A 56,498-nucleotide genomic window follows, 5' to 3' on the forward strand; every position below is an offset into this window, starting at 1 on the left:
CGAACAACGCGGCGTAGCCGACCGGCTGGCCCCAGCGGAATGCCAGCGCCCAGGCACCAGCGATGGCGGCCCACAGGCCGAGCACGGTGCCGACGTTGCGGTATGAGGCGATGCGCCGCAGGTCGTCGCGCAGGGGTGCCTTGGCCTTGCCCGATGCGGTCAGCACCTCGGTCGGCAGCACGTCGGGCAGCGCGGAGGCGGGTGGAACCAGCGTTTGGCGGGTGGGGTCGTTGATGGGTGCAGCGGTGACGGCCACGGCCGTGATGTTACGCTTCGACGACGCATGACGCCAGCACGTGACACCCTGGAAAGGCCGAGGCCGCTCACCGCCCGCTCGGTGCTGGCGTCGACCCTGCTCGGCGTCACCCCACCGCGACTGTCCACCCGGGTGCTGGTGCGCTCGGGGGAGCTGTTCGGTGTGGGCGAAAGCGCCACCCGCACCGCCCTGTCCCGAATGGTGGCTGCCGGAGAGGTGGCCCCCGACGGCGACGGCTACCGGCTGGCGGGACCACTGGTCGACCGCCGCGCCCGCCAGGACCGGTCGCGTCGGGGCGGCACCGTTGCATGGAAGGGCGCATGGGTGTTGGTCATCGTCGAGTCCGGCCGCCGCTCGCCGGTCGACCGGGCCGCCTTTCGAACCGCCGCGGGCCGGGCGCGGCTGGCCGAGCTGCGCGACGGTGTGTGGTGTCGGCCGGACAACCTGGGCGACTCCCGGTCGCTCGAGGTCGACCCAGTGCTCACCGCCCCGCACCGCTGGTTTCGTGGGGCCATGCCGGTTTGGGAGGAGGATGGGCGTGAGCTGGCGGCCCGCCTGTGGGACCTCGACGGCTGGGCCGCCACCGCCAGCGAGCTGATCACCGGGCTGGACGGCCTGGCCCCTCGCCTCGTGGCCGAGGACCTCGATGCCTTACCCGCTGCGTTCGTCGCCTCCGCCGATGCGCTGCGGCACCTGGGCGGCGACCCGCTGCTGCCGGCCGAGCTGTGCCCGGCGGACTGGCCGGGGGCCGAGCTGCGGGCGGCGCACCGCAGCTTCGACGGCGCATTCGGGGTGACGTGGCGGCGCTGGCATCGTGGCGTCGACGGCGCGGCGCCGGGGCGGTAGTTCGCGTACCGTGTGGACATGCCACTCATCGGAACGTACGTGCCCAGCCCGTGGGAGCCGATCGCCACGCAGGTCGCCCAGTACGAAGCGACCGGTGGGGTCGAGGGAGGCGAGCTGCAAGGCGCGCCGTGCATCATCCTCACCACGGTCGGCAACCGCTCGGGCAACCTGCGCAAGACCCCGCTGATCCGGGTGGAACACGACGGAGCGTACGTCGTGATCGCCTCGATGGGCGGGGCGCCGCAACACCCGGCCTGGTACCACAACCTGGCCGACGGGTCGGCCGTGACCGTTCAGGACGGACCCGACGTGCACGACCTGGTCGCCCGGGAGCTCGACGGCGACGACAAGGACACCTGGTGGTCTCGGGCCACCGAGGTGTGGCCCGCATACGACGACTATCAGGCATCGACCGACCGGCGGATCCCGCTGGTGCTGCTGGAGGAGAGCTGATGACGATCAAGGTGATCCAGTGGGCCACCGGCACGGTGGGCGAACACGCGGTGCGGGGCATCGTCGCCCACCCGCAGCTCGAGCTGGCCGGGCTGTGGGTGCACTCCGAGGCCAAGGAGGGCGTCGACGCCGGTGAGCTGGTCGGCATCGACCCCACCGGGGTGATCGCCACCCGGGACGCCGACGAGTTGCTCGCCTCGGACGCCGAGGTGGTCTGCTACACCGCCAACAGCGACCTGCGGCCCGACGGCGTGATCGACGATCTGGAGCGCATGCTGGCCCTGGGCAAGAACGTGGTCAACACCTCGTTCGTGCCGCTGCTGGCCCCGGAGCTCGCCGGCCCCGGCGTGGCCGACCGGCTGCGGGCCGCCGCCGTCGAGGGTGGGGCCACGCTGTACACCTCCGGCATCGACCCCGGCTACGGCAACGTCGGCATCACGGTCGGCGCCCTGGCACTGTGCAGCCGGGTCGACTCGGCGCGCATGACCGAGATCGTCAACTACGCCACCTGGGACAACCCCTTCACCATGTTCGACATCATGGGCTTCGGGCGAAGCTCAGAGTCCGAATCGATCCTGTTGGCCCCGGGTTCGACGGCGCTGGCCTGGGGTCCGGTCGTCTCACTGGTCGCCCGGTCGATCGGGCTGAGACTCGACGACATCGTCGAGCGCCACGAGGTGATCTACGCCGACGAGGACATCGAGATCGCCTCGGGCACCGTGCCGAAGGGCGGCCTGTCCGGCATGCGCTTCGAGGTGATCGGCATGGTCGACGGCGTCGAGCGGATCGTGCTCGAGCACGTCACCCGGCTGCTGGATGAGGACCGACCCGACTGGCCCCAGGGGTCGGGCTACCGCATCGACATCTCAGGCGACCCCAACGCGCACCTCGAGCTGGAGCTGAGCTCGCCCAACGGCGACCACAACTACGCCGGGTGCCTGGCGACCGCCATGCACGTGCTCAACGCCGTGCCGGCGGTCGTCGCTGCCGAGCCGGGGCTGGTGACCATGCTGGACCTGCCGGTGTACTCGGCGGATGCACGATGATCGACGCCGGTATTCAGGTGGGGGTGGTGTACCCCCAGATCGAGTTGGGCGGCGAGGCCGACGCAGTGCGGGCGATCGGCGATGCCATCGAGGCCCAGGGGTACCGCCACCTGGTCGCCTACGACCACGTGCTCGGGGCCGAACAGGCCGACCGGCAGCCGGAGCTGACCGGCCCCTACGACGAGAACGATCCGTTTCACGACCCGTTCGTGTTGTTCGCCTACCTGGCCGGTCGCAGCGACACCCTCGAGTTTGCATCCGGGGTGCTGATCCTGCCCCAGCGCCAGACCGCGCTGGTCGCCAAGCAGGCGGCCGACCTGGCCGTGCTGTCGGGCAACCGGCTTCGCCTCGGCGTCGGTGTGGGCTGGAACTGGGTGGAGTACGAGGCGCTGGGCGAGGACTTCGCCACCCGCGGCCAGCGTGCCAACGAACAGATCGAGCTGTTGCGCCGCTACTGGACCGAGCCGACCGTGAGCTTTGCGGGCCGCTTCGACCGGGTGGCGCGGGCCGGCATCGTGCCCCGGCCGTCCGTGCCGCCGCCGGTGTGGGTCGGCGGGTTCGGAGCGGCGTCGCTGCGCCGGGCGGTGCGCCTCGGTGACGGCTTCATCTTCGGTGGTCCCCGCATCCACGTGGCCGAGCAATGGGCCCGGTTGAAGGAGCTGCTCGCCGAGGCCGGACGACCGCTCGAGGGCTTCGGCGCCGAGTACCTGATCCTGTCGAACAAGGGGCCCGCCGACGTGGCGGCCAAGGTGGGGCAGTGGCGCGATCAGGGTGGCAGCCACGCGGCGATCGTCACGATGGGCCTGGGGCTCGACTCGACCGAGGCCCACGTCGACTATTTTGGCTCGGTGGCCACCGCGCTGAGTTAGCCCAGCCCTCAGCTGATTCCGGCGAGCACCTCGGTGGGCACGCTCTCGAACTGGGGTCCCTCGGAGCGGTCCCGCTTGGTCTCCCAGAAGCCGAGGGTTTGGGCCAGCGTGACGAACGCGTCCCAGGCTGCCACCGCCCCGTCGCCGGTCGGCACCCGCGAGATCACCGGGCCGAACAGCCCGACACGTTGCCCGTCGGTGCCGTCGAGGGCCATCAGCGGCGTGCCGACGTTCCCGCCGGTCAGGGCCAGGCCCTCGTCCATTGCCGCCTGGATCACCTGATCGAAGCGGTCGTCGTCCTGGGCCCCGGCCAGCTTCGGGTCCAAACCCAGCGCCTCGAGGTCGTCGGCGACGTGAAAGTCGTGGTCGTCCTCGTGATGGATGTGGGTGCCGAAGCGGGTGTACAGCTCGCCGATGCGGTCCTCGTGGCCGGCCTCGCGCACCGCTTCGACGACGCGCAGCAGGTTGCGGCTCCACAGGGTGGACTCATAAAACTCATCGTCGGGTTCGGGGGCGTTCTTGAGGAACAGGCTGATCGGGCGCCACGTGACGTCCAGGTCCCGCTCGGCGGCCACGGTGGCGACCCACCGCGAGGTCAGCCAGCACCACGGGCAGATGGGGTCAAACCAATAGTCGATCTTCACGCGGCGCTCTCCTCGGGGAGTTTCGGAGGCCCTAGTCTGGCGCGTTTTCGGGAGTGCTCCCCAGCGTGTCGATCCAGGCATCGAAGAAGCGGTGGGACGATGCGTCGAGGTCGGCCTCTGACTCGCGCAACTCGTCGGTGAAGTGCTCGAGCGTCACGTCGGCCCGTTCGAGTACCGGCGCGACGAGCGACTGGGCCCATGCGACGGCGGTGTTCGCGTCGGTCTCGGGATGGAACTGCACGCCGAGGGCGGAACCGATGCGGAAGGCCTGGATGTAGTCGTCCGAGCTGGCGAGGAGGGTGGCATCCGGTGGCAACTCGAAGGTGTCGCCGTGGACGGCGAACACCGCGTCCCCGGCGTGGGGCATCACCGCGTCCCGCCGTCCGGCCTCGGTCGGGTGCAGCCGGTACACGCCGGCCTCCACCCGGCGTTCGGAGCGGAAGGCACGACCCCCGGTGGCGTCGGCGAGCAGCTGGGCCCCCAGGCAGATACCCAGCATCGGCACGTCGTCGCTGGCCACCTGGGCGATCCAGGCCTTCTCGTCGACGAGCCAGGGATGCCCGTCGACCTCGTAGGCGCCCATCGATCCGCCGAGCACGATCACACCGTCGATACCGGCGGTCGGCGGCAACGCGTCGCCGCCGGCAGGCCGGACCATCGTGACCTGGTGGGCGGCCAGGTGCGGCGCCAGCCGCCCGACCGACGCGTCGGGTTCGTGCTCGATCACGAACAGGTTCAACTGAGGAAGGCCTTGTTCACTGGACATAGGCTTTGGTCTGAGCGGTGACCAGGGCCTGAATGTCGCCCATCACCAGGCTGAGGTCGAGCAGGTGAAGGCCCCACTCGGGGCTGAGATCGCCGCCGATGTCGTCGGCCCGAGGGTCGGCGGGGTCTCCGTTGACCGTGACCTCGAGCCAGTCGGTGCGATCGTCGCCGGTGCACTCACCCGAGGTGAGGCCGGGAAGGGTGACGTAGGGGGTGTCGACCACCGCTACCTCGGGGTCGACCCAGGAGTTCTCGACGGTCGGATCAGGCGGCGCTCCGTCGCTGCCCGCCAGGATCGTGCCACCCCGGTTGGCGGGGAAGAACCCGCTGAGTTCCGCCGACCCGCTCGACAGCCCGGCGGACAAGGCGGCCGGGTTGATGCACGCCGCCCTCATGGCGTCCTCGGCAGTACGCCCGAAGATGGCGTTGTCCGGCGGGGGAGCGGTCGAGCGGTAGCTGGCCCAGCTGAGGAAGCAGCCGGTGTCCTCAGGCGAGGAACACGGCGCCACGTTGTCGAAGTCGCCACCGACGTCCTGGCCCTCGGGCACGTTGACTGCGGCGCCGGGCAGGTAGGCGGACACCAGGCGTTCCCGGACGTCGTCGTTGGGGTCGATCTCCTCGGCGATCAGGCGCTTGAGCAGGCTGGAGCCTTGCGAGTGGCCGATCAACACCACGCCGCGGCCGTCGTTGGCCTCCGCCATGTAGCTCTTCCAGGCGTCGAGCACGTCACCGTAGGCGGTGTCGCGAGCCTCTGGCGTCGCCGCACCGCCGATTCCGGCCAGCGTGACCTGCTGGTATACCGGGGCGAACACCCGGCACTGCTCGCCCAACCGGGCCACCTGGTTGCGGGCGGCGTAGCCCTCCTGGTCGGGTGAGGCGTCGAGGTCGCTGTTGAGGCCAGCGTCCCGGCTGATCGTCGGGTAGACGTAGAAGCAGTCGATCGGTGCGTCGGGGTCCGCCGTCCACGGCAGCTCTCGGGTGGACCCGTCCGCCTTGACCTCGGTGGCGTCCAGGTCGTCGTCGCACAGGTCATCCGCATCGGGATGGCACAACCAGTTGTCGGTACCCGCGTACTGCTCCGGGGTGTAGTCGGCGTAGCGCTCGAGGGCAGCCGGGGTGGTCGTGTCCGCAGGCCCGGAGCGGTCGGGGGTGCTCGTCTCGGATGACTCGTCACTGCATCCGACGGCGACAAGCGCAACGACGGCCAGCCCGCAGGCAAGCCGCTTCGGCAGTGACGTGGCGCTCGTGCGGGGGAACATGGTGGCGATCGTAGGGCGCTCGTCGTTACCAGGTGACCTCGGATGGGACCGGGTCGCCGTCGGCCTCGACGAGCAGCGTGCCGTGGGAGATGTCGCAGTGACGCTCAAAGAGCTCCTGGGCGCGCTCCAGCACTGCGTGCCGATCGGTGTCCCGGGTGACGCCCAGCCGGGCGGATGCGGCATCGAGGTCGGCGCTGAGGGTCCAGACGTCAAGGTCGAGCACGTCGAGTACCCCGTCGATGCGGCGGAGCGCCGCCTCCAGACCGACGAGGTCCAGGTCGGGCGGGGCGGCCTGGCGGAGGATGCGCACGCCCTGGCGGCCAAGGCGAAATCCCCTCGGCAACAACCACAAGGCCAGGCCGATGCCGATGATCGGGTCGACCCAGCTCCAGCCGGTGACCTCGAGCACGACCGCGGCGACGATGACCCCGACCGAACCGATCGTGTCGGCGAGCACCTCCAGGTAGGCGCTACTCAGCCGGAGCGACCCCTGGGTGGGATCCCGCAGCAGGTAGAACGCGACGATGTTGACCGTCAGGCCCACCAGGGCGACGATCAGCATCGGCAGGCCGCGCACCGTCGCTTCGCCGGTCAGCTCGATGACCGCCCGCGCGACGACGTACATCGCCATCGCCAGCAGCAGCGCCGACGCGATGACCCCGATCAGGATGCGGAGGCGATAGGGCCTGGAGGCCTTCGTGCTGGGGAGGTGGCGCACGATCGCTCTCAGGTCCCGCCGGGAGGCGAGCTGGATGGCGGCCAGCGACATGCCCATGCCGACGACGTCGGCGAGCATGTGCCCCGAGTCGGCCAGCAGGGCACTCGACCCGGTCAGCACGCCGGCGACCAGTTCGACGACGAAGAAGACCGCGATCAGCCAGAAGGCGATCATCAGCCGCTTGCGCTGGCGGAGGGCGGCAGGATCGAGCTCCGATGGCGTCATCGGGCGGGGGCCAGCGCCCCGACGACGTTGGCCATCAGCTCACCACAGCGTGGGTCGACCGTGGCGGGCACCAGGATGACCTCGTCGACCACACCGGTGTCGGCCAGGCCGAGCAACGCGTCGGTCAACGCTGAGGGGTCATCGAGGGTGGCGGTGGCGGCGGTGTCGGCGGCGAAGCGCCGCCCGAAGATCGCCAGGTAGTTCTCGGTGAAGCTGCGCAGCGTCGGGGTGGACCCTTCCCCGAGGGCGACGAAGCAGGCCACCTTCAGATGGGGTCGGCCCTTCCGTCCGGCGTCGGCCCAAGCGTCGGCGGCACGCCCGGCCGCCGCGGTCACCTCGGTCGCATCCAGGCTGAGGTCGAACCAGCTGATGCCGTCGGCCCAGCGCGCCGCCCGCGCGGTGGCCTTGGGCCCCATCGCTCCCGAGTACAACGGCGGGCCGCCCGGCTGCACCGGCGGAGGGCCGAGCGGCGGAGCGCCGTCGAGCACCGAGTCGCCGGCCCACCAGCGCCGTAGCTCGGCCACCTGGTCGTCGAGGCGCTGGTGGCGGTACGACCAGTCCACACCGAGCGCCTCGAAGTCCTGGGGGCGCCCACCGACGCCGAGGCCCAGCTCGACGCGTCCGTCGGTGATCACGTCCAGGGTTGCCACCTGCTTGGCCAGCAATGCGGTGTGATGCCAGGGGCCGACCGCCAGGTTCAACAGCACGCGCACCCGGTCGCAGCGGCCGGCCGCGGCGCCCATCGTCGTCAGCATCTCGGTGTTGTGGAAGGTGATCCGTTCGCCGCAGCTGATCGAGGAGAATGGCCCGTCGTCGATCAGATCGCACCAGTCGACCAGCGTCGACCGGGACCAGCCTCGCGCCATCGTCGGGAGGGCCGCACCCACATCGAGGGGAACCGCCGGGGCGTCGCTGCGTTGCGTCATGGCCCGAGCGTAGGTTGATCCCATGACCGAGGGTGCCGCCACAGGTAACGAGTTCACAGATGAGGGTGGCGATCCGGCGTGTTGGGCACACCTGTTCGCCGACGACGAGGAGCTCGAGGGGGCCTCAGACCGGGGTGAGCGCGATCGCCCGGCGCACGAGCCAGCCGGTCAGGTCGTCGATGGCGGGGTCGAGTGAGTCGAGCTCGTCGACGCTGACCCAGGCGAGCGCATCGCTCTCCTCGTTGCCCACCTCGACGGCGCCGGGCGGTGCGACGACGAGAAACCGCAGGTCGAGATGATCGTGGGCGGGCTCGTTGCGGCGGCCCGAGACCGTATGGGCGTCGACGTCGATCGCCGGTGCGTACAGGGTGAGCCCCTCGATGCCGCACTCTTCGGTGGCCTCCCGCAGGGCGACGCCGGCCAGGTCGCAGTCGCCATCGGCGTGACCGCCCATCTGCAGCCAGCGGCCGACCTTGGCGTGGAGCATCAGCAGCGCCCGGGTGCCGGTGGCGTCGACGATAACCGCAGAACCGGTCAGATGGCCCGGCGCGCAGCTGCGGTGGGCGGCGTCCGGGTGATCGTCGAGAAACGCCAGGATGCGGTCGCGGTCGTCGGTCGCCCCCTTGCGTCCGACCAGCGTTGCCCGCAGCTGTGCCCGGGTGACGTCGAGGTCCGACGACCCCGAAGGTGCCGGGCTCACGGAAGCGAGAAATTCGTTCATCGTCTCGTTATCCTGCCCGAGTGACCCCCTCAGATGCCCAAGCTGGGCCCGACGAGCGCCCGGCCACAGGGTCGATGGCGCGGCTGGCGGAGCTGGCCGGGGAACCGCTGGCGTGGGTGGGGTTGATCGTGGCGACGTTTGGGGTGATCGCTCGCGCCTGGGTGATCTCCGGTCCGATGGGCACCCCCGACCTGGACGCGGCCACCGTCGGGATCCAGGCCCAGCAGTTCCTGGACGGCCATCTCCAGGTGTTCTTCCTCAACCAGCCCTATGGGGGAACGCTCGAGGTGGCGATGGTCGCGGCTGCGTTCGTTGTTGGTGGCGTCAACGTCGCCATGATGAAGCTGGTGCCGTTGGCGCTACACGCGGTGGCGGTGGTGCTGACGTGGCGTATCGCCCGTCGGGTCACCGACGACCGGCTGGCACGGTTCCTGGCGCCATGTCTGCTGTGGATCTTCCCGGCGGGCATGGTGTGGAACTCGACCAAGCAGCGCGGCTTCTACGGCATCGCCATCGTGCTGGCGGCGCTGACGCTGCTCTTCGCCCTTCGGGTGGTTCAGGAGGGCACCGCGACGGCCGACCTGGTGGTGTTGGGGCTGGTCGCCGGTCTCGGCTGGTGGACGACGCCGCTGCTGGCGCCGATCGCCCTCGCCTCGGGTGGTTGGGCGCTGATCGAGAGCCCAGATGCTCGGCGGAGGGTGGCGTGGCTGGTCATCCCGGCGGCGCTGGGGGCGGCGCCCTGGTTGGGTTGGAACGCGGTCAACGGCTGGGAATCGCTGAGCGGGGGGCGGGCGGAGGGGTGGGACTGGCTCGAGGGGGCCTCGGGCTGGCTGCGCAGCCTCGGCATGCTGACCGGAACCGCCACGCCGTGGGACCTGAGCCGAAACCTGGTCCCGTGGTGGCTGGCAGCGCTGATTCTCGGGCTCGTCGTCGTCATCGCCTGGCTCCGAACGCGCGAGGCGGTCGGTTGGTTGCTGCCCGGCATTGTCGTGATCGTCGGGGTGACCGCCCCGCTCAACCTGGTCTTGGCGCTCAGCCCCGGCGCTCCTCGGTACCTGTACCCGCTGATGCCCGTCGTCGCGGTCATCCTGGCGGTGCTCGTGCCCGACCGGTCGCCGAGCCGGGCCGCCTGGGCCGCCGCCGGGGTGCTCACCATGGCGGCCGCGCTGACCGCATGGGGGCTGGTCGGCATGGACGAGCTGGCCAACGAACCAACGCCCAACTTCTTCATTGCCTCGCCGGGCATCGACCGTGTGGTGCACTACCTCGAGCGTCGCGGCATCGATGTGGTCACCACCGATTCCGCCGGAATGCAGATCACCTTTCTGTCCGGAGGCGAGATCGTGGCGTCGTCGTTCGGGTCTCCTCGGGTGGAGGACTTCGAGCGGCTGGCCGCCGCCGTGCCCGAAACCACCTTCGTGCTGGCCGGCGGCCCGCCCGACAACCCCAAGCGTCTCCGCACCTGGGCCGACTCCTCGGGCGCCACAGTGACCGACGAGGCCCACATCGGTCAGTACTGGGTGATCAGCTTCGATCAGCGGGTGACGGCCAATCAGGCGGACCTGCAGGTGTTCGGTGGCGTCGCTCCCCCCGCGTCCGGGGAGTAGACCTGAAGGAGGACAACGAGCGAACTCGTGGGGGGATTGATGCAAATCGGAATGATCGGCCTCGGCCGAATGGGCGCAGCGATGGTGCACCGCCTGATGGGGGCCGGTCACGACTGCGTGGTCTACGATCCGAACCCCGAACCGGTGGCGGGGCTGGCTACCGACGGCGCCACCCCGGCGGCATCGCTGTCGGAGTTTGCCGCGGCGCTGACGCCGCGCCGCGTGGTGTGGGTGATGGTTCCCGCTGCGGTGGTCGGCGCCGTCGTCGATGAGTTGTCGCCGCTGCTCGAGCGGGGCGACATCGTGATCGACGGCGGCAACAGCTACTACCGCGACGACATGGCCCGGGCGGCGCGGCTGGCGGAGTCGGGCATTGCGTACTTGGACGCTGGCACGTCCGGCGGCGTCTTCGGCGCCGATCGGGGCTACTGCCTGATGGTGGGCGGTGATGACGAAGCGGTCGCCCACGTCGAGCCGGTCCTCGCCGCGCTGGCGCCCGGGATCGATGCCGCCGAGCGCACCCCGGGGCGAACCGGCGAACCGAGCACGGCCGAACAGGGGTACCTCCACTGCGGGCCCTCCGGCGCTGGACACTTCGTCAAGATGGTGCACAACGGCATCGAGTACGGCCTGATGGCCGCCTACGCCGAGGGCTTCAACCTGTTGCACCACGCCAACGTCGGGGCCGAGCAGGTCGACGTCGACGCCGAAACCACCCCGCTGCGGGACCCGGATGCCTACCGATTCGAGCTCGACATTCCCGAGATTGCCGAGCTGTGGCGGCGGGGCAGCGTGATTCCCTCCTGGCTGCTCGACCTGACCGCCGCCTCGCTGGTCGAGGCGCCGACGCTCGACGGCTTCGCCGGCCGGGTGTCCGACTCGGGCGAGGGGCGCTGGACCGTGCTCGCAGCGGTTGAGGCCGGGGTGCCGGCACCGGTGTTGTCGGCTGCGTTGTATGAACGTTTTGCCAGCCGTGGAAACGACGACTTCGCCAACAAGGTCCTGTCGGCGATGCGCTACCAGTTTGGCGGCCACCACGAGAAGCCGGCCGACGGCTCGACCGGCGGGGCGGGAACGTGAGCGCCCGCCCGGCCCCCGGAGGCCTGACCTGCGCCGGCGACGCCGCTCACTCCGACGCCATCATCTTGTTTGGCCCCACCGGCGACCTGGCCCGCAAGAAGGTGTTTCCCGCGCTGTACGACCTGGCGCTCGCCGGCCGGCTGGACGTGCCGATCGTCGGGGTGGCCAGCAGCGACTGGAGCGTCGACGATCTGCGTGACCGGGTGCGCAGCTCGCTCGACGAGGAGGTCGACGGCCAGCTCGACCCGGCCGCCCTCGGGGCGATCGTCGACCGGTTGAGCTATGTGTCGGGCGATTACGGCGACGACGGTATCTTCGACCGGGTGGGCGAGGCGCTCGACGGCGCCGAAGCGCCGCTGGCGTATCTGGCCATCCCTCCGTCGATGTTCGAGACCGTGATCCTGGGCCTGGCCCGCATCGGCGCCAACGACTCCGGCCGGGTGGTGGTCGAGAAGCCGTTCGGTCGCGACCTGGCCAGCGCTCAAGAGCTCAACGCCACGCTGCTCGCCCATTACTCCGACGACCAGGTGTTTCGCATCGACCACTTCCTCGGCAAGGAACCCACCCTGGACCTGCTGGTGTTTCGCATGGCCAATGCCATGTTCCACCCGGCGTGGGACCGTCATCACATCGCCAGCGTGCAGATCACGATGGCCGAGGACTTCGGCATGGAGGGTCGGGGCCGCTTCTACGAGGAGGTGGGCGCTACCCGGGACGTCGTGCAGAACCACCTGCTCCAGGTGCTCGCACTCGTTGCGATGGAGCCGCCGATCGACACGAGCGCCCGCGAACTGGCCGAGGAGAAGCTGAAGGTGATGCGGGCGATGCGAACCGTCGAACCCGCCGATGTTGTGCGGGGCCAGTACGACGGCTATCGGGACACCGACGGCGTGGCCCCCGATTCCGAAGTGGAGACCTACGTGGCGCTGCGGGCCTGGGTGGACTCGTGGCGCTGGGCGGGCGTGCCGTTTTTCATCCGGGCCGGCAAGGCCATGGAAGAGACCGCCACCGAGGTGGTCGTCGAGTTTCAGAACCCGGCCCGCATGTTCTACGCCGACCCGCAGTCGCTGCGCCCCCACTCCAACCACCTGCGGTTCCGTATGAAACCGGGGGAGGGGGTGTCGCTGCTCGTCTCGGTGAAGGGCCCCGGCGAATCGATCGTGTCCCAGCCGGTCGACCTGCGCTACGAGTACGACTCCAACCGCGACGGACCCCACCAGGATGCCTATGCCCGGCTGATCGGCGACGCGCTGCGGGGCGACCAGACCCTGTTCGCCCGGGCGGACGCGGTCGAGGAGGCGTGGCGGGTGGTCGACCCGATGGTGGCCGAGGGCCCGCCGGTGATGCCGTACGCACCGGGGACCTGGGGTCCGGAACTGCACGAGGACCTGCGACCCGATCAGCTGACGGCGATGTTGAACGCCACCCCGGAGGGTGGATGGCACCGGCCGCTGCTGCCCGACGACGCCGGACGGGTGTGACCGTGCAGGTCGAGTACACGTCGCCGGACCAGTTCGCAGCGACGTGCGCGCAGGTGACCGCCCGCCTGATCGCTGTGGCGCAGGCCGAGCGCGGCTGGGCCTCGGTGGCGTTCTCGGGCGGATCGACGGTTGGCCCGGTGTTCGACGAGCTGGTGACGCTGGCCGCCGATCCGCCGTCGCCCGACCTGGTGGTCGACTGGGGCCGGGTGGGGGTGGCCCAGGTGGACGAGCGCGTCGTTGACTTCGATCAGCCCGACCGCAACGGCGCGGTGCTCGTCGAGCGGCTGCTCGACGCCCTGCCCGTGCGCCCGGCGATCGTCGAGCTGTTGCCGGTCGAGCTGGTCGACCCGGGCGGCTGGCTCGACGCCGCCCGAGCCGGGCTGGCCCGGGCCACAGGTGTTGGGTCGAGCTTCGATGTGGTCCAGCTGGGCCTCGGCCCCGACGGCCACACCGCATCGTTGGTGCCCGGCGATCCGGTGCTTGAGGTCAGGTCCGACCCGGTCGCCCTCACCGGGCTCTATCAGGGATATCGGCGCCTGACGATGACCTACCCGGTGCTCGACGCCGCCGGGGCGAGGGTGTGGTGGGTCGAGTCGGCGGCGCCGGGGCAGGCCAAGGCGCAGGCGGCGTCGGCTCTGCTCGCCGGGGACCGCTCGGTGCCGGCCGGTTGGGTCGAACGGGCGGAGACGACCGTCGTGATCGACGCGGGCGACGGGTGAGTGACGGCGCCACCCGGCTGGACGCCTGGGTGTGGGCGGTACGCATGGCAAAAACTCGCAGCGCTGCCAACGAGGCGGTGAAGGCGGGCCGGGTCCGTCTCAACGGTGATGCCGCCAAACCGTCGGCCCGGGTGGTGGTTGGCGACCGGGTGGAGGTGCGGCGCGGCACCTGGCGTCTCGAGGTGGAGGTCCTCGAGCTGCGCTCCAAGCGGGTCGGCGCGCCGCTGGCCGAGGCCAGCTACCGGGTGCTGTCCGAGGACCGACCCGAGCGGGCGGGTCCGGTGGCGGCCTGGGCTCAGCGCGATCGCGGCTCGGGCCGACCAACCAAGCGCGACCGTCGCCAGCTGGAACGGTGGCGACACGAGATCGGTGATGCCTAGCCGTTCATCGCAGGGGGTGCCGTTCAGAACAGCACGGTGGCCAGCCGCAGCCCGACGGCGCCCAGCGCGACGCTGAGGATCAGGTTGGTGAGGGCCACCGTTGCGGCGCCGGCCCAGCGATCGTCCTCGACCAGGCGCACCACCTCGACCGAGACGGTCGAAAAGGTGGTGAGCGCCCCGCACAGGCCGGTGCCCAGGGCGGCGGCGGGGAGCGGGCCCAGCGAACCGTCGCGGGTCGCTCCGACGATCAGGCCGAGGATGAACCCGCCGGCCAGGTTGACCACCAACGTGCCCAGCGGCCAGGCGTGGGACTCGTGGTCGCCGAAAGCCCACCACTGCATCCACCGGTCGGTCAGGAAGCGCATCGGCGCGCCCAGCGCCCCGCCGATCCCAACCATTAACCAAACCATGGCTGGGATCCTACGGGTGGGGGCGGTTCACCGGGTGGGACGGACGGCCCGCCGGTACCCTGGCCGGCGATGCCCGCTGATGTCTCAGCCGGAAACGGCGAACGCGGCCCGTCGGTCGACCCCGACCTGCTCGAGCGCCCGGGACACGGCCCGCGCGGGGAGGTCTGGCCCGGATTCGACGTTCTGCTGGCCGTCTCGGTCGGTGGGGCGCTCGGGGCCCTCGCCCGCTTCGGGTTGGCCAGGTTGGTGCCGCCGGACGATCTTGGCGTCCCTTGGGCGACGTTGATCGCCAACGTTGCCGGCAGCCTGCTGCTCGGACTGTTGACCGCTGTGGCGATCGACCGGTTCCGCAGCCACCGGTACCTTCGCCCGTTGCTGGGGGTCGGGTTGCTCGGCAGCTTCACTACGTATTCGACGCTGGCGGTCGAGCTCGACACCCGGCTGGGGCAGGGGCGCGTCGGCCCAGCGGTGGCCTATGGCCTCGCCACCATGGTGGCGGGCATCGCTGCGGCGGCGGCTGGGCTGTGGCTCGGGCGGGGGCTGGGTCGCCGGCCCTAGACCGAGAGCAGCGTGCGAAGCCCTTCGCCGGCCTTCATCGCCTCTGCGGCCCGGTCGAGCTCGGCCAGCGGCCGACGGTCGGTGATCAGTGACTCCAGGTCGAGGCGGCCCGATCGGTACAGCTCGAAGATGATCGGGATGTCGCGCAGCGAGTTGACGCCGCCGAGCAGGCAGCCCATCAGGCGCTTGCCCGAGATGGCGAAAAACGTCGGCGACAGCTCGATCGTCTCCTCGATCGGGCCGGCCCCGACCAGCACCGTGGTGCCACCGTTGCGGGTGGCAGCCAGCGCTGTTTCGACCACCCGGGCCGAGCCGACTGCCTCGAAGGCGCAGTCGACGCCGATCCCGGCTGTGACCGCCTGCACACGGGCGATCACGTCCTCGCTGCTCGGATCGACAAAGTCGGTGGCGCCAAAGTCGGAGGCGAGGTCCAGGCGGTGGCGTTGCGGGTCGGACACCACGATCCGGTTGGCCCCGGTGATGCGGGCCCCGGCGACGATCGACATGCCGATGCCGCCCAGGCCGAGCACCGCGACCGTGTCGCCCGGACGCACACGAGCGGTGTTGAACACCGCACCCAACCCGGTCTGCACCGCGCAGCCGACCACGCTGGCCACATCGAGCGGAACGTCGTCGGGCACCCGGACCACCCCGGTCTCGGTGGTGAGAACACGCTCGGCGAAGCCGCCCACGCCGAGGCCGCGGTAGACGCTCTGGCCACCCCTCGACAGGCCGGTCGAGCCGTCGGGGAGGGCGTTGGTGAGCAACGACGCCGAGTTGACGCAATGGCTGGCCTGGTCGCGCACGCAGTGGTAGCAGCGCCCGCACGGCGGGATCGGGGTGACGACGACCGGGTCGCCCACGGCGATGCCGGTGACGTCGGCGCCCAGCTCGGCGATCCGGCCGCCCACCTCGTGGCCGAGCACGATCGGCATCGGGGCGGGGTGGCTGCCCTCGAGCATCGACAGGTCGCTGTGACACAGCCCGCACCACTCGACCTCGACCGTGACCTGCCCCGGGCCGGGTCCGGCGACCTCCAAGTCGTCGATCATGGTCACCGGCCCCCCGGCGATCTCCAACAGCGCTGCTCTCATCGGTGCCCCATGGGCGCAGTGTGCCACGGGGCGGGGTGGTGCCGGCGAAGTGGCACTCAGAAGTCGGCGCGGAACACCACGTAGGGCTCGGGCCCGTCGAGCGTCGAGGCCGCGGTGTCCAGTCGGTAGCCCGCCGGGTGACGGAACCTGACCAGCGCCTCCGGCTCGACGAGGCGGTTGGTGACCAGGTGTCGCACCAGGGCACCCTTCAAGAGCTTGTTCCAGTGCGACACGGTGGCGCCCTCGACGTTGACGAAACGCACGGTGATACGCAGGTGGGTGTCGACGGCGGTGGGGTCCCACGCGGCCGAGTGCTCCTGGGGGAGCAGGTCCCACACGATGGCGCCCTTGAGATGATCGGCGAGCACCGGCGTGAGGTGCGGCTTCCACCACGAGGCCAGGCGGCCCATCGGCTCCAGGCGATCGCCGGGGCCGAGGCGATGGTCGGGCATTGGGTCGCTCAGGCCGGATGCGCCCAGCAGACCGTTGAAGATCAGCACCGAGGAGCGGGCCCGACGCCGAGCGGCGGCGTTGAGCGAGGGGTAATCGAGCTCCCGATACAGCACGCCGTCGAAGCGCTCGATGCTTCGCTTGGTCGGAGCGTCTCCCAGGTCGGCGGCCGACACCACCTGGGCGCGGAACTCGTCGAGGGCGGGCAGGCTGGAAGCCCCAGGTGACCACGGTGCCCCCGATCCGCCGTGGCGGGTGCCACGGCTGTGGGGGAGGAGGATCGAGAGCTTGCGCATGCACTCTGGGTTAGGCCCCAGCGGGTCGGCCGGGCAAGTCCGATGCCGGCCGGGCGGCTATGGCCGGCCGAAGGCGTCACGCAGCGACACCTTGTCCACCTTGCCCATCGCGTTGCGGGGCAGGGCATCGGTCCAGTGCAGGCGGCGGGGGATCTTGTAGGCAGACAGCTCGGAGCGCGCCGCCTCGACCAGCTCGTCGCCGAGGGCGTCGAGCGGACGATGAGCCGCCGATGGCACGACGATTGCGGCGACCACCTGCCCCCACTCGTCGTCGGGGAGGCCGATCACCGCCACCTCCACCACCGACGGGTGGCGTTCGAGCACCGCCTCCACCTCGGCCGGGTACACGTTGAGCCCACCGGAGATGATCAGGTCCAACGAGCGGCCGACCAGGAAGAGGTAACCGTCGTCGTCCCAGCGCCCCAGATCGCCGGTGCGAAACCAGGCGGCTTCGCCGGGGTGGGTGGGCGCGGTGCGGTCGCTCGGGTCCGGCGGACGCCCCCAGTACCCGTCGAACACGCTCGGGCCGCGCACTTCGACCATCCCCACGACCGAGTCGGGGTCTGGCTTGGCCGGGTCGGCCGGCCCGAGCCGCACCTCGACGCCGGGCAGCGCTTTCCCCACCGAGCCGGGCCTGCGCGGCCCGTCAAGCGGGTTGGAGGTGAGCATCAGCGTCTCGGTCATCCCGTATCGCTCGACGACCTCGATGCCGGTCCGCTCGGCGATGCGGTCGAAGGTCACGGTCGGGAGGGGGGCCGACCCGGAGGTGAACAACCGAATCGAGGTGCTCGCGCCCCGATCGAAGCCGGGCTCGTCGAGTAGCCGCACGTAGTGGGTGGGCACGCCCATGAACGCGGAGGCGCCGGGGAGCAGGTCCGCCACGATCGCAGCGTCGAAGCGGTCGACCCATCTCAGGGTTGCCCCCGAGGCCAGCGCACACCCCAGGGCGACGAACAATCCGTGGGCGTGGTTGGTGGGCAGCGAGTGGACGAGGGTGTCGTGTTCGCTGAAGCCCCAGGCTTCGACCAGCGCCGTCGTGTTGGCGCCGAGCGCAGCGCCGGTGATGGGGACGCCCTTGGGTCGGCCGGTCGTGCCCGAGGTGTACAGCATGGCGCAGGGTCGGTCGCCGTCGAGCTCGTCGAGGCCGACGGCCGGGGGATGGTGCTCGTCGGCGCAGGGCCCGCTGCCGACGAGGTCGTCGACGGCCCCGACTCCGTCGATCACCAGGGTCGGCGAGGCGTCCTCCAACACGTAGTTCACCTCGGAGGGAGTGGCCTGAGGTGCGACCGGCACCCACACCGCACCCAGGCGCAGCGCCGCCAGGTAGGCGATGAGCGATCCGATGGACTTCGGGGTCCTCACAACCAAGCGTTGCCCGGGCGCGGCACCGGCGCGGCGCAAAGACTCGGCCGCCGAGCCGGCCCAGGCCCACGCCTGGGCATAACTCAGTTCGGTCATGCGGTCGTGTGCCTCGATCAGCGGGCGATCACCGAATCGATCGACCGTATTCGCCACCAACTCGACGAAGTGGGGAGCGGAGGGTGGCGAGATGTCGACTTGGGTCGATGGGTCGATGACGGCCTCGTTCGGGTCCGGTCGGTTCGGTTCCGGGTGTTAGGTGGTCGCAACCTAGCGGCCCACCCGACGGGCGGGTCATGGCGGCGAGGGCTTCGGCGGCCCGACGGGGCCGCAACCGGCGCTCCCCGGCGATCGCCCGAGCGGCCTAGCCTGACCGGCCATGGCCCTCGAGACCGAACCGGTTCCCCAACGTTCCGATGCCGCCACGAGGCGTTCTCCGGGCAGCGCGCTGGCGCTGACCGCCTTGGCCGATGTCGCCGTGATCCTGGCGTTCGTCCTCATGGGCAGAAACAGCCACGAGGAGGGGCTCTCGCCGGCGTCGGTGCTGGGTGTCGCTGCGCCATTTCTGATCGCAGCCGCCCTGTCATGGGCAGCGCTCGTGCTGCGGCACCGCTCGACCGGCGGTGAGGCCGCAACTGCAGCCCTCCCATCGCTGCGCTTGGTGTGGCCCGATGGCGTGACGGTGTGGCTGGGCACGGCGGTGCTCGGCCTGGTGTTGCGCGGGTTGGTGTTCGGCGATGGGACGGCGGCCAGCTTCGTGATCGTGACCGGCGCCGTGCTCGGGGTGGGTCTGGTCGGCTGGCGAGTCGCAGTTGGCGTTCGCTCGAACCGCGCCGGCAGCTGAACCCGTCGAAGTGCGCCGCAGCCCGTCGCAGCGTGAGGTTGCCCCGGCGGCTCGGTGCGAACTCACCTAGTGTCTACCGGTGTCCCACGACTCGACCGGCTCGCTTGAAGCGTTCTTTTCGATGGTCGCTGCACAGGTCGCCAACCCCGAACGGCTGGCGGCGGTCGGCGCCACCGGTCTGGCGAGCAACACCGATGATCCCGCCTTCGATCGAATCGCCAAGCTCGCTTCTCGGCTTCTCAATGCCCCATTTGGGTTCGTCACGCTTGTCGATAGGCATCATTCCAACTGGCTGGCCTGCTTCGGGATGCCGAGCGACGATCGGTCGGAGCGCCACACCAGGGTGGAAGAGTCGTTCTGTCAGTACGTCGTCGGGCTGGGCGACGTTCTGCTGATCGACGACGCTCGAAGCGACGCGCGAACGCGTCACAACCCTTCGATCGAGTCGATGGGGGTGGTCGCGTGGGCGGGGGCGCCGCTGCGCTCGACCGAAGGTGATGTGCTCGGCACCGTGTGCGTGGTCGACACCGAAGCTCGCAGCTGGACGGCCGACGACGCAGCGCTGCTGATCGAGCTGTCAGCCCTCGCCGGGGAGTTGGTGGAGCGTGACCGGCAGGGGGTCCTCGACCATCGCTCCCGGTCGATCCTCGAGGCGATGATGGCCCGTTCTCCCGGCGGGTTTGGGTTCCTCGACACCGAGCTGCGGTTTCGGTTGGTTAACGAGGCGCTCGCAAAGATCAACGACACCGCCGCCGCCGATCACCTGGGGCGCAGCCTGGCCGAGATCGTTCCGGAGATGGCAGAACAGCTCGACCCGCTGATTCGCAGCGTTCTGAGCACCGGCGAACCGATCGCCGACGTCGAGGTCGCCGCCCGGCCGTCGGCATCGCCGAACGACGAGCTGGTGTGCTCGGTCGCCTACTTCCGGATCGACGATGGCGACGAGCCGCTCGGGATCGGCGCCCTGGTCGCCGACGTGACCGAACGGGCCCACGATCGGCGGCGCCTGGAACAGTTGGCGAAGCTCACGCGGCGGATGAGCTCTGCGGAGACGGTCGACCAGGTGGCCACGGCGATCGTTCATGATGGCCCACCGGTCGTCGGCGCCGACCGAATGGTGGTGGGCCAGGCCGACTCCCAGACCGGGGAGTTTTCGAGCTGCTCGCCGCCGAGGATCCGACGAAGATCAGCTCGTTCCAGCCGGTGCGAGGCGACCGACCGCTGTTCGACCGCGTGCTTGCCACGGGCGAAACCGTGCTGGTCGGAAGCCGGGCCCAGCGGCTGATCGAGTACCCGAGCGACGTGGAAATCGCCGATGCCGTGGGTGTGGTCGCCACCGCCACCGTTCCGTTGCGGCGACCGGACCATTCGATCTTCGGGCTGCTGACCGCCGGCTGGAACTACGAGGTGGCCCGGGACGACTTTCCGGTGGCCCAGCTCGAGGTGATCGCCGCCCTGTGCGCGCAGACGCTGGGCCGCGCCCGCGCTGGCGTCGACCGGCGTGCGCTGGTCTCGTCGCTACAGACCGCACTGCTCAGCCCGCCCCCGCTGGTGAAGGACATCGAGGTGGCGGTGCGCTACGTCCCAGCGATCGACTCGTTGGGCTTCGGCGGCGATTGGTTCGATGTCGTGCCGATCGATTCCCAGCGCACAGCGCTGATCGTCGGCGACGTCGTCGGGCACAACGCCGGTGCCGCTGCGCGCATGTCGCAGTTGCGCACCGTGATCTCCACGCTGGTCCAGACCGGCACGTCACCAAGCGAGCTGTTCCGCCGTTGTGACGAGGTGCTCGATCTTCGCAACCAGACGACGATGGCGACGGTGGCCGCCGTCATCGTCGACACCGAGGCGAAGACCTTGAGCACGGTGCTGGCGGGGCATCCGCCGCCGCTTCTGATGCCGCGGGACGGCCCGGCCGCCCGCCTGCCCGCCGGCCTGCGTCCGCCGCTCGGAGTCGGGGCCGATCGACGAGACCCGGTCACCGTGCCCTACGAGCCCGGCTCGACGCTGTTGGTCTACACCGATGGGTTGATCGAGTCGCGCGGCGGGGACATCGATGCCGACATCGAGGCGCTGACCGCCCGCTTGGGTCGCGTCGGGCGCGGCACCCCCGAGAACGTTGCCGAAGGGCTGCTTCGCGTCGGCGCCGACCGGGCTTCCGACGGCGACGACATCGCGCTGGTCGTGGCCCGCCTTTAGCGAACCGGGCGACCTCAGCGCGAGATCGCGGCCCGGATGTTGGCCAGCAGGTCGTCCTCGGCATCGTGGTACACCGTGGTGATGCCGGTGGCCCGCTGGTGGGCGGCGGCGATCCAGTCCATCACCCGGTGGCAGTCGTCCTCGGTGCGGACGCGGGTGATCGAACCCAGCTCGGTCGCCGGGTTCTTCGGGTCCATGCACACCGCCAACGGCAGCACATCCTCGCACTCCAACATGATCTTCATCGTGCCCGAGTAGAGCGGCTGAAGGTGCAGGCTGGGCCCCTCGTTGTCCTCGCCACGGAAGCCCTGCCATGCGTTGCGCACGCGGGCGGCGAAGTTGACCGCCAGCGACAGGTCCTGGGAACCGCTGGCCGCCATCGCCAGCAACTGCCCGCCCTTGGCCAGCTGACGCCCGAGGTCGGCGCGCATCAGCACGTTGGAGGCCCGTACCAGATCGGGATCGATCCGGGCCCGTCGACGGGAGTGGGTCTGGGGGAGCGACAGGAAGGTCCGGGCCATGTTGGACACGACCGACACAGCGGGAATGCCGAAGGCGGCGCGGGTGGTCACCATGCGGCTCACCATGATGTTGAAGTGGTCGGCCAGGTCGACCAGATCCAGCTCCTCCTCCAACACGCCATAGGTGCGCCCATCACACATCGCAACGGTCAGGCCGGCGAGCACGACGGCGATGTCGACGATGTCACCGTGGTTGGTGATCAGGGCCACGTTGCGCCCGTCGATCATCAGCCGGTGATGGATGTCGGCGAGCAGGTCCGCCCGCCCGGGATCCGCGAATGGGGCAGCGATCTGGCGGTCGAAGAGCGGGGAGGCGGTCTGGGCGTAGAGCTGGACCGTCTCGATGCCCTGCGGCTCCGGCTCGACGGTGGTGGCCGTTGGATAGTGAAACGGCACGTCCGGGTCGAACTCCAACGGCGACAGCAGTGAGCTGTGGTCCGAACGAGCCAGGCCAGACACGCTGTCGAAGTACTCCTTGGGGTCGGCGGTTTGGAGCAGCGCGCTGGCCCAACCCTCCGGGTCGTCGGACTCGGCGTCGTGTTCGAGCTGTTCCTCATGGCGCCGCTCACGGGCATCGTCCCAGGCCTCACCGAGCCGTTCCCGGATGGTGGCACCCCGCCGCTCATCGGTGGCCGCGTCGTCGGCTGGGTCGTCGCTCATGTCGTCGATCACCTCGTCGGTCGGGTTCTCGGGGTAGGCGTTGTCCTCGTCGGCGGAGCGCTCGTCCAGGGGCGCTCGCCGAGCGTCGTCCCTCCCGGGATCGAGGGGGGCTGGCCCCGCCGCCACGCTGGATGGGGTGGGGTCGTCGCCGGGGGATCCGGCCTGCGCTGAGGTCCGGTCGGGGGCGTGGTCACCGTTGCGGTTCGGGCCGCCGGCGACGTCGTGTGGTGAGGTCATCGGCGTTCTGACCCGCCCGAGTGCGCCGAGGTCACATTTGGTCCGAGCAGAGCGGCGCACACCCAGCGTCGGGTGTCGGCCGGGTCGATCACGTCATCGATCTCGAACTGGGCGGCCACGTTGGTGGCCCGCCCGTGGTCATAGGCCGCCGCGACCAGGTCGTCGAAGAGTGCCTGGCGTTTGGTCGGATCGGCCTCGGCCTCCAGCTCGGCCCGAAACCCCAGCCGGACCGCCCCCTCGAGTCCCATGCCGCCCAGCTCACCGGTGGGCCAGGCGACGACGAACTCCGGCGCCTTGAAGCTGCCAGCGGCCATCGCCTGGGCGCCCAGCCCGTAGGCCTTGCGCAGGATGACGGTGCCGCAGGGCACCGACAGGTTGGCGCCGACGACGAACAGCCGGCTCATGTGGCGCACGGCGGCCGCCGATTCCGACTCGGGGCCGACCATGAAGCCGGGGGTGTCGCAGGCGAAGAGGATCGACAGCCCGTGCGTGTCGCACAGCTGGAGGAATCGGGCGGCCTTCTCGGCACCCTCGGCGTCGATCGCCCCGCCAAGGTGGGCGGGATCGTTGGCGACCAGGCCGATCGGGTGGCCGTCGATGCGGGCGAGCGACGTGATGATGCCGGGGGCGTAGCCGTCGCGCAGCTCCATACGGCTGTCGACATCGACCAGCGCGTCGAGTACGGCCCGCACGTCGTAGACCTTCAGCCGGTCCTCCGGGATGAGGTGGCGCAACAGCCGCTGATCGGCGACGAGGTCGGCGTCCGGCTCGATCGGGCCCTGGAAGTAGCCCAGGTAGCGGCGGGCAGCCGCGACGGCGGCAGCGTCGTCGACCACCCGCACGTCGACGACGCCGTTGGCGTGCTGGGTGTCGATCGGGCCGATGTCCTCCGGGGTGAAGGTGCCCAGGCCGCCGCCCTCGATCATCGCCGGGCCGCCCATGCCGATGTTGGCGTCCTCGGTGGCGATCACCACGTCGCAGCAGCCCAACAGGGCGGCATTGCCCGCAAAGCAGCGACCCGATGCGATGCCGACGAGCGGCACGGTTCCCGCCAGGCGGCCGAACAGGTGGAACGCCATCGTGTCCAGGCCCGACACCGTGGTGGTGTCGGTGTCGCCCGGCCGGCCGCCGCCCCCCTCAGCGAAGAGCACCACCGGCAGGCGCCGCCGCTCGGCCAGCTCGAAGAGCCGATCCTTTTTCCGGTGGTTCTGATACCCCTGGGTGCCGGCCAGCACCATGTAGTCGTAGGACAGCACCACCGCTCGGGCCCGGTCGGCTCCGACCGCCTCGGCTCCGATCGTGGCCAGGCCGCCGACCAGGCCGTCGGCGGGGGTGCGTTCGATCAGGTCGTCGACGCTGCGACGTTGGCGCTGGGCGGCGATCACCAGCGGTCCGTACTCGACGAATGAGCCGTCGTCGACCAGGTCGTTGAGGTTCTCCCGGGCGGTTCGTCGGCCCCTGCCGTGCACCTTGGCGACCGCCTGGGGCCGGGCGTCGTCGAGCCCGACGTCGTGGCGGCGTCGCACTGCGTCGAGGTCGTCGCGCACGAGTTCGAGGTCGATCTCATCGACCGACGCCTGGGCCGCATTCGCCTCGCCCTCACCTTCGCCCGCGCGAAGCGTGGCGATCACGGCGCCGCGCCCGATCTGGAGGTTCGCTGCGGTGGCGACCTCGACGATCACCCCGGCGGCGGGTGCCACCACGTCGTGGTGCATCTTCATCGACTCGATGATGGCGAGCATCGAGCCCGCACCGACCCGGTCCCCGGCGGCGACGGCGAGCTCGACGACCCTGCCCTCGAGGGGCGAGGTGACGGTCAATAGTTCCGCGGCGGCCATCGGCCGAGCCTGCCAGGTTGGGCAAGGCGTTGCCGACGATTAGGCCGGCGGCGGCGGCCTATGGTGGCCAGATGGCCAACGTCACCATCTATCACAACCCCAATTGAGGCTCGTCCAACAATGCCGTGAGCATTGCTGAGGAACTGGGCGTCGACTACGAGCTTGTCAACTACCGCAAGGACCCGCCCGACGAGGCGACCCTGCGTGACCTGATCGCCAAGCTGGAGGACGAGCCCACCGCCCTGGTGCGGCGCGATGCCCTCTTCAAGAAGCTGGAGCTGAGCGACGAGGACGTGGCGACCGAGGATCAAATCGTCGAGACGATCCTGGCCAACAAGATGATCATGCAGCGGCCGGTGGTCGTCGCCGGCGACACCGCCATCATTGGTCGCCCCAAGGAACGCATCCGCGAGCTGCTCGGCGGCTGAGCGGGCGGTTGACCACGTTAGAGCCCAAACGGGGAGTAACCGGCAGGGTGCAACGGCCAGGGCGCCACCTCCTCGAGGAGCGCCGCCGCGCCGAGCGCCAGTCCGTCGTCGTAGCGGGCCGACACCAGCTGCATGCCGATCGGCACGCCGTGGTCGTCGAACCCGGTCGGCACCGACACCGCCGGGTGACCGGTCATGTTCAGGTCGGTGGTGTTGGTGGCGATCGCCAGGTCGTCGGTGCTGCCGGCGCGGGTGGGCAGCGGCCCCTCCGGGCCCCATGACCCGACGTTGGTCACCGGCGACATCAAGATCGTGTCCGGAGCCTCCGGATCGCAGACGACGGCGTCGATTGCTGCGCTGAGCAGCCAGCGGGTGTCGTCGGCGGCCAGGTAGTCGGCCGTGGTCACCGCGGCGCCGAAGCCCAGCATGAGCGCCAGGCTGTCCTCGGCCTCCTCCCAGCGGTTGCGGTGAGGCTCGAGAGCGTGGGCGAGGTCGGCGCTGGCGATCGTGAACCAGGCGAGCGTGGCGTCGGTCGGCACCAGGCCGCTGCGCTGCACCACCTCGACCCCGGCCGCCTCGAACGAGGCACAGGCGGCGTCGAACGCCCGGCGCACGTCGGCATCGACGTCGGCCCGGAAGGTGGGGGTGGCGATGACCCGGCGGGGCCGACGGGGCTGGAGGTCGATCGCCCCCGAGGGGATCGACATCGGGTCCCCGGGCGTGCCGCCGAGGATCACCTGGCCTCGACGAGCACGTCGGCGACCGAGGTGGCGGTGGCGCCCAACGTCGACAGCGATGGCCACGCAGGTTTGACGTCGCGGCCGACTGCGCCGGTCGTCGGCTTGTAGCCGACCAGGCCACACGCCGAGGCGGGGATGCGAACCGAGCCCCCGCCGTCGGAGGTGGTGGCCAGCGGCACCATGCCGGCGGCGAGCGCTGCGGCCGACCCGCCGCTCGACCCGCCGGGGGAGCGATGGTGGTTCCACGGGTTGCGCGTGCTCCCGAAGAGGCGGTTGGTGGTGAACCCGGTGTGGGCGAACGCCGGAGTGTTCGACTTGCCGACCACGATGGCGCCGGCCGCCCGCAGCCGGGCGACGACCAGGCCGTCCGCAGTTGCGGATGGGGCGTCGGCCAGCCAGTCACTTCCCATCGTGGTGGGCATGCCGGCGACGTCGATCAGGTCCTTCACCAGGACCGGAAGCCCGGCGAGCGGACCGCTCGGGTCGACCCGCTCGGCGTCGGCGAGCGCCTCCTCCGCCCGCAGGGCAACCACGGCGTTCAACGCTGGGTCGTCGGCCTCGATGCGCCTCAGCGCCTCGGCCACCAGCTCCCTGGGGTGCAGCTCGCCTGTCCGAACCCGCTCGACCAACTCGGCCCTCATCGCAATCTCCCCCTGGTAGAGCAGTGAACCGTCGTTCCACGAGGGAGGGTATCGGGCCTCGTTCGCTGGAGGGGCCGGACCGGTTGAGTCCCGCCGGGAGATCACGAGCCTGGACTACTCGGCGTCGAAGTCCTTGGGAAACGGGTCCCTGGCGCCAATGTCGGTCGCCCGGCCAGCGCCGGGGTCGGCTTGGGCGTTGGCGTCGGCGGCTGCCTCGGCTTCGGCATCGGCTGCCTCGGCCTCGGCGTCGGCATCCGGATCGGGGGCCAGCCACTGGCGGGTCGACGGCAACAGCACCTCGCCGGGCAGCGCCGGCGGGGGCGCAGCGGGCGGCAGTGGGGGTTCCCGCTCGGGCAGCTTGGCGTCCCCGACCGGAGCGGGCCCCTCGATCTGGCCCTGCCCGGTGATCGGCTTCATCTCCCCGGTCAGGTGGCGCACCTCACCGGTCACTTGACGGCCACCGCCGGTGGCCAACTGCTGGATCTCCGACGTGTCGTTGCGCTGATCGACCAGCTTCGGCCTGGTCGGCTCGCCGACGGGAGGCCGCACCACCTCGGCGACCGGCGGTTGCTCGCCGGTGACGACGGGTCGTCCGGTCGACACCGGCGGTGTCCCATCCGCGTCGGCGCCGACCGTGCGTATCTCGCCGGTCAGCGGATCGCTGCCCCGCCCAGCGCCGCGGCTGCGTCGATTGTTCGACACCAGCTGGGCCTTCTTCTGGTAGGCGGTGAAGCTGTGGGAGCCCATCATCAGTTCGGCCGCCACCGCTGCGAGCAGCCCGGGCACGACGAAGCCCGGCCGGCCGGTGGTTTCGGCGACGAACATCACGGCGGCCAGCGGCACCCGGTATCCGGCCCCGAGCACTGCGGCGATGCCGATCACCGGATACAGCGTGGTGCTCTCGGTGCCGATCAGCTCCCCACACAGTCGCCCGAGCAGCGCACCGGCGACCACCAGCGGCACGAACAACCCGCCGGGAACGCCCCCGGCCACCGACGCAGCGGTGCCCAGGTTGCGGGCGATCAGGATGATGACCAGCGCCCAGATCGCCCGGTTGTCCTCGAGCGCCCAGTTGACCAGCCCGTAGCCGGGGCCGAGCACGCCCGGGGTGTCGGCGGCCAGGCGTACCGCCACGCTGGTCGCCGAGATCACCGTGCCCGCCAGCAGCAGACGCCTCCAGTCGGGGCCGCGGGTGGAGAGGCGCTTGGCCAGCGCCAGGGCCGATGCGCCCCAGCGGGCGACCAGACCCGCGACGGCCCCGACGAGCAGGGCGATGCCAAGTTGGGGCACCATCACGTCGGTGGCGCCCTCGACGGGAAACAGTGGCTCGTTGCCGAGGAGCAGCGAGAACGTGACGTAGCCGGTCGACGCGCCGATCAGGGCCGGCAGCAGGGAGCTGTGGGCCAGGTCCCCTTGATAGGGCGACTCGATGGCGAAGATGGCGCCGGTGGCCGGTGCGCGGAAGACGGCGGCGACACCGCCGGCTGCACCGGCGACGAGCAGCAGCCGATGGTCGATGCGCCCGAACAGGCGGGGCAGGCGGCGTTGCACGGTTGCGCCGGCCGAGGCTCCGAGGTAGATCGCCGGGCCTTCGAGGCCCAACATGTTGCCCGTGCCCAAAGCGACGGCGCTGGCCAGCACCCGACCCCGAAACGGCTTTCCGCCCAGCACACCGCCCTCCTGATGGAAGCGCTTCAGGTACTCGTCGGAGGTCGATGGCGTCGCCCCGCCGCCGACGGTGCGAAGGATGAAGTGAGCGGCGACCAGCCCCAGCGGCGGCCCGATCGCCACGGTCCACAGTGGAAGGTCACGGAACAGTCCGAGCATCTCGAAGACCGCCACCTCGAAGACGACGGCGGCCAGGCCAGCGATGGCGCCGACCAACGCCGAGACCAACAGCACCTCACGACTGGCGCGAGCGAGTTCCTTCAGCTCCTCCGGGTCGGGGGTCGATGGCAGGAATCTCCACACGTGGCCCGACGGTACAGCCTGGCTGGACCTAGGTTGGGGGCGGTGGCCACTCCAGCGGCAGCGCAGCTTCCCGGGGCCATCACGGTTGCCGATGCGGGTGACCGGTTGGTCGCCGACTTCGTCGGGCTGCGGGACCGCCGGCTTGCGCAACGCCGACGCACCGAGGGGGGGACGACGTTCGGCCGGTTTCTCGCCGAGGGCGACCTGGTGACCGAGCGCGCCCTGCGGGCGGGGCACCGGTTGGTCGCCCTACTCGTCGATGCCGGGAGGACCGAACCCCTTCCCACCGGCGCCGACCAGGCGATCGCGGCGGGGGCCAGCCTGCTCGCAGCGGGACCCGACGTCGTCGAGGCGATCACGGGTTCGAGGGCCCATCGTGGGTCGATGGGGCTCTTCGAGCGCCCCGAGCCGCTGACTGTGGCGGCGGCGGTGGGTAACGCCCGCACAGTCGCCGTGCTCGAGGGCGTGGTCAACCCGGTGAACCTGGGGTTGATCGCCCGCAGCGCGGTGGCAATGGGCGTCGAGGCGCTGTTGTTGGACCCGACATGTGCCGACCCGTGGTACCGCCGGGCCTCGCGGGTGTCGATGGGGGAGGTGTTCGCCGTACCCCACGCATGGCTCGACGCACTGCCCGGTGGCCTGGATCCGTTGAGCGCAGCGGGCTTCACCCTGCTGGCGCTGACCCCCTCGGAGGATGCCGTCGACATCGGGGCGGTGGCGCTTGAACCTGACGACCGCGTGGCGCTGCTGCTCGGAGCCGAGGGACCGGGCCTCAGCGCGAGGGTCCTGGCGAGGGCCGATGCGTGCGTGCGAATCCCGCTCTCCGCAGCGGTCGACTCGCTCAACGTCGGCGCCGCTGCGGCGGTGGCCGCTTACGCCGTCGGGAGAAATCGCAGGGAGCGCCCTTGATGGCGCCGGTCCCGGGCTCGCTGGCCGAGGCGTTGGGCCGGGGGCCGGTCATGGCGGACGGCGGGCTGTCGACCGTGCTCGCCGAGCTGGGAGCGGCGCCGTCGGGCGGCGGGTCGGCGCTGTGGACCGGGGAGGTGCTGGCCACCCGGCCCGCCGCGATCGAGGAGGCGCATGCGCGGATGATCAGCGCCGGTGCCCGGGTGGTGCTCGCCGCCGGCTATCAGGTCAGCCGCATGGGTGCGGTGGCCTCCGGCCGTCGGCCGGAAGCGGGTGACGAACTGCTCGTCGAGGCGACGCGCCGCGCGGTGACAGCGCGCAACCGCATGAGGGCACAGCGGCCGGGGCCGGCGTGGGTGGCGGCATCGATCGGCCCCTATGGGGCGGCGCTGGCCGACGGGTCGGAGTACCGCGGCCGCTACGCCGTCGGACGACCCGACCTGGCCGAGTTTCACCGGGGCCGGCTGGAGGTGTGGGTCGAGGCCCAGCGGCAACTCTCGACGAGGGCGGATGTGTGGTGGTGCGAAACGATCCCCGACGGGGTCGAGGCGGAGGTCCTCGGCGACGAGTTAAGCCGCTCGGTGGCGGCGCTCGGGGAGCGGGGACTGCCCGCCCCCGAGATCGTGGTGACGATGACCGTCGCCACCGATGGTCGCTGCCCGACGGGCGAGCCGGTCGACGAGGCGTTGGCCCCGATCCTCGGCGGCGGAGCGCTGAAGCCGATCGCGGTCGGGGTCAACTGCTGCGCACCAGCCGACGTCACACCAGCGTTGGAGCGCCTCGCAGGGGTCACACGGCTGCCCCTGGTGGCCAAACCCAACCTGGGTGGAGCATGGAACGCAGCGGACGGCCGTTTTGAGGGTGCCGGGCCCCCGACACCGGATCCGGAGCGCCTTCGACGGTGGTTGGACGTCGGCGCACGGTTGATCGGTGGCTGCTGCGGTACCGGCACCGCCGAGCTGGCACAGCTGGCCCGGCAGCTCTCGGCATCTTGACCTCTAGTCTGGGGTGATGGCGACAGACGGCGCAGTGCAGGAAAACCGGATCGACGAGGCGGACGGGGGAACCATTCCCAAGCACGGGACCTCCGGGTTGTTGGTGCTCGCCAATCGCTTGCCGGTGCGGCGGGTGACCTCCCCCGAAGGCACCCATTGGGAGACCTCCCCCGGTGGGCTGGTGACCGCCCTGTCACCCGTCCTCTCCCAGAGGAGCGACGCCATGTGGCTGGGATGGTCCGGCACCACCGGTACCGACGAGGAGGAGCCCCTGGTGGTCGACGGGCTGGCGCTGGCCCCGGTGCCGCTGTCGAGGGGGGAGGTCGAGCTGTTCTACGAGGGGTTCGCCAACCGCACCCTGTGGCCGCTCTATCACGACTCGATCGTCCGCTCGGAGTACCACCGCACCTGGTGGGACGCCTATCGGGCGGTCAACCGCCGCTTCGCAAAGGCGGCAGCGCTGTGGGCGGCCCCCGGTGCGGTCGTGTGGGTGCACGACTACCACCTGCAACTCGTTCCCGGCATGCTGCGCGAGCTACGACCCGATCTGCGCATCGGCTTCTTTCTCCACATCCCTTTTCCACCGGTCGAGCTGTTTCTCCAGCTGCCGTGGCGACGCACGATTACCGAGGGGCTTCTCGGCGCCGACGTCGTCGGGTTTCAGACCCAGGGCGGTGCCGCCAACTTCCGAAGCCTGGCCGCGCTGGTCGCCGACGCCAAGGTTGAAGGTTCCAACGTGCGCCTCCCCGATGAAGCCGGTGGGCGCACGATCCGGGTGGAGACCTTCGGCATCGGCGTCGACACCGCCACCCTCGAGCAGATGGCGACCGACCCGGAAATGATCGACCGGGCACGGGAGGTACGCCAAAGCCTGGGCAACCCGGAGCGGATCCTGCTCGGCGTCGATCGGCTCGATTACACCAAGGGCCTCGCCCGTCGCCTGCGGGCCTTCCGCGAGCTGCTCGAGGAGGACCGGCTCACCGTTGGGCGTCACGTGTTCATCCAGGTGGCCGAGCCCACCCGGGAGAACGTCAGCGACTACGCCGACTTCCGGGACCGCATCGATCGCATGGTCGGCGAGATCAACGGTCATTACGGCGAGGTCGGCGCCGTCCCGATGCAGTACCTGCACCGTCATCACAGCCTCGATGAGTTGGTGGCGCTGTACCTGGCCGCCGACGTGATGCTGGTGACGGCGGTGCGCGACGGGATGAACCTGGTGTGTAAGGAGTACGTGGCCACCCGCGTCGACAACACGGGGGCGCTGGTGCTGTCCGAGTTCGCCGGTGCGGCCGAGACGATGGGAGATGCCTTGATGGTCAACCCGTACGACATCGACGGCCTGAAGCTGGCGATCGAACGGGCGGTCAACATGCCGGTGGACGAGCAACACCGGCGCATGAGCCTGCTGCGCCAGTCGGTCATCGACAGCGATGTGCACCGTTGGGCCGAAGACTGGCTGGACGCCCTCGGTGTGGACCGATGAGCGCGCAGGTCGGGGAGCCGACCCTCGATGCCGCCCTCGTCGCCGCCCTCGACCGCGCCGCCGCTTCGGGCACCCTGCTGGTGGCCTGCGACTACGACGGCACGTTGGCACCAATCGTCGACGACCCCGATCGCGCTGCGCCGCTGCTCGGTGCCATCGACGCGCTGGCGGATCTGGCGGCGCTCCCGGCCACGTGGGTCAGCTTGGTGTCCGGCCGATCACTGGACGCGCTGGTGGCGCTGGCTTGCCCGCCCCGTGCGATCGGGTTGATCGGCAGCCACGGCGCGGAGCGTGTCGCCCCCGGAGGGGCGGCCGACCGAGTAGGCGGCCATGACCCCGCCGGGTTGCCCCGGCCGCCGCACGACGAGGCGGCACAATTGTTAAAGGAATTGGTCGCCGAGGTCGGAGCCGAAGTGGCGCTGCTGCCCGGCAGCCGAATCGAGACCAAACCCGTCGGCGTGGCCTTCCATTACCGCCTCGCCGACCCTGTCGCCGGCGCACGCGCCGCCGACGCCCTGATCGAGCGGCTGGCAAACCGGCCGGGGGTCCACGTGCGTACGGGGAAGATGGTGGCCGAATTCGCGGTGGCGGGTGCCAATAAAGGCGAGGCGCTGCAGGCCTTGATCGACCAGACCGAGCCTGACGTCACCGTCTTCGTCGGCGACGACGTCACCGACGAAGACGGGTTTGCCGTGCTCGGGGACGCCGATATCGGAATCAAGGTTGGCTCCGAGGCAACGGCGGCGACCCACCGCGTGGCGTCGCCCGACGAGGTGCTCGCTGTGCTGGCGCGCTTGACCCAGCACCGTTCCCTGCGCGGCTGAACCCGTTGTGATCCGTCCGTGATCCGTACGCACCCAGGTCGCGGCCGTCCCACCGCCCAGGCGGTCTCGTGATCGCAGTGGCGGTGATCCTGGGAGTGGCGGTCGCTGCCGGGCGCTGGCTCGAACCACCCCCGGGTGCGGCCGCTGGGACCGACTGGGTCGTGTTGAACCTGGCGTTTCCCGCACTGGTGCTGGCCACGATCCCAGGCCTTGAGCTCGACCGGACTGCGCTGGTGCCCGTCGCCGTCGCCTGGTCGATCGTCGTCGTGAGCGCCCTGGTCGTCTGGGTGGTGGCCACGCGCGCCGGATGGTCACGGCAGGTGACGGGCGCCTTGCTGTTGGTCGTGCCGCTCGGCAACACCAGCTTCCTCGGATTCCCGGCGGTCGAGGCCCTGCTCGGTCCCGAGGGGCTGCCGACCGCCGTGCTCTACGACCAGCTGGGGACGTTCCTTGCGCTGTCGACCTATGGAGCGGTCATCGCCGCCCGTTATGGCGGCTCGGAGGCCGCCTCCCCGGGGGGTGCTGCAATGCTGCGCCGGACGGTGAGCTTTCCGCCCTTCGTCGCCCTCGTCGTCGCCTTCGCTCTTCGGGGTGTGGCGCTGCCCGGATCGCTCACCTCGGCCTTTGACGTGCTGGCGGCCTCGCTGACCCCGCTGGCGATGGTCGGGATTGGGCTTCGGCTGTCCCAGCGTCGCCTGAGCGTTCCCGACGGTCCGGTCGTGTTGGGCCTGGGCCTCCGCCTGTTCGTGCTTCCCGCCGCCGTGCTCGCCGTGGCGGTGGTGGTCGGAGGTCGTTCATCGATCGAATGGGACGTCTCGGTGCTCGAATCGGCCACGCCTCCGATGATCACCGCCGGCATCGTGGCGACGGCGGCCGGACTGGATGAGGACACGGTGACCTCGCTGGTCGGCCTGGGGGTGGTGATCGCTCTGTTCACCTTGCCGGTGTGGGCCGTGCTGATCGGTTGACGCCGATCATTCGGTGACGCGCTGGAGAGGGCGGATTACCGTACGGACGTGAGCGCCGTCCCACCCACCGATGTAGACAGAGCTCCCCGAGGTCGGCTCTCGCCGGACGAGGCCGATATCGCGTTGTCGAACGCGATCCTCACCGACGAAGGCCGTCAGGATCCCTACGGCCCGTACCGGGAGATCCGCGAGGGGCTCGGTCGTTATCGCTCGGCGATCGGATCGATGATCGTCGCCGACTACGAGAGCTGCCTCGAGGTGTTGCGCAACCCCGCGTTGGGCCGCCCGGAGCCCGACATGGATCTGCCCCCGGGCCTGAGCGGACGAGAGCGACGCCCAGAGGACCGTCGCGGGTCGATGCTGTTCGCCAACCCGCCCGATCACACCCGGTTGCGGGCACTGGTCAGCCGTACGTTCACGCCGCGTCGTATCGAGGCGATGCGGCCGAGGATCGAGGCGCTGCTCACCCCGATCCTCGACGAGATGGCAGAGGCGGGCACGGTCGACGTGCTCGAGGTGCTCGGGGCCCGCCTGCCGGCGGCGGTGATCTCCGATCTGTTGGGCGTGCCGCCCGAGCTACACGAGACGCTGGCGCCCCACGTCCGGGCGAGCACGGCCTTCATCGATGCCGCCGCCGACGACGAAGCGATCGCCCGGGCGGAGGCGGGCGTGGCGGTGATGGCCGAGGTGTTCGAGCAACTGATCGCCGACAAACGCCGGGTCCCCGATGATCGGCTGCTCAGCGCCCTGATCGACGTGGAGGAGGCGGGCGACCGCCTCAGCCACGAGGAGCTGTTGGCCAACACCGGGCTGATGTACGCCGCAGGCTTCGAAACGACGACCAACCTGATCGGCAATGGTCTGTTCGCCCTCCTCACCCACCCTGATGAGATGACGCGCCTTCGGGCCGATCACACGCTGATCCCCTCGGCGGTGTGGGAGTTGCTGCGCTGGGATTCCCCGGTGCAGCTCAACGTGCGGGCGGTGCTGCGCGAGGTGGAACTCTTCTACGAGACGATGCCGTACGGCCAGCTGTTCACCGTCCTCCAGGGCAGCGGCAACCGTGACGAGGCGGCGTATCCCAACGCTGACACCTTGGACGTCGGCAGGTTCGTCGACCGCGCGACGCCACCGCCGCTCAGCTTTGGATGGGGGCCCCACCACTGCCTGGGTGCGTCGCTGGCGCGGGCCGAGGGCGAGATCGTCTTCGATGCGCTGATCGACAGGTTCGGCTCCCTCGAGCTGGTCGATCAGCCTCGTTATCGAGCCAGTTTCACCTTGCGGGGGTTGACGTCGTTGATCGTCGAGTGCCGGCAGTAGGCACGTCGGGATCGGCCCTTCGACGGCTGGACCTGCCAGCGTAAAGTTACCCAATCGTAACGTTGAGTGAGCTTCAGTGGGATCGGGTGACCCATCGCGCTACGGTCCTTTTGCGTCGTTTGACCGCAAGCCTGCGGTGAGGCGCTGTGACCAGGCGAGGGAAACCGTGGTCCGGAAGGTGCCCCGCGCAACGACGCGTGAGCAGGCCCCGGAGTGTCCACGCAGGTTTCGCCGGTCATGGGGTCAACCCCCCGTTGAACGACAACCGAAAGGACTGTTCATGACTCAGAACCGACGATTTGGGAGGTTCGCCGTCGCCGCAGCCGCGCTGGTGGTCCTGCCGTTGGCCGCTTGCGGTGACGACAATGGCGAGAGCAGCGGTGGCGACACCGCAGCCGCCGACAGCCCACTCGCCGACGCCGACCTCAGCGGGGTGAGCCTCTCTGTCGGCTCGAAGGACTTCGATGAGCAGTTGATCCTGGGCAACATGTTGGCCGACGCCTTCGAGGCCGCCGGTGCCGACGTCGACCGCAAGATCAACCTTGGTGGCACCAACGTGGCCCGTGCGGCCCTCCTGTCCGGTGAGATCGACAGCTACGCCGAGTACAACGGCACCGGCTGGACCGAGCACCTCAAGCAGGAGGATCCGTCCAGCGACGGCGAGGAGCTCACCGAGAAGGTCCGCCAGATGGACCTCGAGAAGAACGACATTGTGTGGGTGGGGCGTGCGCCGTTCAACAACACCTACGGCTTCGCCACCGGTCCGGACCTCACCGAGAAGAACGGCGGCGCCTTCGACTTCGACTCGATGGCCGCCTACCTGAAGAAGAACCCCGACGCCAAGGTGTGCATGGAGTCCGAGTTCCCCAGCCGTTCCGACGGTCTGGTGCTCTTCGAGGAGGCCACCGGGTACACGATCCCCAAGAGCCAGCAGGAGATCCAGGACACCGGCATCATCTACACCGAGACCCAGAAGGGCAACTGCGACTTCGGTGAGGTGTTCACCACCGACGGTCGCATCTCCGAGCTCGACCTGAGCGTGGTCGACGACGGCGGCGCGATGATCATCTACAACATCTCGATCAACGTTCGCAAGGACGTCTACGACGAGGCGCCCGAGGCGTTCGACACGATCGCCGACGCGGTGCTCGGGTCGCTCGATCAGGAGACGATGACCGCGCTGAACGAGCAGGTGTCCGCCGAGGGTGAGGATCCGGCCGACGTGGCCAAGCAGCACCTGGTGGACGCCGGTCTCATCGACGGCTGACGCCCCTGGAGGGCCCGCACCGGGCCCTCCGTTCACCTCGAGAGGAAGAACAGCACCGGATGGTTGAGAGCCTGCAGAGCTTCTGGGAGTACTTTCAGAAGCAACTCGACAACGACAGCTTCACGGAGGCGTTGATTCAACACGCCACCTACGTCGTGTTGGTCACCATCTCCGCCACCGTCATCTCGGTGTCGTTGGGGGTGGCGGTCAGGCACCGTCCGGTGGCCAGGGAGGTGGCGTTGGGAATCGCCAGCGTGTTTCTCACGTTCCCCTCCCTGGCACTCTTCACCCTCTTCATCCCGATCCTGGGGCTTGGCTTCAAGCCCGCCTTCGTCGCACTGTTGCTCTATGCGCTGCTGCCGATCATGCGCAACACGGTGACCGGGCTCAACGGAGTGAGCCCCGACGTGCTCGAGTCGGCCAAGGGCATGGGCCTGTCGAGCACCGAACGGCTTTTCAAGGTGGAGTTGCCCCTGGCCTGGCCGGTGATCATCACCGGCATCCGGGTCTCGGCGCTGCTCACCACCGGCATCGCCGCCATCGCCACGCTGATCGCCGGCGGCGGTCTCGGCGACTTCATCAAAAAGGGGCTCAGCCGTCTGGGGCTGCCCAACTCGCTCGAGGCGATTTGGGTGGGCACCCTCGGCACGATCGCCCTGGCGCTTGTGATCGACCTCATCTTCGTCGGCATCCGCCGCGCCACCACGCCCCGCGGCATCCGCTAGCGCCCACCGCCCGTTCCCCAGTTCGCCCGCACCGAAGTTCGCATAGCATCCACAGGAGACCATCGTGTCCGAAACGCTCATCCAGTTGCAGGGGGTCTCCAAGACCTACCCCGGCAGCAAAGCTCCGGCGGTGTCCGACCTCGACCTCGAGATCAAGAAGGGCGAGATCCTTGTGCTCGTCGGGCCCTCAGGCTGCGGTAAGAGCACCACGCTGCGCCTGATCAACCGCATGATCGAGCCGACCGCCGGGCGGATCATCTTCGAGGGTAAGGACGTCACCAACGTCAACCCCGACCAGCTGCGCCGACAGATGGGCTACGTCATCCAGCAGATCGGTCTGTTCCCACACCGCAACATCTATCAGAACATTGCAACGGTTCCCCGCCTGCTGGGCTGGAACAAATCCGACATAGAGGAGCGGGCCAAGTACCTGCTCACCATGGTGGGGATGGACCCCGAGCAGTACCTCAGCCGCTATCCCAAGGAGTTGTCCGGCGGGCAGGCCCAGCGGGTGGGCGTCGCCCGGGCGCTGGCCGCCGACCCCGACGTGTTGCTGATGGATGAGCCCTTCGGTGCCATCGACCCGATCACCCGGGATCGTCTGCAGAACGAGTTTTTGCGGTTGCAGGCCGAGCTGCAGAAGACGATCGTGTTCGTCACCCACGACATCGACGAGGCCGTGAAGATGGGCGACAAGATCGCCATTCTGCGGGAGCAGTCCAAGGTGGCCCAGCTGGATACGCCCACCAATATCCTGGCCAGCCCGGCCAACGCCTTCGTCAAGGAGTTCCTCGGCTCGGGTGCCCTGCTGAAGGGGCTGACGCTCGAGCGGGTGCGCGACCTCGACATCCCGCAGTACCCAACGGTCAGCCTGCCGGCCGACCGCCCCAAGGTGCTGGCGGCGCTCGAGCAGGCCGACGACGATTGGGTGGTGCTGCTCGACGAGCAGCGGCGCCCGATCCGCTGGCTCGACCGGGAGGCGGTCGAGGGAGGCAAGTCGTCCATCGCGCAGTCGGGGTTACCTGTGCGTGTGGCGGTCGAGTCCGACCACACGCTCCGTGATGCTTTGGAATCGATGATTCGCTCCACCTACGGATCGGCGGTGGTCGTCAACACCGACGGCACCTACCGGGGCGTCATCACGCTGGAGGCCCTGGCCGAGATGGTGCGCAAGACCGAGGCCACCGCCCGGGACGAACAGGCGGTCTATCGGGCGGAAGCACGACGGGCGGCCGCCGCCGGTGTGGATGCACCCACTGTCGACCCGACGGCAGACCTGGCCACGCATGCATCGGCCCGCAACGGCGACACGGCGAAGGGCACCTCATGAGCGATCTGGCCATAGCGGCGGCCGAGGCACAGTCGCCCGACGACGTCGAGTCTGACGCGCCCGGCCGCACGTGGAACTTCGACCTGATCATCACCCCGATCGCCATGGGATTGTTGTTGGTCCTGCTGGTCACCGTGTGGCAGTTCGCCGACATGGACGTGACCACCAAGAAGATCCTCGCGCCTGCCAACCTGCGCATCCAGACCTGGCAGCACCTGCAGATCACCTTCTGGTCGACCCTGCTGGTGATCTCGATCGCCATCCCGCTCGGCATCTTCATCACCCGCGAGGGGTTCAAGAAGTTTTCCGGGCCGATCCTCACGGTCGCCAACTCCGGGCAGGCCATTCCGGCTTACGGCCTGTTGGTGCTGTTTGCGGCCTGGATCGGCACGGGCATGCGCACCGTGATCATCGCGCTGATCGTCTTCGGCATCCTGCCGGTACTACGCAACACGATGGTGGGCCTCGAACAGGTCGACCGCTCCTACATGGAGGCGGGCAAGGGCATGGGGTACTCGGGGTTCCAGGTGCTGACGCGCATCGAACTGCCCCTAGCGGTGCCGGTCATCCTCGCCGGGGTGCGCACTGCGCTGGTGATCAACGTGGGTACCGCTGCGCTGGCAACGTTCATCGGTGGTGGCGCCCTGGGCGAAACGATCAACTCGGGGCTGAAGTTGCAGCGCAACACGGCGCTGTTCGTCGGTGCCGCTCTGGTCGGCCTGCTGGCGCTGACCATCGACTGGCTGGCCGCCCTGGCGCAGTACAAGCTGAAGCCCAAGGGCATCTAGAGCGGCGGCGACGCTACCTGGGTGAGCATCAGGTGGCCCATGACGACCGCCCGGCCGGTCAGAACGACGCGATCGGCGGTGACGATCGCCCGCAGGTCGCCACCCCGTTGTGACGCCTGGTGGCAGGCCAACGTGTCCCGGCCAAGCCGGTGCGCCCAGTAGGGCGCCAGCAGTGCATGGGCCGAGCCGGTCACGGCGTCCTCGGCGATGCCCAGGCTGGGAGCGAACACGCGGCTGACGACATCGAGGTTGCCGTCCCCTGGGGCGGTGAGCACCAGCGGACGGTCCTCGGAGCGCGCCAGCGCCGACGGGTCGAAGCGGGCGGAGCGGACCGCAGCCGCATCGTCGAGCACAGCGATCAGGAAGCCCGTGGCGCCGGCCCCGGGTCCGGCGAGGATCTCGCTCGGGTGCTCGGCCAGGCCGAGGGACGCCCATTCCAGCGAGGTCGTCGTCGGTTCGGGTTGATGCGCCGGAAGGTCGAGGTCGATCTCGCCCGATGCGATGCGTCGGCACACCAGCGGCCCGGAACGGGTGAGAAACGTGGCCTCCTCGTTGCGATGGAGGTGGCCGTCGGCCCACAGCGTTGCCGCCGCCGCCAGCGTGGCGTGCCCACACAGGTCCACCTCGACCTCGGGGGTGAACCAGCGCAGGCGGTGGGCGTCATCCTCGGGCCAGCAAAAGGCGGTCTCCGACAGTTGTAGCTCGCCGGCGACCGCCTGCATCCAGGCATTCGGCGGCTCCTGGTCGAGCACGGCGACCGCCGCCTGGTTGCCTGCGAACGGCAAGGCGGTGAATGCGTCGATAAGCGTGAGGGTGGTCGGCATGACGACGATTCTGTAGGCCGGCGTCGGGTTATCGGTGGATGCGACGGCACAGGAGCGGTCACGGCACCCAGTACCGGTGCGGGGTGCGTGGTCGCTAGTCGCCGAAGGCGGTCGACTCCGGGGCCGTTGAGCGACCGGACGGTGGCGGCCACGGCGGTGGTCGTCCGTGGGGCCAGGGATCGGCCGCCCCTGCGGCGGGGGGCACGGGCGCGGCGTAGCCGCCGGGGGAGTGTGTGGGCGCGGCGTAGCCGCCGGGGAAGGTGTGCTGGTTGCGTTCCCAGGTGAGGTAGGCGTTGACGCCCAGCGCAATCGCCGAGCTACCACCGAGGAGGATGATCGACCCCACGATGGCGACACCCACCACTGCCTGCCCGCCGTCCTGGCCGACCAGGCGGGGCAGCAACCCGAAGCCGACCGCCACAGCGTTGTTCAGCGCATGGATGGCGACGCCCATCCACCAGCTTCGGATGACCCGCACGTAGGCGAGCACCATGCCGACCAACACCTGGGGCAGGATGAACGCCGGAAGAAACCAGGTGAACTCCGCGAAGTTCCCCAGGTGGGCACCGGCGAACACCACGGTCAGGGTGACGATGACCCCAAAGCGCACCCGGGTGGATACGAGTGCCGGGCCGTCGCTGGGCTCGCGTGGCAGCAGACGGCGCAGGATCAGGCCGAGCACGCAGATCACGCCCACCGTCAGAGCCACCTCGACCACCGCAGCGATCGCCTCGTCGTCTCCACCAACGATCGCCTGCCCGAGTGACACACCGAACAGGCTGGGCACGAACATGACCGACAGAACACCGATCCCACCGGCGACGTGCCATGGGCGCAAGGACATCGGCAGCCGAAAGGCCACTTCTTCGATCAGGGGGGCGAGCACCACAGCCGTCAATATGAGGCTGAGCACCGGACCGGATTCAACCAGGTCGCCGATTGCGTTTTCGGGTGGGTCACTTCCGAAGGCGACCACTGCGATCGTGACGACGATCGACGACGCGTAGGCGACGGCGAGCGACACGCCCCACAGCGGCAGGAACCATCCGGTGCTCGGGGTGGCACGGGGACGAAACGAATCCCGGCCCGACCAGAACCGCAGGTAGTCGCCCAGGACACTGGCCGTTGACCGAGTTGAGGTCGGTTGTTGGTGACTCACCCGCTGGTCATTCACCAACCGGGCGCCTTAGAGACGTTCCTTGGGCTGATCCTTGAGCGTTTTCCCCGGGTCGGTGGTCGTGACCGGTTGCAGGATCGCTTCGACCTTGGCGACCAGGTCGTCGTCGAGGGTGATGTCGATCGCCTGCACGTTGCGGGTGACCTGCTCGGCCTTGGACGCGCCCACGATCGCCGAGGCGACGTTGGGGTTGCGCAGTACCCAGGCCAGGGCCAGGTCGGCGGTCGAGAGACCGGCCTCGTCGGCCAGCGCCGAGACCTTCGCCACGGCGGTGAGGACGTCGTCGCTCATCCACCGGGAGATCATGTTCTTGCCACCGGCCTCGTCGGTGGCCCGGCTGCCCTCGGGCGGCGCCTCGCCCGGGCGGTACTTTCCGGTGAGCACCCCCTGGGCCAGCGGCGACCAGACGATCTGGCTGATGCCCAGCTCCTCGCATGTCGGGACGACCTCGGCCTCGATGACCCGCCACAACAGCGAGTACTGCGGCTGGCTGGACACCAGTGGCACCTTGAGCTCGTCGGCCAGCGCCGCGGCGGAGCGGATCTGGTCGGCGGTCCACTCCGACACGCCCAGGTACGCGACCTTGCCTTGGTGGACCAGGTCGGCGAACGCCGACATCGTCACCTCGAGCGGGGTGCGGTGGTCGTAGCGATGGGCCTGGTACAGGTCGATGTGGTCGGTGCCCAGGCGGCGCAGCGAGCCCTCGACCGATTCCATGATGTGCTTGCGGGACAGCCCTTGCTGGTTGACGCCCGGACCGGTGGGCCAGAACACCTTGGTGAACAGCTCGATCGACTCGCGCTGCACGCCCCGCAGGGCCTCGCCCAGGACCGATTCGGCCTTGGTGCCCGCGTAGACGTCGGCGGTATCGAAGGTGGTGATGCCGGCGTCGAGGGCCGCATGGACCGCCTCGATGGCGACGTCGTCGTCGATCTGCGAGCCGTGGGTCAACCAGTTGCCGTAGCTGATCGCCGACACCCGCATGCCGGAATTACCAAGAAATCGATGCTCCATGGCGGTTCACCCTACGGGGCCGGGCGGCTCCTCCGCAGGCGCCCATGCGACGGCAGGCCCGCCGGAGTAGGTCACGTCGACCACCTCGCCCGGTCGGGCCGGCGGGGCACCCCCCGTGCGGATGCTCAGCGTGAGCGCTTCACCATCGCTGGCGGCGACGGCACCGCCGATCGGCGTCACCCGAGTGAGCGTCGAGTGTCCGAGGAACTCCGCTTCGGTGACCCGCCAGCCGGTACCCGGGTCGGTTCCGTCAAGGGCGCCGTCGTCGGTCCCGCCGCTGCCGCCGGCACGGCCGTCGATCGTCGATCGGATCGTCAGCGCCTCCGGACGTACGAGCACGCTCACCGGACCCGGGCCGACGATGCCGCGGATCGGCAGGGGGCCGAGAGGCGACACCGCCACCGACGGCCTGCCCGCCTCGATCGTTCCCGGGACGAAATTGGCGTCGCCCAGAAAGCCGGCGACCCAGCGATCGCTCGGCGTGGCGTACACCTCTTCGGGCGTCCCGACCTGGGCGATCCTTCCCTCGTTGACGATCGCCACCCGGTCGCCCAAGGTGAAGGCCTCGTCGCGGTCGTGGGTGACGAAGATGGCGGTGACCCCGATCGAGCGCAACGTTCGTCGAACCTCGCTTCGCACGTCGGTCCGCAGCCCGGCGTCCAGGTTGGAGAACGGCTCGTCGAGCAAGAGCACCCGGGGACTGGGCGCCATCGCCCGGGCCAGGGCGACCCGCTGCTGCTGACCGCCCGAGAGGGTGTCGGGGCGCCGGTCACCAAAGCCGACCATGCCCACGCGGGCCAGCGCCGTGTCGATGCGGGGTGAGGCCCGGCGTTCGGGCCGGGGCAGTCCGAAGCCGACGTTGGCGGCCACAGACAGGTGAGGGAACAGGGCCCAGTCCTGAAACACCAGGCCCACGCCGCGGCGTTCGGCCGGGACGAACGTCGAGCCGCCGGCCACCCGCCGATCGCCCAGGTCGATCGTGCCCCCGTCGGGACGGTCGAGGCCGGCGATCAGGCGTAGCAGGGTGGTCTTGCCCGACCCGGAGGGGCCGAGCAGCGCCATCAGCTCGCCCGGTGCCACGCTCAGGCTCAGCCGGGACAGCACCTGGGCTTCGCCGAATCGGCGCACGACCCCGGTGATGGTGACCCCGGTCGCGGTCGCAGTCGCAGTCGAAGCCCGGGAGCCGGGCGCGCTCATGGCCTGCCGCCCGGCGGCTTGGCGATCATCCGGGGGTGGAGGTAATCGTGCCGGTCAGCAGCAGCACGGCACCCACCCCGGCGATCGCCAGCCGGTACCAGCCGAAGATCGCCAGCGATCGCCGCTCCAGCCAACGCACCATCCAGGTGATCGCCACCGCAGCGGTGATGAACGCGACGACCAGCCCGATGACGATCTCGGCGCCGCCGTAGGAGTCGACGAGCAGCGACCCGTTCTTCAGGGCCTCGTAGGCGGTCGCTGCACCCAGGGTGCCGAGGCCGAGCAGAAAGCTGAACTCGACGGCGGCCGACACGCTGAGGCCAACGAGCACGGCGGCCACGATCGTCACCAACGAACGGCTGGTGCCCGGCCACATCGCCACAACCTGGGCCAGGCCGATGATCAAGGCCTGGCGGGGGGTGATCGCCTCGAGCGCCGTGCCGATGACGTTGGCTCGGCCGGCCGACTGGGTACCGCCGGCCGCCCCGTCGACCGCAGCATCTGCCGCGTCGGAGGGCCGGCGGTGCTGCAGGCGGTCGGCCAGCACCAGGATGGCGACGCCACCCACCGCCCAGGCGACGACGATCGGCCAACCGGCGAACAGCTTGGACTTGATCGCATCCTCGGCCAGTACACCGATGATCGCAGCCGGAAGGAAGGCGACGACCAGCGCGATCCCAACCGTCCGGCCCTCTGCCGAGCGGCCGATGACGCCCTGGAATACCGAGAGGATTCGGCGGCGGTACAAGATGAGCACGGCGAGGATGGCCCCCGCCTGGATCACGATGGCGAAGCTGTCCGCCGGAGCCTTGGTCGCCTGGGTGTCGCCAACACCCAATAGTTGCTGGGAGACGTAGAGGTGGCCGGTCGAGGAGACCGGGAGATACTCGGTCACGCCTTCGACCACGCCGAGGATCGCCGCCTTGCCAACCGTCATCTGTTCCCCGGCTGCGGTTGCGTCGGTGGTGGTATCGGCGGTGGTGTCGCTCGCCCCCGAAGGCTTGGGCGCAACCAGAAGTACCACCATGATCAGGACGGCCGCAGCGGCGGCCCGAAGCGCAGCGCGAGCGACCGACCCGGAGGGGGTGGACGGCGGCCGGTGATGGAGGGTCTGGGGGGAGATCATCGGGTGCCTACGCTACCGGTGGGCGGGCATCGTCGAGGCGTGCCGGGTTCTTGGCGATCGCTGAGTAGGGTCGTGTGATGGCGCAGCCGGCCACTGGCCCAGCAGTCTTTGGCGGGATCCTGATCGCCACGATCATCGGCGTGATCGGTTTTGGCGTGTTGTCCGACCCCGGCCCCGAGCGGCGTGTCAGCACGGAGCGGTCGGCGGAGGCGGCGACCGGCCGTGCCGAGGCGTCGGCGGACTCCTCGACATCGACCTCGGCTCCGCCGGTGACAGCGCCCGACGATGGCAAGACCGCTGCCCAACGCACGCTCAGCCTGGTCGACACGATCACCGACCCTGCCCTTCGACCCAAGTCGGTGGTCGCCTCCGGCAGCGGCCTGTTCTTCGCCCAGAACATGATGTACGCCCACAACGTGGCCGTGTACAACCGCGACCTCGAACAGGTGAAGGTGATCGACGACGAGGTGGTGCCGGCCTTCTTCGACCTGCCCGGCAACTCCGCACTCAAGGGCGGACCGGTCGAGGCGGTGTTCACCTCCGATGGGTCGGCCGCCTACGTGTCGCAGTACAAGCTGTACGGACCGGGCCAGGACAACCCTGGCACCGACGTGTGCACGCCGTCGGGCTTCGACGACAGCTTCGTCTACCGGATCCCCACCGACACCCTTGAGATCGATCAGGTGATCCCGGTGGGACCGGTGCCGAAGTTCGTCGCGATCACCCACGACGATTCGACCCTGTTGGTGTCCAACTGGTGTGGTTACGACCTGTCGATCGTCGACACAGCGACCGGCAAGGAGACCCGACGGGTGGACATCGGTCGCTACCCGAGGGGCATCGCCGTCGCACCCGACGACTCGGTGGCTTACGTCACCGCCATGGGCACCTCCGACATCGCCATCGTCGATCTGTCGACCTTCGAGGTCGAGTGGATCAAGGACGTGGGCCAGGCGCCTCGCAGCGTGGCCCTGTCGCCGGACGGCAAACAGCTGTTCGTCACGCTCAATGAGGAGGCCGAGGTGAAGCGCATCGACACGGCCACCCGCAAAGTCACCGGCGAGGTGGTCACCGGCAACCAGCCCCGGTCGATGGTGCTCTCCGACGACGGCACGGCGCTGTACGTGGTGAACTACGCCGACGACACGTTGTCGAAGGTGCGGACGTCGGACATGGTCGAGCTGCAGGAGCTGCCCACCAGGCACCACCCGATCGGCGTCACCTACGACAAGGCCACCCGCCGGGTGTGGGTGGCCTGCTACGTCGGAGCGCTGATGGTGTTCCAGGACGCCTGAGAGGCGGACGTCCGGGGAGGGGGTCAGAATGGAACAGACCGGCAGCATTCCACCGGCGGGTGGCAGCATCCTCGGCACGCGGGTGAACCGCGTTGAGGACGACTCGCTGCTGCGGGGCGAGGGCACTTTTGTGGAGAACCTCGAGCTGACTGGCGCCGCCCACGTCGTATTTGTGCGCTCGGGCGTCGCCCACGGCGAGCTGGTCGACGTCGATCCGTCCGAGGCGCTCGATGCTCCAGGGGTGGTCGCCGTGATCACCGCCGACGACCTCGACCTTGCGCCGCTCGCACCGGCGCTGGGCATGGCGCCGCCGGGGATGGCCCGGCCGCTGCTCGCCACCGACCGGGTGCGCTTCGTCGGCGAGCCGATTGCAGCGGTGGTGGCCGAGACCCGTGCCCAGGCGGTCGACGCCGCCGAGCGGGTGATCGTCGAGGTCGACCCGCTGGCGGCGGTGGTCGATGCCGAGCGTGCCGCAACCGATGAGCTGGTGCTGTACCCCGAGGTGGGCACCAACACCGCCGTGACGATTGCCGCGCCCGACAGCGCCGATCTCGGCGACCGTGACCCGTTCGATGGCTGTGAGGTCGTCGTGTCCCAGCGCATCGTCAACCAGCGCCTGGCGCCGGTGCCGCTCGAGGTGCGGGTGGCGGCATCGCGCTGGCGGGACGGTCGTCTCACCCACTGGTCGACCACCCAGAACCCACACGGTGTGCGGGACGGTCTGGCCGTCATGTTCGGGCTCGACCAGGCGCAGGTGCGGGTGATCTGCCCCGACGTCGGCGGCGGGTTCGGCCCCAAGAACGGGCTGTACCCCGAGGAGCGACTCACCGCCGAGCTGGCCCGGCGCCTCGACCGCCCCGTGCGGTGGGTGGAGACCCGGTCCGAGTCGATGCTCGGGCTGGGCCATGGGCGGGCGCAGGTGCAGCACGCCACGATCGGCGGGCGTCGCGACGGCACGGTGCTGGCCTATCGCCTCGACGTGATCCAGGACAGCGGGGCCTACCCGTCGGTCGGGGCCGTGCTGCCGTTCATGACCAGGCTGATGGGGCCGGGCACCTACGACATCGCGTCGGTGTCGGTGTCGGCAAGTTCGGTGGTGACCAACACCGTGCCCGTCGAGGCCTACCGGGGCGCCGGACGGCCGGAGGCGACCGCCGCGATTGAGCGCATGATGGATTGTTTCGCCGCCGAACTGGGCATGGATGCCGTCGAGGTGCGCCGTAGGAACCTGATCGCCGGTCCTTTTCCCTTCACCACACCGACCGGTGCCACCTACGACTCGGGCGAGTACGCAGGAGCCCTCGACAAGGCGCTGACCGCCGCCGGGTACTCCGAGCTTCGCTCCGAACAACGGCGGCGTCGCGCTGCGGGTGAGGCCCCGTTGCTCGGCATCGGCGTGTCGACCTACGTCGAGGTCACCAACGGCCTCCGCAGCGGCGAGCACGGTTCGATCGAGGTGCACCCGGACGGCAGCGCGCTGGTACGCACCGGGTCGTCGGCACACGGCCAGGGGCATCACACCGCCTTCGCCATGATCGCGTCGGCCCAGACCGGCATCCCGATCGAAGCGATCACCGTGCGCCACGGCGACACAGACGACGTGGTGCGCGGCGGTGGTACGGGCGGCTCGAAGTCGCTACAGGTCGGTGGCACGGCGGTGCTGTCCGCCGCTGACGTGCTCGTCGACCGAGCGAGGGAGGTCGCCGCCGACGTTTTGGAAGCCGCCCCGAGCGACATCGTGCTCGACCTCGACCGGGCCGTCTTTCATGTGGCCGGCACCCCGTCGAGGAGCGTCGGGTGGGCGGAGCTTGCGACCCATGTGGCGGAGCTTGCGACCCATGTGGCGGAGCTGGCGACCCATGTGGCGGAGCTTGCGACCCATGTGGTGGAGCGTGGGACCCATGTTCCTGAGCTTGCGACCCATGTTGCCGAGCGCTCGACCCAGGCGGCGGTGGCCGACGAGCCCGCAACCGGCGTGCTGTCGGTGCTGCAGGGCGAGGCCGACCTGCCCTCCGCCGCCGCCACCTTTCCCTTCGGCGCCCACGTCGCAGTGGTCGAGATCGACCCGGAGACCGGGAAGGTCGACTACCTGCGCCACGTTGCCTGCGACGACGCCGGCCGCATCCTCAACCCCACCCTGGTCGACGGACAGGTTCACGGCGGCATTGCCCAGGGAGCGGCACAGGTGCTGTTCGAACAGATGGTGTACGACGAGGCCGGCAATCCGCTGACGGTCACCCTGGGCGATTATCTGATGCCGTCGGCGGCCGAGCTGCCCAGCTTCGAACGGGTCGAGTCCCAGACCGAAACGCCGATCAACCCACTCGGTGCCAAGGGCATCGGTGAGTCCGGCACGATCGGTGCCACCCCGGCGCTTCAGAGCGCCGTGGTCGATGCGCTCGCCTACCTGGGCGTGCGCCACCTCGACCTGCCGATCACCCCCGAGAGGATCTGGCGCGCGCTCGAAGCTGCGGCGCTGGGACCAGCTGGCTGAGCGACGCTGGGCGCCCTCACCGGCGGGGTGATGGTTCGTTGCCCGATGCGCTGGCCGGCGCGCCGTCGAGTGTCAGCGACAGCTCGACGATCAACTCGGTGCGCGTCGGATGCTCGCCCCAGCCCAGCGTGCCGCCCAGCTCGGTGACCGCCCGTCGCGCCGACGCCAGCCCGAAGCCCCCGGAAGGAAGCTCGGCAGGCCCGGCTTCGGCAGGTGTCGGCGAGGTTTCGGGCAGGGCGGGATCAAACCGATCGTCGAGCGGGTCGACCGCGTCCGCCTCGGCGCGGTCGGGGATGCCTCGAAAGGGCACATCGGCCCGATTGCAGACGGTCAGTCGAACGTACCGGTCGTCGAGGTCCAGCCGGATGAGCGGTGCGGTGTCGTCGCTGTGGGCGAGCGCGTTGGCCAGGCCTTGGTTGGCGACCTGGACCAGCACCTCCATCACCTCCCCGCCGACGGGTCGATCCCCTGTCGACTCGACGACCGGCGACAGCCCGAGCAGTTCGTAGCCAGCGGCGCACGCGGCGAGGGCGTCGGCGAGTGCCCCGGACTCGTCGTGTTCGCCACCGGACAGTTCGGTCTCCAGCGCCTCGGTCGTCGCTGCGATGATCTGGGCCAGGCGGCTCGGGTCCTCGTCAGGGTGGGTCAACAGGTAGCGCAGCGACTGGCAGGCCGTGTCGTGCACGGCGTCCTGAGCGGCGACCGTCTCGGCCTCGGCCACCTGCTTGGCGACCGTGGCGATCGTCTCGTTGGCGTGCCGTTCCAGCTGATCGAGCGAGTTGAACACGGCGGTGTGGGAGCGTCGCAACGCCATTCCCGCCGCCATTCCGTTGATCCAGTCGACCTGCCACCGAAACCGGTGCGTTCGCGCCGCCGGCGAGAAATACCGGTCGCCGAGAAACATGGCGGCACCGATGATTCCCCACGCCCTGAGCAGCTTGGGAAACTCGGCAATTCGGGTGGCCGCCACGGCGATGTGTACCTGGGTTTGGCCCGCCGCCCAGGTGCCGGCGACGTTGCGGTCGCTCGAGGCGCACTCGAAGGCGATGAGCAGCACAGCGAAGAGGGTGTCGGCCCGGCGGCTCCACGTGCGATCCAAGAAGGCGGGATGGGAGTCGGACCCCGGGCGTCCCCGAAGGCCGAGCCGCCCCAAGGTGACCGCTGCGGTGTAGATCGTCGACGACGTGAGCCCGGCGACCACCCAGCCGCGCCGCTGCTGGCGGTCGAACCTCGATGTGGTCACGAGAAGCGTGCTGATCAGCGTGGCCCCCACGACGGCGATGTCGCCGAAGGTCAGGCCCTGCTCGGTGCGCTCGATCAGGCGGGTCATCTCGGAAGCGTGGTCTGCCGCCGCAGCGGCGGGCGACGCTGTTTCGTCGTCCTCCGCACCCGCCAACCAGGCGCGGAGGGGCTCGTAGGTGGCGGACGAACAGGCCAGGGCCGCGTCGATGCGGTCCTCGCGCAGGTGGCCCTCGATGTTGTTGAGCGAGTCGACCGTGTCCCGCAGGCGCCGTTCGCGCAGCTCGCGCCGCGCCCGATCGGCCAGCAGCCGCGCCTGTTCGCTCATCAACCGGGTGCTGGCACGATCGGCCTGGGCACCGGCCTGAGTGACCTTGTGGACGGCCCAGCGTGAGCCCAGCCCCACCCCGATCGAGTTCAAGACGTTGCGACTGGCGATGTCGCTTGGCAGCCAGGACCGCTGATGGCGCCAGGCATCGACCTGGGGGAGGAGGTGAGCAAGCATCGCCGGCTCCGGTCGGTTCGGCAGCGCCAGCGCCAGCGCGGCGTTCCCCCACCAGGTCCAGAGCCCGAACCAGTCGTCGCCACGGTCGCGGTCGGCAGCACGGACGATGTGGGGGGAAAGCGCCATCAGAGCAGCCGAGGTGCCGATCACCTCGGCCGCCATCACCGGATCGTCGACCGACGAATCTCGTCCCTGACGTCGGCGCCATTCCCAGGCGGTGGCACCACCGGCGATCGCCGTCGCCAGCCACCCGAGCGCACGGCTCCGGGGCCCCCGCTGCGGGTCCATGGTGACGAATGCGGCGTTCGCCACCTGGCTCACGCGCAGGAGCAGGTAGCCCTCCCACAGAGCGTCACCCCACCGCTGCTCCATCGACGAGGCAGCGGTCACCGCCGTGGGGTCGGCGGCCGATGGATCGGTGGACACGAGGGAGACGCCGCTCGACGCCGCTAGGACTCGCTGGGACCGAGGCCGTGCTCGACCGCCCACGAGGCCAGCGCCGAGCGCTTCTTGCCCTTGAGGTCGAGCTTGGCGATGATCGAGCTGATGACGTTGTCCACCGTGCCGCCGGCAAGCCCGACCCGCAGTGCGATCTCCTTGCTGGTTGCACCGCTGGGAATCTCGTGCAAGACCCGCCGCTCGAGGTCGGTCAGCTCCTCGCCGCCGGGCAGGTACTCCACGCCGGCCTCGTAGGTGCGGCCGGCGGCCGCTTCGAGCACGGCGGTGACCAACTCGCCGCCGGCGGCCGACTTGGACACGAAGCCCAACGCTCCTGCCCGCAACGCCTCATCGCGGATGATCGCCGAACCGTGCATCGTGTAGACGACCGACGGAATGCCCCAGCTGGAGACCAGGGCAACGCTCTCGACCCCCCGGGTCTCGTGGCGAACCGCCAGGTCGATCACCGCCACCTTGACCTGTGAGGGCGTCCGCAGAGGCAGCGGCACCGCTCCAAACGATGGAAAAGTGCCGAGCACCTCCAGGCGCGCGTCCTCGCCGAGTTCCTCGGCGACGCCCCGCCGCGTCAGCGGATGGTCGTCGACGGCGATCACCCGCACCGGCGCCGTGGCCCCCGACCCGCCGGAAACGTGGGTGTTGTCAATCCTTGCGGTCATCCTGCCCTCCCGACCGGATGGTAGCGCGATCGCAGCCGGTCACCCCCTTGAAACTCATGCAGTTCCAATCTCATGCCATGTGACGGAATCGCTATCCGGCCAGAGTTCACCGGATGATGCGCAGTCGTTCCGCCTGCAGCGCTTGGTCGGTCGCCTCGGGTGGCAGCGCCACCGCCTTCGTAGCGCCGATCTGGAGCCTGCGTTTGAGCAGCTCTTCTGGTGGGCGATCCGGAGCTAGTCGCGTCGGTCGGCCAGGAAACCGAACCGCTCTCGCGTGGCCGCTGTGGCCCCCGGATCGATGTCGACCAGCAGCACGGCTTGGCGTTCGGAAGCCTCGGCCAGCACCTCGCCGTTCGGGCTGATCACCGCCGAGTCGCCGGCATAGTCCAGCTGGTTGCCGTCGGTGCCCACCCGGTTCACCCCCACCACATAGGCCAGGTTCTCCACCGCTCGAGCCCGCAGCAGCGCCCGCCAGTGCTCGCGGCGAGGACGAGGCCAGTTGGCCACCACCAGGTATCCGTCCACCTCGGTAGCCCGGCTCCAGTAGTCGTAGCTGAAGCGAAGGTCGTAACAGACGGTGAGGCCCCAGACCATGCCGTCGATCTCGACCGTGGCCAGGTCGTCGCCGGGGTCGTACACATCGGGTTCCCTGCCGAAGCTGAAGGGGTGGCGCTTGTCGTAGGTAGTCTCCGTCCCGTCGGGGCCGGCCACCACCAGCCGGTTGCGGGGCCGGCCGGTGCTGGTATCGATCGGCAGGGATCCGGCGATCCAACATCCCAGGGTCGTCGCCTGGTCGTGCATCCAGGCGACGCTCGGCCCGTCGGGAGCCTCGACCACCGCCTCGGCATCCAGGCTGAACCCGGTGGCGAACATCTCGGTCAACACGACCAGCCGGGCGCCTCCGGCGGCTGCAAAGCTCAGCCGTGGCTCCAACGTCTTTCGGGTGGCGGCAGCATCTTCCCAAACGATGTCGTGTTGCACGGCGGCGATCAGCATCACCCCAGTGTGGCGTCCACCCGGCCGACACGCCTACCGGTGCACCGTGCTCGCCGGTTCGGCGTTCCCACCGGCGCGCCATCTCTGCCTGCGGGTGCGGCGTGCCATTCGGGTGAGATGCAACCAGGGGTGGGGATGACCTCATCGTCGCCCAGTGACCGGAGGGTCCTTCTTGGGTGGGACGCGATGACGGGCGATGCGACCGTCGTGCACACGATCAGGCGGCAGCGGGCGGCCTGCCACGCCGTTGGGCAGCGCTTGGACGTGAGGGTCTGGCCGGGGTCGCTGGCGACTGGGTTGCTGGCGGGTCGCCACCCGACGGGCTGGGCTGACCCACACCGTCCGGTTCGCCCGAACGGCTGGGTTGGATTGGTACTGGCCGGATCGACCTTGGTTGGACCTTGAATCCTTCGGGGGTTGTCGAGATCGTGAGGCCGTGTTCGTGGACCCGGTGGTGGTGCTTGGAGCACAGGAGGCAGAGGTTGTCGAGGTCGGTTTTTCCGCCCTGGGACCACCAGTTGATGTGGTGCACTTGGCACCATTCGGCTGCCGTGCCGCAGACGATGCAGCCGCGGTCGCGCGCGGTGACAGCGGCTCGTTGCGCGGAGGTGGCGAGGCGTTGACTTCGCCCGAGCCACAGCGGTTGGCCGGTCGTGTCGAAGATGGCGGGGAGCACTTCGGCGTCGCAGGCCAGCGTGGCGACCGCTTCGGCCGACAGCGGGGTTCCGTCGGGTAGCGATCCACCGACCAAGTGCTGGCGAAGCGCGTCGAGGTTGGCGATCACCATCAGCTGGGTCGGGTTCGGCGCCGGCGGAATGGGGTCCGGCGGAGTGGGGGCCGGCGCTGGAACTGGAGCGGATCCGGTTCCTGGTGTCGGGCAGGGTCGTGTTTGGTTGCCATTCCCGGACGTCGGGTCGGTGGTTGGGTCGCTCCGACGGTGTCGACGGGGATGCGGCGGCGGGGTGGACCCGGAGCGGGTGGCTGCGATCGGATCGTCGCTGGGCCAGTTTGAGTCGAAGTTGAAGCTTGATTGACCGGCTGTCGTATCACCATCGGCCTCTGACGGCGGACCGCCCGCGTGGCCCACCGCCGCGGTGCCAGAAGCCGAGGCGGCGGGACGTTCCGGTTGGCAAACCGAGGTGTCGTCCGTGTCGTCCGTGTCGTCGGTGTCGTCGGTGTCGTCGGTGTCGTCGGTGTCGTCGGTGTCGTCGGTGTCGTCGGTGTCGGTGTCGTCGGTGTCGTCGGTGTCGTCGGTGTCGTCGGTGTCGTCGGTGTCGTCGGTGTCGTCCGTGTCGGTGGAACCGCCGGCCATGCCTGTTTGCCTGCCGCTACCGCTGGTGGAGGGACGACAGATGAGCGATTCAAGGGCATCGGCGCGGCGTTGGGCGACCATCCGCTTATTGTGCCGGAGGGCGCCGGACAGGTGCTCGGCCCGCCAGAGTTGGTCGGTCATCGCCGCCAACTGGGTGGAGATACGGGCGCCGGTGACCGGGTCGAACTGGGCGAACAGGTGGTGCATGCCCGTGTCGTCGTCGACCCACATCGACGCTTTGCGGCCCTGGCGCTGGCGCTGCTCGTGGGTCTTGCCGCCGTCGGGTGATCCGTCGATGTCTTCCTGACGCATCGTGCGAGCGAAGTCATCGGCGTTCTGGGCCTTGGCCTTCTCCAACAACGCGTCCTCGTTGTCTCGGACGTTGCGGGCCAGCTCAGGCTTGTCCATCCTGGACGCCATCTGTTCAGCCTGCTCGGCGCCGATTTCACCGCGTTCAAGCGCTTTGCGAGTTTTGGGCAGCCGGTCCAGCCCGCTGGCGGTCTTGGATGCCTTGCGGGCCTGACGTGATGACATATTGCCCGAGTTCCGCAATCGCTCGGCCACATCGCCGTGACGGCGGGCCAACTCGGCGATCACCAGCGATCGGCGGGCGATCACCATCGAATTCACCCTGGCCAATGCTTCGACCTCGGCATCCAACCCTGCTGCGTCCATCGCCGACACCTTCGTGCCGATCGACAACCCTCCGCACAAACAGTTCATGTTTCACCTCCCGCAACACTCCAGCGAACTCAACGCCCGAAGCCGCGACACATTGAAGACCACATCGTCGCTACCCGACATTGGCCGGGGCAGCACCGCCACCGCTGAACCTGGCGGACGACCGGCGTATCCGACAAAGGATTGACCGATTCGACCCGACTCGGGTCACCGTTTTTGATCCAGCGGACCCGGAACGGTATTGCGATGTACCCTCCATGGTGACGAACAAACGTTCGATTGTCAAGGGTTTGTCGGGAGATTTCCAGACAGGGATTTCTAGGGACGGGTCAGCCCCGCCAAGCGGCGCCCGGCCTCGGCGATCAGGTCCGGTCGCTTGCAGAACGCAAAGCGCACCAACGCTCCGGCCCGCTCGGGCTGGAGGTAGAACGAGCTCAGCGGGATCGCGCCGACGCCAACCGCCTCGGGCAGGCGTTGGCAGAACTCCATGCCGTTTGTGGCGCCGGTCCACGCGGCATCGGCAACGACGAAGTAGCCGGCCTCGGGAACCGGAGCCTCGAAGCCGGCATCGGTGAGGACGTCGATGAGGAGGTCCCGCTGGGCGACCAGCCCCGAACGGATCTCGGCGATCGGAGCGTCCCCCAGGGCAAGCCCGGCGGCAACCCCGTGCTGGAGCGCGCCCGACGAGGTGTAGGTGAGGAACTGCTTGGTGCGCCGCACCGCATCGATCAGCTCGGCCGGTCCGGTGGCCCAGCCCACTTTCCAGCCGGTCAGCGCAAACGTCTTGGCAGCCGACGACAGGGTGATCGTGCGCTCGAACATGCCTGGCATCGTGGCCAGCGGCACGTGGCGGTTGCCGTCGAAGGTGAGATGCTCGTAGACCTCGTCGGTGATCACCACCAGATCGGCCTCGACCGCCACGTGAGCGATCGCCGCCCGCTCGGTCTCGTCGAGCACCCGCCCGGTCGGGTTGTGGGGCGAGTTGATCAACATCGCCCTGGTGCGATCGGTCACCGCTGCGCTGAGCGCATCGGCGTTCAAGCGCCACCCGGGCGGCCTCAGCGTCACCGGTACCAGTTGCGCTCCGGCCAGGGAGGCGATGGCGCCGTAGCTGTCATAGCTGGGCTCGAGCGCGATCACCTCGTCGCCGGGGACGCACACCCCCAGCAGCGCGGCGGCGATGCCCTCGGTGCAGCCGACGGTGATCAGCACACCGGCATCGGGGTCGACGCTCAGGGCGTAATAGCGGGCCTGGTGATCGGCGATGGCGCGGCGCAGCTCCGGGATGCCGTCGCCGGGCGCGTACTGGTTGGGTCCGGCCCGCAGGGCGCTGGCCGCCGCCTCGATCATTTCGACCGGCCCGTCGACGTCAGGCGCACCTTGGCCCAGGTTGATGGCGCCGTGGGCTGCGGCCAACGCGCCCATCTCGGCGAAGATCGTGGTGCCCACCCCGGCCAGAGGGTGATCGGGCGGCAGCATCGGACGGTCGTCAGGCGACGCGCCGGAAGCGACGGTCACGGCGTCGCATCGCCGTCGAGCGCGGCGCTGCTCATCAGCCGACCTGCCCACTCGGGTTCGACGTGCCCCTCTTCCACCAGCCAGCGGTACGTGTCGGCGATCATGCTCCAACGGTCCCGGAAGCTCATGCCCAGGGCATCGAGCGTGGCCGAACTGTCGGCGGGCACCATGCGGGTGGCATCCTCCATCGCCTCGCGGGTGAGCTCGAAGTCCACCGGTGGGGCCACCGGAGCGCTTTCGGCCAACCGTCCGAGCCCCCGCATGACCGCGCCCGGCACCTTTCGACGCCGGGGCGATCGGCCGGTCATCTCGTCGAGGATGTCGGCCATCTCGCCCCAGCGGATGAAGTGCCCGCCCAACATGAACCGCCGTGGACCGCGCCCCGGCCGCATCATTGCGGTGTGGGCGGCGGCAAGGTCGCGCACGTCGACAAGGTTCATGCCACTGGGGAGGACCCAGCGGTCGCGAATCAAGGCGATCGCGGCCTGGTGCATCGCCGGTAGCGGGTGCTCGGGCACCCGGGGGCCGAACACCCCGCTGGGGTAGGTGATCGTCACCGGCGCGCCGGCCGCCTGCATGCCGCGGGCAAAGCGTTCGGCGTCGCCCTTGGACCGGGCATAGCCCTCGGAAGCGGCGCTCAGCGGCGAGGCGACGGTCAGCGAGGCGCCTTCGAGAGCGAAGACCGCCACCGACGACACCGAGATGATCGGATCCAACCTGGCGGCCGCCGCCAGCTCGAGCACCGTCTCGGCCGCGGTGGTGTTGATGCGGTTGACCCGCTGAGCATCGGCCTTTTTCAGGGCGACGGTGGCGGCGGCGTGGACGACGGCGTCGCAGCCGTCGACCGCACGGTGCACGGCGGCACGATCGGTGGCGTCGCCCACAATCACGTCGCTCGGCCGCACGCCGAGCGGCTCGAACACCCTGTCGATCCGCTCGGGTCGCCGAGCCAACAGCCGAACCTGGTGCCCGTCGCGCAAGAGCGCTGCCGCGGTGTGTGAGCCGACGAACCCGGTGCCGCCGGTGATCAGTACTTTCACGTGTGCCTCCCGTTGGCGACCATGGTGCCATCCGCACGTCCGGCGGCCCAACGTGTCCATCGTCGGGGGAGCAACGTGTGAGCGAACGTTGCCTCGCCGTGTTGGCGTGGCCGGC

Annotated in this window: 53 protein-coding genes (1 of these 53 cut by a window edge); 26 read left to right on the top strand and 27 right to left on the bottom strand. The window is 69.8% G+C overall.

Going from position 1 to position 56,498, the window contains the following annotated elements:
* Positions 1–256 carry the 5' end (the start) of a fatty acid desaturase gene (locus IPN02_13080; GenBank protein MBK9297735.1) on the bottom strand. 725 nt of this gene lie to the left of the window's left edge, so 256 of the gene's 981 nt are visible here — the first part of the coding sequence; its start codon is at positions 254–256; its stop codon lies beyond the left edge, outside the window.
* Positions 257–283: 27 nt separating this feature from the next.
* Between IPN02_13080 and IPN02_13085 the strand changes: the two genes are divergently transcribed.
* From IPN02_13085 to IPN02_13100, 4 genes are read left to right on the top strand one after another with little or no spacing between them, the layout of a single operon-like run.
* Positions 284–1,102, top strand: a complete 819-nt coding sequence (locus tag IPN02_13085) for a PaaX domain-containing protein, C- domain protein (GenBank protein ID MBK9297736.1) — start codon at positions 284–286, stop codon at positions 1,100–1,102.
* Between the two features lie 18 nt (positions 1,103–1,120).
* The gene (locus IPN02_13090) at positions 1,121–1,555 is read left to right on the top strand and encodes a nitroreductase family deazaflavin-dependent oxidoreductase (protein MBK9297737.1); all 435 of its coding nucleotides are present in this window, start codon (positions 1,121–1,123) and stop codon (positions 1,553–1,555) included.
* Positions 1,556–1,560: 5 nt separating this feature from the next.
* On the top strand, positions 1,561–2,601 hold the full coding sequence (locus IPN02_13095) for a diacylglycerol kinase (GenBank protein MBK9297738.1): 1,041 nt from the start codon (positions 1,561–1,563) through the stop codon (positions 2,599–2,601).
* An 11-nt stretch (positions 2,602–2,612) separates the two neighbouring features.
* A complete protein-coding gene (locus tag IPN02_13100; protein ID MBK9297739.1) occupies positions 2,613–3,470 on the top strand; it encodes a TIGR03619 family F420-dependent LLM class oxidoreductase in 858 nt (285 codons plus the stop codon).
* 8 nt (positions 3,471–3,478) lie between these two features.
* On the opposite strand, the gene IPN02_13105 is transcribed toward IPN02_13100, so the two are convergent.
* The 6 genes from IPN02_13105 to IPN02_13130 form a co-directional block, all read right to left on the bottom strand.
* Positions 3,479–4,114, bottom strand: coding sequence for a DsbA family protein (locus tag IPN02_13105; protein MBK9297740.1), 636 nt, complete (start codon positions 4,112–4,114; stop codon positions 3,479–3,481).
* 31 nt (positions 4,115–4,145) lie between these two features.
* The gene (locus tag IPN02_13110) at positions 4,146–4,880 is read right to left on the bottom strand and encodes a type 1 glutamine amidotransferase (GenBank protein ID MBK9297741.1); all 735 of its coding nucleotides are present in this window, start codon (positions 4,878–4,880) and stop codon (positions 4,146–4,148) included.
* Complete coding sequence (locus IPN02_13115) at positions 4,870–6,138, bottom strand: DUF3089 domain-containing protein (GenBank protein ID MBK9297742.1); 1,269 nt, start codon at positions 6,136–6,138, stop codon at positions 4,870–4,872. Before IPN02_13115 ends, IPN02_13110 begins: the two co-directional genes overlap by 11 nt.
* 25 nt (positions 6,139–6,163) lie before the next feature.
* Positions 6,164–7,081: a cation transporter gene (locus tag IPN02_13120; GenBank protein MBK9297743.1), complete on the bottom strand. Its 918-nt coding sequence runs from the start codon at positions 7,079–7,081 to the stop codon at positions 6,164–6,166.
* Complete coding sequence (locus IPN02_13125) at positions 7,078–8,007, bottom strand: LLM class flavin-dependent oxidoreductase (GenBank protein MBK9297744.1); 930 nt, start codon at positions 8,005–8,007, stop codon at positions 7,078–7,080. Before IPN02_13125 ends, IPN02_13120 begins: the two co-directional genes overlap by 4 nt.
* Positions 8,008–8,131: 124 nt before the next feature.
* Complete coding sequence (locus IPN02_13130) at positions 8,132–8,728, bottom strand: NUDIX hydrolase (GenBank protein ID MBK9297745.1); 597 nt, start codon at positions 8,726–8,728, stop codon at positions 8,132–8,134.
* 20 nt (positions 8,729–8,748) lie between these two features.
* Here IPN02_13130 and IPN02_13135 point away from each other — a divergent pair, with 20 nt between their 5' ends.
* Genes IPN02_13135 through IPN02_13155 form a run of 5 tightly spaced genes read left to right on the top strand, consistent with a single transcriptional unit; the run spans position 8,749 to position 13,995 of the window.
* The gene (locus IPN02_13135; protein MBK9297746.1) at positions 8,749–10,335 is read left to right on the top strand and encodes a hypothetical protein; all 1,587 of its coding nucleotides are present in this window, start codon (positions 8,749–8,751) and stop codon (positions 10,333–10,335) included.
* Between the two features lie 39 nt (positions 10,336–10,374).
* Positions 10,375–11,415 carry a decarboxylating 6-phosphogluconate dehydrogenase gene (gene gnd / locus IPN02_13140; GenBank protein MBK9297747.1) on the top strand — a complete coding sequence of 347 codons (1,041 nt, stop codon included), beginning with the start codon at positions 10,375–10,377 and terminating at the stop codon, positions 11,413–11,415.
* Between the two features lie 23 nt (positions 11,416–11,438).
* Complete coding sequence (gene zwf, locus IPN02_13145) at positions 11,439–12,896, top strand: glucose-6-phosphate dehydrogenase (protein MBK9297748.1); 1,458 nt, start codon at positions 11,439–11,441, stop codon at positions 12,894–12,896.
* A complete protein-coding gene (locus tag IPN02_13150) occupies positions 12,854–13,615 on the top strand; it encodes a 6-phosphogluconolactonase (GenBank protein MBK9297749.1) in 762 nt (253 codons plus the stop codon). Before zwf ends, IPN02_13150 begins: the two co-directional genes overlap by 43 nt.
* 44 nt (positions 13,616–13,659) lie before the next feature.
* Positions 13,660–13,995, top strand: a complete 336-nt coding sequence (locus IPN02_13155) for an RNA-binding S4 domain-containing protein (protein MBK9297750.1) — start codon at positions 13,660–13,662, stop codon at positions 13,993–13,995.
* Between the two features lie 23 nt (positions 13,996–14,018).
* Here IPN02_13155 and IPN02_13160 read toward each other — a convergent pair whose 3' ends face one another.
* Positions 14,019–14,405, bottom strand: coding sequence for a CrcB family protein (locus IPN02_13160; protein ID MBK9297751.1), 387 nt, complete (start codon positions 14,403–14,405; stop codon positions 14,019–14,021).
* A 69-nt stretch (positions 14,406–14,474) separates the two neighbouring features.
* On the opposite strand from IPN02_13160, the gene IPN02_13165 reads away from it, so the two are divergent.
* Positions 14,475–14,963 carry a CrcB family protein gene (locus tag IPN02_13165; protein MBK9297752.1) on the top strand — a complete coding sequence of 163 codons (489 nt, stop codon included), beginning with the start codon at positions 14,475–14,477 and terminating at the stop codon, positions 14,961–14,963.
* On the opposite strand, the gene IPN02_13170 is transcribed toward IPN02_13165, so the two are convergent.
* From IPN02_13170 to IPN02_13180, 3 genes are read right to left on the bottom strand one after another with little or no spacing between them, the layout of a single operon-like run.
* Complete coding sequence (locus IPN02_13170; protein ID MBK9297753.1) at positions 14,960–16,057, bottom strand: Zn-dependent alcohol dehydrogenase; 1,098 nt, start codon at positions 16,055–16,057, stop codon at positions 14,960–14,962. The genes IPN02_13165 and IPN02_13170 overlap by 4 nt on opposite strands.
* 56 nt (positions 16,058–16,113) lie before the next feature.
* Entirely contained in the window at positions 16,114–16,803 is a 690-nt protein-coding gene (gene yaaA, locus IPN02_13175; protein MBK9297754.1) for a peroxide stress protein YaaA, read from the bottom strand.
* 57 nt (positions 16,804–16,860) lie between these two features.
* Positions 16,861–18,318, bottom strand: a complete 1,458-nt coding sequence (locus tag IPN02_13180) for an AMP-binding protein (GenBank protein ID MBK9297755.1) — start codon at positions 18,316–18,318, stop codon at positions 16,861–16,863.
* Positions 18,319–18,541: 223 nt separating this feature from the next.
* Between IPN02_13180 and IPN02_13185 the strand changes: the two genes are divergently transcribed.
* The 3 genes from IPN02_13185 to IPN02_13195 all read left to right on the top strand — a co-directional run bounded on the left by IPN02_13185 (position 18,542) and on the right by IPN02_13195 (position 21,205).
* A complete protein-coding gene (locus IPN02_13185) occupies positions 18,542–19,006 on the top strand; it encodes a DUF3054 domain-containing protein (protein ID MBK9297756.1) in 465 nt (154 codons plus the stop codon).
* 79 nt (positions 19,007–19,085) lie between these two features.
* Positions 19,086–20,291 (top strand): PAS domain-containing protein, encoded by a 1,206-nt coding sequence (locus IPN02_13190; protein ID MBK9297757.1) that lies wholly within the window; start codon positions 19,086–19,088, stop codon positions 20,289–20,291.
* Positions 20,261–21,205: a serine/threonine-protein phosphatase gene (locus tag IPN02_13195; GenBank protein MBK9297758.1), complete on the top strand. Its 945-nt coding sequence runs from the start codon at positions 20,261–20,263 to the stop codon at positions 21,203–21,205. The genes IPN02_13190 and IPN02_13195 overlap by 31 nt, the downstream gene beginning before the upstream one ends.
* Positions 21,206–21,219: 14 nt before the next feature.
* On the opposite strand, the gene IPN02_13200 is transcribed toward IPN02_13195, so the two are convergent.
* Positions 21,220–22,623 carry a hypothetical protein gene (locus tag IPN02_13200; protein ID MBK9297759.1) on the bottom strand — a complete coding sequence of 468 codons (1,404 nt, stop codon included), beginning with the start codon at positions 22,621–22,623 and terminating at the stop codon, positions 21,220–21,222.
* Positions 22,620–24,461, bottom strand: a complete 1,842-nt coding sequence (locus IPN02_13205) for a biotin/lipoyl-binding protein (GenBank protein MBK9297760.1) — start codon at positions 24,459–24,461, stop codon at positions 22,620–22,622. The genes IPN02_13200 and IPN02_13205 overlap by 4 nt, the downstream gene beginning before the upstream one ends.
* A gap of 71 nt (positions 24,462–24,532) precedes the next feature.
* Here IPN02_13205 and IPN02_13210 point away from each other — a divergent pair, with 71 nt between their 5' ends.
* Entirely contained in the window at positions 24,533–24,889 is a 357-nt protein-coding gene (locus IPN02_13210; GenBank protein MBK9297761.1) for an arsenate reductase, read from the top strand.
* Between the two features lie 17 nt (positions 24,890–24,906).
* On the opposite strand, the gene IPN02_13215 is transcribed toward IPN02_13210, so the two are convergent.
* From IPN02_13215 to IPN02_13225, 3 genes are all read right to left on the bottom strand, one after another.
* The gene (locus IPN02_13215) at positions 24,907–25,596 is read right to left on the bottom strand and encodes a hypothetical protein (protein ID MBK9297762.1); all 690 of its coding nucleotides are present in this window, start codon (positions 25,594–25,596) and stop codon (positions 24,907–24,909) included.
* A 26-nt stretch (positions 25,597–25,622) separates the two neighbouring features.
* On the bottom strand, positions 25,623–26,270 hold the full coding sequence (locus IPN02_13220; protein ID MBK9297763.1) for an amidase: 648 nt from the start codon (positions 26,268–26,270) through the stop codon (positions 25,623–25,625).
* A gap of 114 nt (positions 26,271–26,384) precedes the next feature.
* Positions 26,385–28,061, bottom strand: coding sequence for a chloride channel protein (locus IPN02_13225; protein ID MBK9297764.1), 1,677 nt, complete (start codon positions 28,059–28,061; stop codon positions 26,385–26,387).
* On the opposite strand from IPN02_13225, the gene IPN02_13230 reads away from it, so the two are divergent.
* The 10 genes from IPN02_13230 (at position 27,954) to IPN02_13275 (ending at position 38,850) form a co-directional block, all read left to right on the top strand.
* Positions 27,954–29,150 (top strand): RNA methyltransferase, encoded by a 1,197-nt coding sequence (locus IPN02_13230; protein ID MBK9297765.1) that lies wholly within the window; start codon positions 27,954–27,956, stop codon positions 29,148–29,150. The two genes, IPN02_13225 and IPN02_13230, sit on opposite strands and share 108 nt — an antisense overlap.
* The gene (gene mmuM / locus IPN02_13235; protein ID MBK9297766.1) at positions 29,150–30,142 is read left to right on the top strand and encodes a homocysteine S-methyltransferase; all 993 of its coding nucleotides are present in this window, start codon (positions 29,150–29,152) and stop codon (positions 30,140–30,142) included. Before IPN02_13230 ends, mmuM begins: the two co-directional genes overlap by 1 nt.
* A gap of 16 nt (positions 30,143–30,158) precedes the next feature.
* The gene (locus tag IPN02_13240; protein ID MBK9297767.1) at positions 30,159–31,628 is read left to right on the top strand and encodes a trehalose-6-phosphate synthase; all 1,470 of its coding nucleotides are present in this window, start codon (positions 30,159–30,161) and stop codon (positions 31,626–31,628) included.
* Positions 31,625–32,452 carry a trehalose-phosphatase gene (otsB, locus tag IPN02_13245; GenBank protein ID MBK9297768.1) on the top strand — a complete coding sequence of 276 codons (828 nt, stop codon included), beginning with the start codon at positions 31,625–31,627 and terminating at the stop codon, positions 32,450–32,452. Before IPN02_13240 ends, otsB begins: the two co-directional genes overlap by 4 nt.
* A gap of 68 nt (positions 32,453–32,520) precedes the next feature.
* The gene (locus tag IPN02_13250; GenBank protein ID MBK9297769.1) at positions 32,521–33,420 is read left to right on the top strand and encodes an AEC family transporter; all 900 of its coding nucleotides are present in this window, start codon (positions 32,521–32,523) and stop codon (positions 33,418–33,420) included.
* A gap of 48 nt (positions 33,421–33,468) precedes the next feature.
* The gene (locus tag IPN02_13255) at positions 33,469–34,740 is read left to right on the top strand and encodes a cytochrome P450 (protein MBK9297770.1); all 1,272 of its coding nucleotides are present in this window, start codon (positions 33,469–33,471) and stop codon (positions 34,738–34,740) included.
* 280 nt (positions 34,741–35,020) lie between these two features.
* Complete coding sequence (locus IPN02_13260; protein ID MBK9297771.1) at positions 35,021–36,007, top strand: hypothetical protein; 987 nt, start codon at positions 35,021–35,023, stop codon at positions 36,005–36,007.
* 59 nt (positions 36,008–36,066) lie between these two features.
* Positions 36,067–36,732 (top strand): ABC transporter permease, encoded by a 666-nt coding sequence (locus tag IPN02_13265; protein ID MBK9297772.1) that lies wholly within the window; start codon positions 36,067–36,069, stop codon positions 36,730–36,732.
* 64 nt (positions 36,733–36,796) lie between these two features.
* The gene (locus tag IPN02_13270; GenBank protein MBK9297773.1) at positions 36,797–38,062 is read left to right on the top strand and encodes a betaine/proline/choline family ABC transporter ATP-binding protein; all 1,266 of its coding nucleotides are present in this window, start codon (positions 36,797–36,799) and stop codon (positions 38,060–38,062) included.
* Positions 38,059–38,850, top strand: a complete 792-nt coding sequence (locus IPN02_13275) for an ABC transporter permease (GenBank protein ID MBK9297774.1) — start codon at positions 38,059–38,061, stop codon at positions 38,848–38,850. Before IPN02_13270 ends, IPN02_13275 begins: the two co-directional genes overlap by 4 nt.
* Here the strand turns inward: IPN02_13275 and IPN02_13280 are convergent.
* The 5 genes from IPN02_13280 to IPN02_13300 all read right to left on the bottom strand — a co-directional run bounded on the left by IPN02_13280 (position 38,847) and on the right by IPN02_13300 (position 44,188).
* On the bottom strand, positions 38,847–39,674 hold the full coding sequence (locus IPN02_13280; protein MBK9297775.1) for a PhzF family phenazine biosynthesis protein: 828 nt from the start codon (positions 39,672–39,674) through the stop codon (positions 38,847–38,849). The genes IPN02_13275 and IPN02_13280 overlap by 4 nt on opposite strands.
* A 94-nt stretch (positions 39,675–39,768) precedes the next feature.
* Complete coding sequence (locus tag IPN02_13285; GenBank protein MBK9297776.1) at positions 39,769–40,833, bottom strand: CPBP family intramembrane metalloprotease; 1,065 nt, start codon at positions 40,831–40,833, stop codon at positions 39,769–39,771.
* A 27-nt stretch (positions 40,834–40,860) separates the two neighbouring features.
* Complete coding sequence (locus IPN02_13290) at positions 40,861–41,865, bottom strand: aldo/keto reductase family protein (GenBank protein ID MBK9297777.1); 1,005 nt, start codon at positions 41,863–41,865, stop codon at positions 40,861–40,863.
* A gap of 6 nt (positions 41,866–41,871) precedes the next feature.
* A complete protein-coding gene (locus IPN02_13295) occupies positions 41,872–43,062 on the bottom strand; it encodes an ABC transporter ATP-binding protein (GenBank protein ID MBK9297778.1) in 1,191 nt (396 codons plus the stop codon).
* A 25-nt stretch (positions 43,063–43,087) separates the two neighbouring features.
* Positions 43,088–44,188 carry an undecaprenyl-diphosphate phosphatase gene (locus IPN02_13300; protein MBK9297779.1) on the bottom strand — a complete coding sequence of 367 codons (1,101 nt, stop codon included), beginning with the start codon at positions 44,186–44,188 and terminating at the stop codon, positions 43,088–43,090.
* Between the two features lie 77 nt (positions 44,189–44,265).
* Here IPN02_13300 and IPN02_13305 point away from each other — a divergent pair, with 77 nt between their 5' ends.
* Together IPN02_13305 and IPN02_13310 are read left to right on the top strand one after the other, a co-directional pair.
* Positions 44,266–45,483 (top strand): YncE family protein, encoded by a 1,218-nt coding sequence (locus IPN02_13305; GenBank protein ID MBK9297780.1) that lies wholly within the window; start codon positions 44,266–44,268, stop codon positions 45,481–45,483.
* 28 nt (positions 45,484–45,511) lie between these two features.
* Entirely contained in the window at positions 45,512–47,977 is a 2,466-nt protein-coding gene (locus IPN02_13310; protein ID MBK9297781.1) for a xanthine dehydrogenase family protein molybdopterin-binding subunit, read from the top strand.
* 16 nt (positions 47,978–47,993) lie between these two features.
* Here the strand turns inward: IPN02_13310 and IPN02_13315 are convergent, their stop codons facing one another.
* The 6 genes from IPN02_13315 to IPN02_13340 form a co-directional block, all read right to left on the bottom strand.
* Positions 47,994–50,147: a hypothetical protein gene (locus IPN02_13315; GenBank protein ID MBK9297782.1), complete on the bottom strand. Its 2,154-nt coding sequence runs from the start codon at positions 50,145–50,147 to the stop codon at positions 47,994–47,996.
* A 23-nt stretch (positions 50,148–50,170) separates the two neighbouring features.
* On the bottom strand, positions 50,171–50,836 hold the full coding sequence (locus IPN02_13320) for a response regulator transcription factor (protein MBK9297783.1): 666 nt from the start codon (positions 50,834–50,836) through the stop codon (positions 50,171–50,173).
* Between the two features lie 234 nt (positions 50,837–51,070).
* Entirely contained in the window at positions 51,071–51,832 is a 762-nt protein-coding gene (locus IPN02_13325; GenBank protein MBK9297784.1) for a carbon-nitrogen family hydrolase, read from the bottom strand.
* 217 nt (positions 51,833–52,049) lie between these two features.
* Positions 52,050–53,867 (bottom strand): DUF222 domain-containing protein, encoded by a 1,818-nt coding sequence (locus tag IPN02_13330; protein ID MBK9297785.1) that lies wholly within the window; start codon positions 53,865–53,867, stop codon positions 52,050–52,052.
* A gap of 276 nt (positions 53,868–54,143) precedes the next feature.
* A complete protein-coding gene (locus IPN02_13335; GenBank protein ID MBK9297786.1) occupies positions 54,144–55,304 on the bottom strand; it encodes an aminotransferase class I/II-fold pyridoxal phosphate-dependent enzyme in 1,161 nt (386 codons plus the stop codon).
* A gap of 35 nt (positions 55,305–55,339) precedes the next feature.
* A complete protein-coding gene (locus IPN02_13340) occupies positions 55,340–56,383 on the bottom strand; it encodes an SDR family NAD(P)-dependent oxidoreductase (GenBank protein MBK9297787.1) in 1,044 nt (347 codons plus the stop codon).
* Positions 56,384–56,498: the final 115 nt, after the last annotated feature.

The organism is Candidatus Microthrix subdominans, assembly GCA_016719385.1.
Lineage (GTDB): Bacteria > Actinomycetota > Acidimicrobiia > Acidimicrobiales > Microtrichaceae > Microthrix > Microthrix subdominans.

What these genes read in the sequence shown, in the direction of transcription:
- IPN02_13085 (MBK9297736.1), top strand. Translation starts at nt 284, where the DNA reads ATGACGCCAGCACGTGACACCCTGGAAAGGCCGAGGCCGCTCACCGCC.
- IPN02_13090 (MBK9297737.1), top strand. Translation starts at nt 1,121, where the DNA reads ATGCCACTCATCGGAACGTACGTGCCCAGCCCGTGGGAGCCGATCGCC.
- IPN02_13110 (MBK9297741.1), bottom strand. Translation starts at nt 4,880, where the DNA reads ATGTCCAGTGAACAAGGCCTTCCTCAGTTGAACCTGTTCGTGATCGAG.
- IPN02_13115 (MBK9297742.1), bottom strand. Translation starts at nt 6,138, where the DNA reads ATGTTCCCCCGCACGAGCGCCACGTCACTGCCGAAGCGGCTTGCCTGC.
- IPN02_13120 (MBK9297743.1), bottom strand. Translation starts at nt 7,081, where the DNA reads ATGACGCCATCGGAGCTCGATCCTGCCGCCCTCCGCCAGCGCAAGCGG.
- IPN02_13125 (MBK9297744.1), bottom strand. Translation starts at nt 8,007, where the DNA reads ATGACGCAACGCAGCGACGCCCCGGCGGTTCCCCTCGATGTGGGTGCG.
- IPN02_13130 (MBK9297745.1), bottom strand. Translation starts at nt 8,728, where the DNA reads ATGAACGAATTTCTCGCTTCCGTGAGCCCGGCACCTTCGGGGTCGTCG.
- gnd (MBK9297747.1), top strand. Translation starts at nt 10,375, where the DNA reads ATGCAAATCGGAATGATCGGCCTCGGCCGAATGGGCGCAGCGATGGTG.
- IPN02_13150 (MBK9297749.1), top strand. Translation starts at nt 12,854, where the DNA reads ATGGCACCGGCCGCTGCTGCCCGACGACGCCGGACGGGTGTGACCGTG.
- IPN02_13155 (MBK9297750.1), top strand. Translation starts at nt 13,660, where the DNA reads ATGGCAAAAACTCGCAGCGCTGCCAACGAGGCGGTGAAGGCGGGCCGG.
- IPN02_13160 (MBK9297751.1), bottom strand. Translation starts at nt 14,405, where the DNA reads ATGGTTTGGTTAATGGTTGGGATCGGCGGGGCGCTGGGCGCGCCGATG.
- IPN02_13165 (MBK9297752.1), top strand. Translation starts at nt 14,475, where the DNA reads ATGCCCGCTGATGTCTCAGCCGGAAACGGCGAACGCGGCCCGTCGGTC.
- IPN02_13170 (MBK9297753.1), bottom strand. Translation starts at nt 16,057, where the DNA reads ATGAGAGCAGCGCTGTTGGAGATCGCCGGGGGGCCGGTGACCATGATC.
- yaaA (MBK9297754.1), bottom strand. Translation starts at nt 16,803, where the DNA reads ATGCGCAAGCTCTCGATCCTCCTCCCCCACAGCCGTGGCACCCGCCAC.
- IPN02_13185 (MBK9297756.1), top strand. Translation starts at nt 18,542, where the DNA reads ATGGCCCTCGAGACCGAACCGGTTCCCCAACGTTCCGATGCCGCCACG.
- IPN02_13200 (MBK9297759.1), bottom strand. Translation starts at nt 22,623, where the DNA reads ATGACCTCACCACACGACGTCGCCGGCGGCCCGAACCGCAACGGTGAC.
- IPN02_13205 (MBK9297760.1), bottom strand. Translation starts at nt 24,461, where the DNA reads ATGGCCGCCGCGGAACTATTGACCGTCACCTCGCCCCTCGAGGGCAGG.
- IPN02_13215 (MBK9297762.1), bottom strand. Translation starts at nt 25,596, where the DNA reads ATGTCGATCCCCTCGGGGGCGATCGACCTCCAGCCCCGTCGGCCCCGC.
- IPN02_13220 (MBK9297763.1), bottom strand. Translation starts at nt 26,270, where the DNA reads ATGAGGGCCGAGTTGGTCGAGCGGGTTCGGACAGGCGAGCTGCACCCC.
- IPN02_13230 (MBK9297765.1), top strand. Translation starts at nt 27,954, where the DNA reads ATGGAAGCGCTTCAGGTACTCGTCGGAGGTCGATGGCGTCGCCCCGCC.
- mmuM (MBK9297766.1), top strand. Translation starts at nt 29,150, where the DNA reads ATGGCGCCGGTCCCGGGCTCGCTGGCCGAGGCGTTGGGCCGGGGGCCG.
- IPN02_13240 (MBK9297767.1), top strand. Translation starts at nt 30,159, where the DNA reads ATGGCGACAGACGGCGCAGTGCAGGAAAACCGGATCGACGAGGCGGAC.
- otsB (MBK9297768.1), top strand. Translation starts at nt 31,625, where the DNA reads ATGAGCGCGCAGGTCGGGGAGCCGACCCTCGATGCCGCCCTCGTCGCC.
- IPN02_13260 (MBK9297771.1), top strand. Translation starts at nt 35,021, where the DNA reads ATGACTCAGAACCGACGATTTGGGAGGTTCGCCGTCGCCGCAGCCGCG.
- IPN02_13265 (MBK9297772.1), top strand. Translation starts at nt 36,067, where the DNA reads ATGGTTGAGAGCCTGCAGAGCTTCTGGGAGTACTTTCAGAAGCAACTC.
- IPN02_13275 (MBK9297774.1), top strand. Translation starts at nt 38,059, where the DNA reads ATGAGCGATCTGGCCATAGCGGCGGCCGAGGCACAGTCGCCCGACGAC.
- IPN02_13280 (MBK9297775.1), bottom strand. Translation starts at nt 39,674, where the DNA reads ATGCCGACCACCCTCACGCTTATCGACGCATTCACCGCCTTGCCGTTC.
- IPN02_13290 (MBK9297777.1), bottom strand. Translation starts at nt 41,865, where the DNA reads ATGGAGCATCGATTTCTTGGTAATTCCGGCATGCGGGTGTCGGCGATC.
- IPN02_13295 (MBK9297778.1), bottom strand. Translation starts at nt 43,062, where the DNA reads ATGAGCGCGCCCGGCTCCCGGGCTTCGACTGCGACTGCGACCGCGACC.
- IPN02_13300 (MBK9297779.1), bottom strand. Translation starts at nt 44,188, where the DNA reads ATGATCTCCCCCCAGACCCTCCATCACCGGCCGCCGTCCACCCCCTCC.
- IPN02_13305 (MBK9297780.1), top strand. Translation starts at nt 44,266, where the DNA reads ATGGCGCAGCCGGCCACTGGCCCAGCAGTCTTTGGCGGGATCCTGATC.
- IPN02_13310 (MBK9297781.1), top strand. Translation starts at nt 45,512, where the DNA reads ATGGAACAGACCGGCAGCATTCCACCGGCGGGTGGCAGCATCCTCGGC.
- IPN02_13320 (MBK9297783.1), bottom strand. Translation starts at nt 50,836, where the DNA reads ATGACCGCAAGGATTGACAACACCCACGTTTCCGGCGGGTCGGGGGCC.
- IPN02_13325 (MBK9297784.1), bottom strand. Translation starts at nt 51,832, where the DNA reads ATGCTGATCGCCGCCGTGCAACACGACATCGTTTGGGAAGATGCTGCC.
- IPN02_13330 (MBK9297785.1), bottom strand. Translation starts at nt 53,867, where the DNA reads ATGAACTGTTTGTGCGGAGGGTTGTCGATCGGCACGAAGGTGTCGGCG.
- IPN02_13335 (MBK9297786.1), bottom strand. Translation starts at nt 55,304, where the DNA reads ATGCTGCCGCCCGATCACCCTCTGGCCGGGGTGGGCACCACGATCTTC.